This is a genomic window from Rothia sp. HMSC072E10, assembly GCF_001813965.1.
Taxonomy (GTDB): Bacteria; Actinomycetota; Actinomycetes; order Actinomycetales; family Micrococcaceae; genus Rothia; species Rothia mucilaginosa_A.
In genome coordinates this window covers 100,775-158,445 of the sequence record NZ_KV814491.1, presented here as the reverse complement: position 1 = coordinate 158,445, position 57,671 = coordinate 100,775, and the positions used below count along the sequence as shown (strand labels likewise).

Sequence of the window (57,671 nt, the reverse complement as noted above, 5' to 3'; positions counted from 1 at the left end):
CTGCGGGCCTCGGCGCGGGCGATGTCAGGGTCGTTCCATACGGGCAGGTGGGTCAGCAGCAGGTTGCGTACGCCCGCCTCCTGGGCGGCCTGTCCGGCGCGCTTGCCGGTCAGGTGGATACCGCGCAGGGCGTCGTCGCGACCCTCCTGGTAGGCGGCCTCGCACAGGAACAGGTCGGCGCCGCGCGCGGCCTTAACCAGGCCCTCGCACAGGTCGGTATCACCCGAGTAGGCGAAAATCGTGTGGCCCTCGCGGTCGTTGCAGGTGATGCGCAGGGCGTAGGGATCCTTCGAGGGGTGCACCACGCGGAAGGGTTCCACGCGGAACGGGCCAATATGCACGGGCTCGCCCTCGGTCCAAGTGTGGTACTCGAACTCGGTGCTCATGCCCGGGTCGGGGTCCAGGCCGTGGGCCGCCGAAAGGTACTCGTTAATGGCGGCGGGGCCGTAGAGCGGAATACGTCCCTTGGGCCAGCCGCGCGGATCCCACTTGACGGCCACGTGCAGACCGGACAGGTCGATGCAATGGTCCGGGTGCAGGTGCGAGATGAGAATCGCGTCGATATCGCTCAGGTCGATATGGCGCTGCAGCATGCCGAGGGAGCCGTTGCCCATGTCCACGATGACGCGCCAGGTGCGGCCGGCGAAGTCGGTCGCGGTGAGCATGTAGCAGCTGGCCGGCGAGACGGGGCCGGGGAAGGAACCGGTACAACCGATAATCGTTAGGCGCATGCGGGACCTTCCTGCGTCGCCGCGGCCTCTTCGGCCTCGGCGACGTCTTCGTCCAGGGTGATGTTGCGGTGTGCGGCCAGCATCTCGGGGGTGATGGTGGCAAAGGAGCCGGTCGGGAAACGCTCGGCCACGGATCTGGTGTGACGTACGTTCGTGACCTCGGGGCCGAGGAAGCGGCGCGCCAGCTGCGAGAACGTCTCAGATTCGCCGGTGGCGAGGAACTCGTGGTGCGGGTGCTCCTCGGGAACCGGGCTCTCGATGGCGTGGTTGAGCAGTTCGCGGTATACATCCTTGGCGGTCTCATCCGCGGAGGAAACAAGGGTGACGTCCTCGCCCATGATGTAGGAAATCACGCCGGCCAGCAACGGGTAGTGGGTGCATCCGAGCACGAGCGTGTCGACCCCGGCATCCTTGAGGGGCTGCAGGTACTCGCGAGCGGTCTCCAGCAGTTCGGGGCCGGAGGTAATGCCCTTCTCCACAAACTCCACGAAGCGCGGGCAGGCCACCGAGTACACCTGAAGGTTGGGGGTAATCGCGAAGGTGTCCTCGTAGGCGCGGGAGGTGACGGTCGCCTCCGTCGCAATCACGCCGATCTTGCGGTTGCGGGTCGCGGCAAGCGCGCGGCGGGCGGCGGGCTGAATCACCTCGATGACGGGGATGCCGTACTGGCGGGTGTAACGTTCGCGGGCGTCGCGCAGCACGGCAGCGGATGCGGTGTTGCAGGCGATGACGAGCATCTTCACGCCGGAGTCGACGAGCTCGTCCATGATGCGCAGTGCGTTGGCGCGCACCTCTGCAATTTTGAGAGGGCCGTAGGGGCCGTGCGCGGTGTCGCCGACGTAGATGATGCGTTCGTGGGGCAGCTGATCCATGATGGCGCGGGCCACGGTAAGGCCGCCTACGCCGGAGTCAAAGACGCCGATGGGTGCCGCGGCGGTGGGGGCTACGGGTTCGGGGCTTCCCCAGGGGGTGCGGGCACGGTAGGGATTGGTTGCGTCGATGCTGTCACTCATGGGTCACCTACACTTCGGTATCGGTCGTTTCCTCGTTCTATGCTAACCCGCGTTCGGGGTGGTTTCTTCCCGGGAGGGGGTTAGATGAGTCCAGAACCACCATTATGAGACGGTCTGTGACGGCGGTGCGAGGGGGCAAACGAAAAATCCGTTCAGTGGGCGGTGTTCTATCGCACGTCGACGGGCAATATTACTGCGCGCGCGTGCACCTTATGAACCGAGAAGAGGCCTCTACTCCTCTTCGTCCAGGCCCTCAATCATCGCAAGCATGAGCGAATCCTGCACCCACGAGATGAAGTTGTACACCATCGCCATATACTCCTCATTGTTAGTGACCTGCGAGGCGTCGGTGATGGTGCCGATCTCGTCGGCGCGTTCTTCATCGGTAATCTGCAGGCGGTCGGCGAGCACCAGGCGAATATCGCCGAGGGCAGCGGCCCAGGCGCGGGCGTGCTCCTCGTTCAGGCGCAGGTCGCTCGACTCAATGTCGAAGGCGAGCATTGCCAGGTTGGCGCGCTTGGTTTCGCGCAAATCGCGTTCGGTGTAGCGACGGTACTCGGCCGCACTTTCCTCGTCGCTGCTGGCGACGGGGAGCAGGCGAGCCACGGCGCTGTCCTCGGGAATCGTGGGGTTCTCGGTGATGCCGACCAGCGCCTCGAGCGGGTCGACGGTACTGCCGTCGGCGGCGGTGTCGGAGGGGCGTAGCAGGGCGCGCACGTCCTCGGCGAGTTCTCGGATGAGCTCGCGCTCGGGCTGTTCAAATCGTGCGGTGTAGCCGCCGGGGGTGCGTCGGAAGGGGCGTGCCATTAGTTCTCCACTTTCTCGAAGGTGGCCAGCAGACCCCAGGCGTGCATGGCCTGGGTGTGCTTTTCGGCGTCCTCGCGGGGCCCGGTGAAGACGATGGCCTTGCCGTTGTGGTGCACCTGCAGCATGAGCTCCTCGGCGCGGGCGCGGGAGTAGCCGAAGTGGCTGCGGAAGACGTATGCCACGTAGGTCATGAGGTTGACGGGGTCGTTCCAGACGATGACGTTCCAGGGGGTATCAGCGGCGAGGATGTTCTCAAGCTCGGTGGTCAGGTCGGTGTCGCCTTCGGTGAGGGTTCCGCTGGAGAGGGTCACGACTGCGTTATTCATGGGGGTCCTTCGGGGTCCGGTCTGATGGATTCCGGAGTTCGTGGGGCCGGATTGTTGGGAACCGAGCCTCGCCACTTTGTGCAGCGTGGCGGCGGCTCGCGGCCGGTGTGTGTGCGGGGGCCGAATCTCTTTCGATTATACGGCCGGACGCGCCGGGCGGCGGGCAGAGTGCCTGTACTTTTTCATACTACACTACTTATAGTCAATAGTACTTTATGTAGTGATTGACACGCCGTCACAACAAGAAAAACGCCCGCTCCCCCCTCTACAATTAGACACATGACTACTACTTCGCTTCTCACCGATCACTACGAGCTGACCATGCTTCAGGCAGCTCTCGCCTCCGGAGCCGCCCAGCGCAAGTGCCCCTTCGAGGTCTTCACCCGCCGCCTTCCCGCGGGCCGCCGCTACGGCGTGCTCGCCGGCACCGGCCGCTTCCTCGAGGGACTCTCCGAGTTCCGCTTCACCGACGAAGAGCTCTCGTTCCTCTCCTCCCGCAACGTCGTCAACAAGGAGACCCTCTCCTTCCTGGAGTCCTTCCGCTTCAGCGGCAACATCCGCGGCTACGCCGAGGGTGAGGCGTTCTTCCCCCACTCCCCCGTCATGCAGGTCGAGTCCACCTTCGCCGAGGCGTGCATCCTCGAAACCTACCTGCTGTCCATCCTGAACTTTGACTCCGCCGTGGCCAGCGCCGCCTCGCGCATGACCGCCGCCGCCGGCAACCGCCCCTGCCTCGAAATGGGTTCGCGCCGCGCCCACGAGCGCGCCGCCGTCTCCGCAGCCCGCGCCGCCGTCATCGCTGGCTTCGCCGGCACCTCCAACCTGGAGGCGGGCCGCTCCTACGGCCTGCACACCATCGGCACCAGCGCCCACGCCTTCACCCTGCTGCACGACAACGAGCGCGAAGCCTTCGAGGCGCAGCTGCGTTCCCTCGGCGCCCGCACGACCCTGCTGGTCGACACCTACGACGTGGACAACGCCGTGCGCCTGGGCGTGGAACTGGCCGGCGAGGAGCTCGGCGGCGTTCGCCTGGACTCGGGTGACCTGGTCACCACCGCCGCCCACGTGCGCGAACTGCTCGATTCGCTGGGTAACACCAATACGAAGATCACCGTGACCAGCGACCTGGACGAATACGCCATCGCCTCGCTGGCCGCCGCCCCCGTGGACTCCTACGGCGTGGGTACCCGCCTGGTGACCGGTTCGGGCGCACCGACCTCCTCCATGGTGTACAAGGTCGTGGCCCGCGAGAACTCCGCGGGTGAAATGCAGCCGGTCGCGAAGGCCTCGGCCGGCAAGGCCTCGGTGGGTGGCGCCAAGCTCGCGGCCCGCCGCCTGAACAGCATGGGCATCGCAACGGCCGAGGTTCTGGGAACCCACGAAGACCCGGCCCTGCACGAGGACACCCGCCCCCTGCTCGTGGACTTCGTTCGCGAGGGCGAGCTGCTGCCCGGCTTCACCGGTGAGGAGGGCGTGCGCCGCGCAACCGCCCGCCACGCCGCATCCCTGGCCGAGCTGCCCGAGGCCGCTCGTCGCCTCTCCGAGGGCGAGCCGGTTATCCCGACCGAATTCATCTAAAACTCCCCCACGGTGCCCGCCCCGCGAGCCGCCGCGATACCCCTCAAGGACGGGGTGCATCCGGCGCAATCACGCGGGGCGGTGTGCCATACTTCTACCCGTGACCGTATAGGAACGGCTTGATAAGGACGGCTATGTCTAAGGCATTGATTATTGTGGACGTGCAGAACGACTTCTGCGAGGGCGGTTCCCTGGCGACCGCTCGCGGCGCCGAGGTGGCTTCGCTCATCAGCGAGTTCGTGGAGAACAACCACCACCGCTACGACGCAATCGTGGCCACCCAGGATTGGCACATCGATCCGGGTTCGCACTTCTCCGACACCCCTGACTTCGTGGACTCCTGGCCCGTGCACTGCGTGGCCAAGAGCAAGGGTGCGCAGATTCACGAGAACCTGGACACCGACTACATTGAGGCGTACTTCCGTAAGGGCCGCTACGAGGCCGCATACTCGGGCTTCGAGGGTCTGCTGGCCCCCGAGGACGAGGTGGCCACCGGCGAGCACGAGCCCGGTGCGGATGCGTCCGAGGACGGCCCGCAGACTCCCCTGTCGGAGTGGCTGGATGAGCGCGGTATCGAGTTCGTCGATGTTGTCGGTATCGCTACCGATTACTGCGTGTCGGCCACCGCGCGCGATGCGGTCGACGCCGGCTACGAGACCCGCGTTCTGGTTGACCTGACCGCGCCGGTGCACGAGGATAAGCTCGACGAAACCGCCGAGGCGCTGGAAGCCGACGGCGTGGAGGTCGTGGAGGTCCTCTAGCCTCAACGCAACTCGCACAACGATAGGGCGGGCACCCCGAGAGCACTCGGGATGCCCGCCCTATCGCGTCTACGCGAACAAATATTACGGGCACACAGAAGCCCCGCGAGCGCATGCACCCGCGGGGCTTTCACTGAGCCGGAGGTTTAATTTACCTCTGGCAAAGACGGGTTATTACCAGGGCACTTCACAGAGATACACTGTCGCGGTACCACCGGTTCCGTACTCACTATAATGGTCTGCGTTATTTGATAGAGAAATCTCACCTTCAATCACACTCGGTGCCAGGTAAGAGCCACCCGCACCTCCAGCACCCGCAACCTGCGCAGAGCTGATACTCTGGCGAACACCCTGCGGATTATTGTTCCATTTTTGAGCAATCGTAATCGCTGATTGTGAGAGAGCTGCGCCCGAACCGCCGCCGCCGTAGCCGCCGCCCCCGCCTCCAGACACAATAATCTGGGCACCGTTGAAGTATGGAGCAACTTGGTAGTAAGACAAGTATTTGTGGGTCCCGTCCGGGAGTTTAAGGGTTTCATATTCCCCGCCGTACAGACTGTGGTTGTCCAGCTGGTAGCTCACAGACATTACACCGTCACCGCCGTTCCCTTGCAAACCATTAGTGCCTGGGTTACCTGCAGTCGAAGAGCTGTAAAGAATCTGATTATTCTGGCTATCGAAGCTAAAGACATCGTTAGGGGTACCGGTCAGCACGGTTGGCTTAGCGCCGCCGGCGCCACCGATACCGTTACCGCCGCCCTTACCCCCTTCAACAGTTAGTTGAATGTTCGGGTCTTGAGCATAATACTCACGTCCGATTGTGGCGTCACCACCGCGTGCTCGTTCTCCCGACCCGCCCACACTTCGCACGGGCGGGTGAGCCTGATTTTCTGGACCGGTCATACGAACGTCCACGATTCCGGGGAAATGGTCCGGGTCAGGTTCCGTTGTGAACATTGTTGCACGGGTGGTTCCGCCGCCACCGCCTCCAGCAACGGCAATAACCTCACCGTTGATGAGCAGTGCCGTTGAACCACCGCCTGAGCATCCATAGACTTCTTCCATGGGAAACTTAGGATGCGGTCCGTGGTCCCAATCTGCAGCCCATGCCCAGCGTTCGCTCAGCTTTTTCATGACGTCATCGGGAATTCTAGTGTTAGGAACCCCACCACCATTACCGAAGCCTTGCCCGCCCTGGAAGCCTTCAGACCGGTACTCGTCCAGGGTGGGCCCGTACCCTCGGACATCGACCCTTCCTCCGCCACCTGCAATGAGCTCGATAGACGCAGGACCGGGTACCTCGACGACTCCGGTAACCTTCGCGCCGGAACCGCCTGGAGAGCTCCTATCGAAGCTTCCACCGCCTGCGCCACCGACCAGTTCAAAACGTACCTTAATGTAGGTGTGGTGCGCGTAGAGATATTCTGTTTCTTCCCGTCGGTTGTACATGTCAGCGCTGATATCCATGTAAGGTTTTTCAGACACGGTGCAATCTGGTTTTGACGCTGCGTAGGCCGGCACTACTGAAGAAGCCGCAATCACGGGGGTTGCCCAGGCGACACCCTTCACGACCTTACGGCGAGAAATATGAGACATCACTGTCCTTCGATGGTTGATGCAACCTTTCCCCAATGCACATTATCGGGGTGCGCGCTATTGCGCGGTTGGTTACATGGTGTTTCTTAAAGTTTTGATGCCCAACATAGACCTATATGTTGCGCATCAACGGAAAGTTCCCTGAGCCCGGCGACCATGCCGTGTTTTCTAAAGAACTTACCCCCACTAGGCTACACGTTCTATCTCCGCGCTGCCATGATTATCGCGCCTCAGACCCAATATTTCTGCATTTTATGCACACAAAAGCCCCGCGAGCGCATACACGCCCGCGGGGCTTTTCTCTACGTTCTATCCATGCTCTAGCGTCGGCCCACAAACCAGTCCGACAGCTTATCGAGACGTGCCTGAATCTGCTCAGCAGAAGCCTGCGCCACCGCCGGGCCGCCACAAATCTTACGCAGCTCGTTGTGAATCACGCCGTGCGGCTTGCCCGAGCGAATCGACCACGCCGCCACGTTCTTCGCCAGCTTGTTGCGCAGCGCCTTCAGCTGGCGATGATCCACCACCGAGGGTGCCGCGGTTGCCGGGCGACGAGCCGCGTGCTCACGCTGATGCGCGCGCAACAGCGTGCCCACCTGCTCGGCGTCCAGCAGGCCCGGAATACCCAGGAAGTCCTGCTCCTCCTCGCTGCCCACGGCGAGGTTGCCGGAGGCGAACTCGGCGCCGTCGAAGAGCACGCCGTGGAAGGACGCCTCGGAGCCGAGCGCCTCAAACTTGCCGCGGGCCAGCTGCTCGGAGGCGCGTTCCTCGCGGTTCGCTTCTTCGAGCAGGTGGTCGTCCAGACCCTCGACCATGGGGTCGATTTCCTGGGGTGCGCCGCGGTCGAGGGCGTGGTCGCGCTCGACCTCCATATCGTTGGCCAGCATCATCAGCTGCGGCACCGAGGGCAGGAACACGGAGGCGGTTTCGCCGCGCTTGCGGGCACGCACGAAACGACCGATAGCCTGCGCAAAGAACAGCGGGGTGCTGGTGCTGGTGGCGTACACGCCCACGGCGAGGCGGGGCACATCCACGCCTTCGGACACCATGCGCACGGCGACCATCCAGCGCTGCGTGCCCTCGCGGAACTCGTCGATCTTGGCGGAGGCCTCGCGGTCGTCAGAGAGGATCACGGTGGGATATTCGCCGGTAATCTTCTGCAGCTGTTCGGCGTAGGCTTTGGCGTCCGCGTGGTCGGTGGCGATGACGAGCGCGCCGGCGTCGGGCACGGTGCGGCGCACCTCGGTTAGGCGCTTGTCGGCGGCGGCGAGCACGGTCGGAATCCATTCGCCGTTGGGGTCCAGGGCGGTGCGCCATGCCTGGGAGGTGATGTCCTTGGTGAAGCCCTCGCCCAGGTTTGCCGCCATTTCTTCGCCCGCGGAGGTGCGCCAACGCATCTGACCCGAGTACGCCATGAAGATGACCGGGCGCACCACGTGATCCTTGAGCGCCGGGCCGTAGCCGTAGGAGTAGTCCGCCTTGGAGCGGCGGATACCGTCGTTGTCGACCTCGTAAGTGACGAACGGAATCGGGGAGGTATCGGAACGGAACGGGGTGCCGGTCAGCGCCACGCGGCGGGTCGCGTCGTCGAAGGCCTCGCGCAGGCCGTCACCCCAGGAGAGGGAGTCGCCGGCGTGGTGAATCTCGTCAAAAATAACGAGGGTCTTCGATGCCTCGGTGTTGCGGGCGTGCAGCTGCGGCTTATTCGCCACCTGCGCATAGGTCAACGCCACGCCCTTGTAGTGGCGGCTGATGGTCACGTCCGCGTTCTTAAAGTTCGGGTCAATCGGAATACCGACCTTCGCGGCGGCGTCCGCCCACTGCTTCTTCAGGTGGTCGGTCGGCGCCACAACGATGAGCTGGCGCACCGTGCCGCGGTTGAAGAGTTCCTTGGCGAGGGTGAGCGCGAAGGTGGTTTTACCCGCGCCGGGGGTTGCCACGGCCATGAAGTCGCGGGGGTTCTTTTCGAAGTACTTCTGCATGGCCTCGGCCTGCCAGGCTCGCAGGTGCACCGAGGTGCCCCAGGGGGCGCGGTCGGGGTATGCCGGGGAGAGCTTCGGCTTCACCATGCTGTCAAATAGCGTGGGTTCCTCTGGTGCTGCGCTCATTCTCTCCTTCTTCCTCGTCTGCCTCTGCCGGCCCGTTCTGAGCCTGTTATAAAACCGGTTTCCGGGCACAGCGAGGTTAAATTCTAGCACCACCGCCGCGGGTTGGGCCGGGCTGTGGTGCAAGAATTTGGTGCTCGTCAGCAAAGTCTCATGGGGTGTTTTGCCGCTGAGCTTTACTGCTGAGGCGTGTTATTCAGATGTATTCACTCGGGTTTACCCAGGCGTATTGTCTGAGTCGTATTATCTGGTTGTATTATTCGCCGGAGCCGTTATCGCCGTCGTTGCCGGGTGCCAGGCCCTCGTAAATCTCCTTGCACTGCGGGCAGACGGGGAATTTCTGCGGGTCGCGACCCGGAACCCACATCTTGCCGCAGAGCGCACGCACCGGCTCACCGGTCAGCGCCGACTCTAGAATCTTCTCCTTGCGCACGTAGTGGGAGAAACGCTCGTGGTCGCCCGGCTCGGATAGCTGGGTTTCCTCGCGCTCCAGCAGTGCCGTGCCGCCGGCCGTTCCGGGGCCGAACGGATCTTCAATACCTTCAATAGAGCTCATTCTTCTCTCCTTGGTGTTTTAAGTTCTTGCGAGCGCGGTCACCCCGCGGCTCCTAGCTCGTGCATGCCTCTCTCCATTCTAGTGGCTCATAGCAAACCCGCGGCCCGCAACCGTGACGATTGCGGGCCGCGGGCTCTGCGCCGGGTGCCGTGAGGGACGCGCGGCGAACCAGCACGGCGTTCAGCTGCCGGGCGCTAGTTCACGCTGAATCGCGCCACGCGCTCCAGCATGCGGGGGCTCATCCGGTCGAAACGGCGACCGCCCCAGACGACGCCTCCGACCAGCAGGCCCGCGCCGGTCATCAGCTGCAGTACGCCTCCGATGACCAGCGTCAGCAGGTTCTGCGTGAGGAAAACGTACACGATCACGGAGATGCCACCGGGCAGGGCGCTGAGCATCACCACGGCCATTGAAAGCATGAGGAGCAGCTGCTTGCCCATGCCCTCGTTATTCTTCGGGTTCTTGAACGGGTTAGCACCGGGAGGCGCCACGGGCGGACTAATGAAGGTATCCAGCATGCAGCCCATGCCTGCCGCCGCCGCGAACACGCCCAGCTGGTGCATCAGCACGATGGGGAAAAGTTCCAGGTGCCCGTTCACCGCAGAGGCCACCAGCACCATCAGCACCACAATCGGAACAACGAGAATACTGTAGCCCCACAGACGACCGATTCGGTCATCGATACCTCGCAGCGGGGAGAGCACGTGCAGGCTAAAGGCCGTGTTGTCGTATGAAACGAGGAAGCACATGTAGTAGCCGGTGAAGACGGTGCAGAAGTAGATCCAGAATCCGAAGAGCTGCATCACGCCGCTATTGACGACTTGTGTAGCCTGCTCGGGGTTGGGGCCGAAGCCAATCTCCCCATGGATGCTCCCGCCCGTGGCCGACATGAAGAGGGGAAAGCCAACCGCCAGGAGCAGGTACATCATGACCGTGGTAACCGTCAGCATCTGCAGGCGGTTGTCCTTGAGCAGCGAGTGTAGGGTGCGGGCCGCCACCGCGCCGCGCGGGGTTGCGGGGAACCGAGCGAACAGACCCAGGTCGCCCGCGGCAACTTCGGCTGCGCTCGCGTGATGGGCGCTACCGCCAACGTTCGCCATGGAGCGCGCGAGGTTCTTACCCCACAGCCACCAGCCGCCGGCCAAGTAGCCGAGGGTCAGCACCAGGCATCCGAGGGCCGCGGGAACGTTACCCGCCGCGAGCCAGTAGGGTACGGCGTAGGCCGAACCGAAGGGAGTCACGCCCAGCCAGGGCAGGAACGGGAGCAGCGCATCCCAGTGCCTGCTCAGGTAGGTTGCGGTACCACCGAAGATAAAGCCCAAGCTCATCATGAGCACCGCAGCCACAATCATCAGCACGTTGGCGACGCGTGGGTTTGCGCTCAGCATGATGCCCAGGCGGTTGGCCAGGCGTGCCCACACCATGAGGTTGGCCAGGCCCAGTACCGCGCAAACCAGGTACACGATCAGCAGGAGCGGCTGGGAACCGTACGCGATGAGGCCCAGGAGCACGGCTAGCACGGAGGCAACGCCGGGGATGCCCACGAACCCGCCGAGGAACTGTCCCTTCTGCAGGGTGGCGGGCTCGATGGGGAAGAGCACGAATCGGCTCTCGTCCAGGGTACCGTCCAGACCGCTGAAGAAGATGGGGACGATGGCCCAGCCGATGGCGAGCACCGAGCCGGCCAGTAGCGCGATGAGCGGACCGGTTTCGGGCGCCTCAAAGGCCGCCGCCAGGTACCCGACGGCGAGGCCAAGGAGCGCGAGGACCGCGTAGACGGCGGCGATGACCAGACCGATAACCGCCCAGACGCTACGGCGGAAGGAGGCCTGCACGTACTTCCACTTTAGTGAGACGAGGTGCCCAACCATGACAATCCTTCCGAGGAGGTGCGGCCACCAACCAGCTGCACGAATCGTTCTTCAAGGCTCGTGCCGGCACGTACTTCGTCGACGGTTCCGGCGGCAAGGATTCGGCCCGAGTCCATAATCGCCACATGATCGCACAGGCGCTGCACGAGGTCCATGACGTGTGAGGAGATGACGACGGTGCCGCCGGATGCGACAAAGCCGCGCAGGATGTCCTGAATATTGGCCGCGGAAACCGGGTCGACCGCCTCGAAGGGCTCATCCAGGATCAGCACGGAGGGCGCGTGGATGAGCGCCGCGGCGAGCGCAATCTTCTTGGTCATACCGGCGGAATAGTCGGCGACGGCGCGACCGGCCGCGTCGGTCAGGTCCATGGCGGCCAGCAGGTCCTTGACGCGGGAGGCAACGGTTTCCTTATCGATTCCGTGCAGGTAGCCGGAGTAGGTGATGAGCTGCTCGCCGGTAAGTTTGTCGAAGAGGTGCACGCCGTCGGGCAGCACACCCAGGTGCGCCTTAGCCTTGAGCGGTTCGGACCACATGTCAATACCGCGAATCAGCGCGGTACCCTCGGTAGGCTGAAGCATGCCGGTAACCATGGAAATGGTCGTGGTTTTACCCGCGCCGTTGCGGCCGACCAGCCCGTAGAACGAGCCGGAGGGAATCGTCAGGTTAATGCGATCCACCGCGACCTTGTCGTCGAAGAGCTTGGCGAGTCCCCGAATCTCGACGGCGGCTCCGGTCTGCGACGGTGCTTGGGGAGGCGCCACGGGAAATTGCGCGGGGGCCGGCTGGAACTGCGGGGGTTGCTGATCCGGCTGAGCATAGGCCGGCTGAGCGTAGGCGGCTTGTTCGGGTTGCTGGGCTACCGGCTGTTCGGGTTGAGCTGAGCTAGGTTGAACCGGGGTAGGCTGAGCTGGGCTCTGCGCTGCACCGTTCTGCGGCGTTCCGTGCTGCGGGTCGTGGGGCGGGGTGTTCACCGGATCCTGGGGCATCGTTGGTTCCTTACGCGTGAGAGTAACGGGTCACACTCTCACCCTATCACCCCCCCCATTAGCCAAAATACCTTTTTCTGAAAGATGCTCAAAAAATGTCTTTTGTCCGCATCTCGAGCGTTTGGGGCCATTCGCAGAGAGGCCGTTCGCAGGGCGCCCCCACAGTGAAAATGCCGTACCCTACCCTGCCGGTGCGTTACGCACGCAAACGGGCCGCCACCCCGCCGACACTACAGGTCAACGAGGCGGCGGCCCGCCTATTGCACACCATTCCATACGATTCTCCGGTGGGTCCCCCGGAGGTTGCCCCGGCCGCGCCGGGGAGCCTCTTTAGAACAGCGCCATGGTCAGCGCGGCACGCGCCTTCACCGTGCGCGGGTCCGAGGCGCCGACCACGTCGAAGAGCTGCACGAGGCGCTCGCGCACGCGCTTCTTATCGTCGGGGCCAACCGCACTGAACAGGCGCAGCAGGCGGTTGTAGGCATCCTCCACGTGGCCGCCCACCAGATCCAGGTCGGCCACGTTAAAGGCCGCCTCAATATTCAGCGGGTCGGATGCGGCGGCGGCGCGTTCGGTGGCCAGATCCAGGTCCTTCACGCGGGCCAGCAGCTCCACCTGTTCGAGGCCGAGTTTCGCCTCCTTATCGCCGGGATTCTCAGCGATGGCCTTGCGGTAGGCCTCACGGGCGGCGGGCAGGTCGCCGCGGTCCAGGGCGGCCACGGCCTCAGCGTGCAGGGGCGGCAGGGGCTTTTCATCCTCGGGCACGGCGGGATCAAAACCGCCAGGCAGCTGGTACTGGGCGGCAAGCTGCAGAACCTGTGAGAGCACGTCGGCCAGGTCCTCGGCACTGACCGGGCCGGTGTAGATCGGGGCGGGTCGTCCACCCAGCACGGCCACGCCGGCGGGTACGCCGCTCACGCCGAAGGCCTGCGCGGCCTCGGGCAGTTTGGTGATGTCCACGGCGGCGCAAATCATGGATCCGGCGGCGGAGTCCACAAGCTTCTGCACGCCCTCGAGCATCTGCAGTGAGGACGGTGAATGGGGCGCGTAGAGCGCGAAGATTACGGCGCCCTGGCTGGAAAGCTGCACGAACTTCTGGAACTCCTCGGGGGTGTTCACGTCGTAGCGCCAGGTGGGGGCGGCGGGGGCATCGGGCTGATTACCCGAGGATGCCGCGGACCCCTGCGTGCCGGAGGTGGGGTTCAGCTCCACGGCGTTGCGCACCGAGGCGGGGATATTCGCCTCGGCCGGCGCAGCCTGCGCCCCACCCCGTGCGGCGTTGTTCTGCCCGCCTGCGTTCTGCCCGCGGTCTGCCGGGTCAAAGATAATGCTCATCCTGCGTTCCTTCCGTTCACGCTGTTCGGCGTTTCCCGCCATTCAACTTCTCGTGCCGCGCGCACGTCGTTCACGACGGCTTTGAGCCCGGACGTTCTCGCGCGATAGCCCAACCTGTTGCGGCTCTTCTCTCCATTATCTCCGGTTCGGCTCGCCCGGGGGCGATAACTCCAGCCCCTTAGCTCTCAGCACATCCGAACCGGCGGGGGGGGGCCGCGGCTGGTGCAACCGAACTCTCACGGGTCGGCCCCGTTGCGGTGGGCACAACCCTCACGGCCGTGAGCCGGTAGAATGGCACAGTAGAGAAACGCCGCAGACATACGCGACGTTGCAACGCACGAACCTCCGATTCCCTTGAAAAGGACCCGTATGAGCAATCAGAAGCACCCCTCCGGCGATGGCGGGGACCAGCACTCCGAGGAACACCACAAGAAGGAATCGCTCGCCGATCAGCTGACGGGTACCCTCACCGATCTGACCGAGAGCATCAGCCAGGTGCGCTCCAACCGTCGACGCGCGTCTATGCCCCCGACCGATACTCTACCCGTGGTGTCGGCGGCCGGTAGCGATACTCCCCCACCGCCGAAGGTCCTCGGTAACGGCAAGACCTCCATGATGCACAACCCCGTCGCGTTCGGCTTCCTCATGACCGTCGGTGTGGGTCTGGCCCTGCTGGCCTACTACATCTTCAATAACGTGGGTGCCCTGGTGGGCTGGGTGACCGGCGCTATTTTCATTGCGCTGGGTCTGGACCCGATTGTGCGTCGCCTGGAGGCTTGGGGCATTAAGCGCAACATCGGTGTGATCGTGGTTCTCGCCGGTTTTGCCGGTGCCGTTGCCGCCCTGGTGATGAGCATCGGCCCGATTATTAGCGAGCAGGCCTCCAAGTTTGTGCAGTATGCCCCGAATATTTACCAAAACACTATCGATTCTGATTGGTACCACGAGCTCGATCAGCGCTTTAGCATCAGCAGCTGGGTGAATGAGAACGTCCCCAAGTTCCTGGAGTCAACGTTCTCTTCCTCGCAGGTCAATAGCTTTATGTCGAGCCTGTTGTCTGCCGGTTCTACCCTGGCGCAGAGCGTGACCGGCGTAATTATTGTTCTGTTCCTGTCCCTGTACTTCCTCACCTCGATGAACACCATCAAGGCCTGGGGTGTGCGTCTGGCGCCGGGTTCCAAGCGCGCCCGCGTCAAGTACATCACCGATAAGATCACCGACTCGGTGGGTAACTACGTGATGGGCCAGGCTATGGTGGCCATCTGCAACGCCCTTTTCGCATTCTTCACCATGCTCTTCCTGGGGTTCAGCTTCCCCCAGTTGATGGCCATCGTCATCCTAATTCTGGCATTCATCCCGCTGGTTGGCGGCGTGGTGGCGCTGATTCTGACCTCGCTGATTCTGCTGACCCAGGGCTGGAGCATGGCGCTGTGGTTTGCGGTGGCGTACTTCCTGTACTTGCAGGTGGAGGCGTACCTGATTTCTCCGCGTATTATGGCTCGCGCTGTGTCGGTCCCTGCCGGTGTTGCGATTATTTCGGTGGCTGCCGGTGGCGCGCTCTGGGGCGTGCTGGGCGCGCTGATTGCTATTCCGGCGGCGGCTTCCATGCTGATTCTGGTGCGTGAGGTGTTCATTCCTCGCCAAGACCAGTTATAGTCACCTCCCAGCTGTAGTCATCGCCCAACTGCAGTTACCTAGCTGTAAACAGCTGTAGGTTCTCTACGCGCTCGTTCTTCTTCCTGCGGGCAACTATCTCGTATAGATACGAAGGCGGCGGCTTTGGATGTTCTATCCAAAGCCGCCGCCTTTATGTTTTATGCCGTGTTTTTATATCGAACCTTTAGAGCTCGGTAATTTCTTCCGCCACGGGGCCGCTGTATTCGGTGGGCAGCTCGGTTTCGGTGCCGGTCACGATGCTCACCACGGTGTTGAGCACCTGCTGCACCGACTTCTCGCCCACCCACAGGTGCTTGCAGCCCTCGAAGGGAATCACGTGAGTGCGAGGCACGGCGGCGAAGCGCTCGCGGGCCGCGGGAGGTTGCAGGTAGTCGTCGTGCTCGGGGACCAGCGCGTACAGCGGGTTCGAGATCTTGTTCCACTCGTCCAGCTCGGCCGGGTGCACACGGTGCAGCGGCGGGGAGAGCAGAATCGCGCCGGTGAACTCGTTCGCGTATTCGGGGCCGTACTTGAGCACCAGCTCGGTGCCGAAGGACCAGCCGACCAGCCAGGGGTTCGGTAGAGCGCGCTCGCGCACAAACTTCAGGATTGCGTCGAAGTCCTTCTTCTCGGCGAAGCCGCCGTCAAAGACGCCCTCGCTGGTGCCGCGAATCGAGGAGGTGCCGCGCGTATTGAAGCGTAGCACCGCGATGTTCGCCAGGGCCGGCAGACGGAATGATGCCTTCTTGTACACGTGCGAGTCCATGTAGCCGCCGTGAGTGGGCAGCGGGTGGAAGGTCACCAGGGTCGCCTTGATTTCGCCCTCGGGCAGGGCCAGCTCGCCGACCAGGCGCTTGCCGTCGGCGGTGGTCACGACGAAGTTCTCGCGGCGTGCCGGTAGCACGGTGCGTGCCTTAATGGGGGTGGGTTCTGCGGGGGTGCTGAAGACGTAGCGGGCGGGATTGAATTCCTGCTCGCGGGTAACCTCTGCGGTGCTCATGGGGTTCCTTCACTCTTGAGATGTACGCGCGTGCGCGTCTGTCATTCTTCTGACGTTGGGGTTTCTAGCGTCTGGGTGCCGGATTACCCGACGCGATGCTCTGCCGCGGCTATTTGCGGCGGGTCCTCCAGCAGTGCTGATGCCAGTGCCGGCGTTCGTCGATGGCCCTTGAACGTCCCAGCGTGTGGCTCTCCTGCCACACCACCAGATGCGCGGTTCCCGGCGGAATCGGGCGGTAACATTCGGGGCATGTGTAGGTTTTACGGGCGTTCACCGCCGGAATGTACTGCACGAGCCAATCGCCGAAGCGGTCGCTCTCCAGGCGGGGCGCGGGGTCAAGAATCCTGCTGATGTCCCGTCCCGCGGGTGCGCTACGGTGCCACTTATCGCTGGTGGTACCGGACGCTCGCTTACCGGGGTGATTCTTACGTACCATGAGCCCTATTCTACCGCGCCCGCTCCTGCCCTCTCCCCCGAGGCTGCGGATACCTGCTAGAGTGGACGGATGCGTATTGTCATTGCTGAATGTTCCGTTGATTACGAGGGCCGTTTGCGCGCCCACCTTCCTCGCGCCACCCGCCTGCTCATGGTGAAGAACGACGGCTCGGTTCTCATTCACTCCGACGGCGGCTCCTACAAGCCCCTGAACTGGATGAGCCCTCCCTGTTCCCTACTGGTGGCTGAGCGTGAGGACGTTCCGCAGAGCATCCGTGAGGACCTGGAGCCCGACGTTCAGCAGCTCTGGACGGTGCAGGCCGCCAAGAGCGACGACCGTCTGCTCATTCGCATCTACAGCATCGAGCACGAGCACTCCACCGACCTGGGCGTGGACCCGGGCCTCATCAAGGACGGCGTGGAAGCCGACCTACAGCGCCTACTCGCCGAGCAGATCCACACCCTGGGCGAGGGCTACTCCCTCGTGCGCCGCGAATTCCCCACCGCGATTGGCCCGGTCGACATCATGGCCAAGGACGCGCACGGCGTCTCCGTGGCGGTCGAGCTCAAGCGTGTGGGCGATATCGACGGCGTGGAGCAGCTCACCCGCTACCTGGAGCTGCTCAACCGTGACCCGCTGCTAGCGCCGGTGCAGGGCGTATTCGCCGCTCAGACCATCAAGCCGCAGGCCCGCACCCTGGCCGAGGACCGCGGCATCCGCTGCGTGAGCCTGGACTACGACGCAATGCGCGGCGTGGACGACAGCGCGGACCGTCTGTTCTAAGCGGCTCTAGACAACTCATAGGGGTGCTTCCTGTGCTTTGGGAAGCGCCCCTCTTCTGCGCACACGATGTAGCCCGGATACAGTAATCGCCGGTGCCCCTCCCCCTACGGGGTGAGGCACCGGCGATTGCTATATCACCGAGTCCAGGCGGGACCTAGACCCGTGCGTGCTTGGCGGCGATGGTCACGTGATCGTTCGAGACGGTCAAGAAACCAGCGTTGAGGGTGGTCTTAATGGTTTCGCCCTCAACAGGTTCGATGAGCAGCTCGCCGTCCTGTGCCAGCAGTGCGCAGGTGGGAATCATGCCCGGCAGAATACCGAGCTCACCGTCGACGGAGCGTGCGCGAACGTAGTTCGCCTCACCGGTCCACACCGTGCGCTCACGGGAAACAACTTCAACCTTCAGAGCCATGATTACTTAGCTCCAGTCTGTGCCTTGATTTCCTCGTAGCGGCGCATGACGTCGTCCATACCACCAATGTTGTAGAAGGCCTGCTCGGGGATGTGGTCGACATCGCCGTTGCAGATCATCTGGAAGGACTCGATGGTGTCCTTCAGCGGAACGGTCGAACCCTCGACACCGGTGAACTGCTTTGCAGTGTAGGTGTTCTGGGAGAGGAACTGCTCGATACGACGTGCACGTGCCACGACGATCTTCTGCTCCTCGGAGAGCTCGTCCACACCCAGAATCGCGATGATGTCCTGCAGTTCCTTGTTTTCCTGCAGAATAGCCTTCACGCGAATTGCGGTGTCGTAGTGCTCCTGACCGATGTACTGTGCGTCCAGAATTCGGGAGGTGGAGGACAGCGGGTCAATTGCCGGGTACAGACCGCGCGATGCGATTTCACGAGAGAGCTCGGTGGTTGCATCCAGGTGCGCGAAGGTGGTTGCCGGCGCCGGGTCGGTGTAGTCATCCGCAGGCACGTAAATTGCCTGCATGGAGGTGATGGAGTGACCGCGGGTGGAGGTAATACGCTCCTGCAGCAGACCCATTTCGTCGGCGAGGTTCGGCTGGTAACCCACTGCGGAGGGCATGCGGCCCAGCAGGGTGGAAACCTCAGAACCTGCCTGAGTGAAACGGAAGATGTTGTCGATGAAGAGCAGCACGTCCTGGTTCTTCACATCGCGGAAGTACTCCGCCATGGTCAGACCGGTCAGCGCCACGCGCAGACGGGTTCCCGGGGGCTCATCCATCTGGCCGAACACGAGGGCGGTGTCCTTCAGAACGCCTGCCTCTTCCATTTCGACCCACAGGTCGTTACCCTCACGGGTACGCTCGCCCACACCGGTGAACACGGAGGTACCACCGAAGTTACGAGCCACACGGGTAATCATTTCCTGGATCAGCACGGTCTTACCCACGCCTGCACCACCGAACAGACCGATCTTACCGCCCTTGATGTAGGGGGTCAGAAGGTCGATGGACTTGATGCCGGTCTCCAGCATTTCGGTGGAGCCTTCCAGCTCTGCGAAGCCGGGAGCGGCACGGTGGATCGGCCAGTAGGTGTCAGCCTTGATCTCGGAGTTCGGCACGTCGAGGGCGTCACCGAGCACGTTGAAGAGGTGGCCCTTCACGCCGTCACCGACGGGAACGGAAATCGGTGCGCCGGTGTCGACCACAGCCTGACCGCGGACCAGGCCGTCGGTCTGCTGCAGGGAGATGGCGCGAACAATCGAGTCGCCCAGGTGCTGAGCGGTCTCGAAGGTGATGGTGCGGGTGCGGCCGTCGAGGGTCAGCTCGGTAGTCAGAGCGTTGTAAATCTCGGGGACCTGACCGGCGGGGAACTCGACGTCGACCACGGGGCCGATGACGCGGGCAATACGACCCGTTGCGCCCTGAGTCGGTGCGGAGACCGAATCGTTGTAGGTGGCAGTCATATTTCTCACTTACTTAGAAAGTTTGGACAGTTGATGGCTTCGTTGGCGTACCGATACTAGGAGCCGAGGGCGTCTGCGCCGCCCACGATTTCGGAGAGCTCCTGAGTAATTTCCGCCTGACGTGCGTTGTTCATCAAACGGGTGTACTTGGTAATCAGCGTCTCGGCGTTGTCGCCCGCGGTCTTCATTGCGCGCTGGCGGGATGCCAGCTCACTTGCTGCTGCCTGCAGGAGGCAGGAGAAGATACGCGATGCAATGTAGCGCGGCAACAGCGCGTTGAGCACTTCCTCAGCGGAGGGCTCGAACTCGAAGGATGCCGCCTGCTCGTACTCAGCCTTGGTCAGTTCCTGATCGGGAACGATTTCCTCGCCCAGTGCCTTTGCCTCGCCCACGTGGATGGGCAGCAGGCGCAGGATCTTGGGTTCCTGAACAACCATCGACTTGAATTCGGTGTACACGATGTGCAGTTCGTCCACGCCGCCCTCTTCGAAGGGCAGATCGTAGGCTTCGAGCAGCGCGTCACGGATCTCGACGGCGGTTTCGACGCGGGGTGCATCGGTGTGGCCCTCCCACGCACGGGCGTAGGGGCGCTCACGGAACTCGAAGTAAGCCTTTGCCTTACGGCCAACCAGGTACAGCTGTACCTCCTGGCCGTTAGAGCGCAGCCTCTCAATCAGAGATTCGGTACGACGCAGGATGGCGGAGGAGTACGAGCCGGCCAGACCGCGGTCACTGGTGACGACCAGGATTGCGGAGCGGCGGTGTTCGTAGGTGCCAAACTCGTGCGGCTTGTAAATCAGCGGGTGCTGAATACCCTTCTGGGTCGCAACCGCAGTCACCACGCGGGTCAGAGCGTTCGCGTAAGGGCCGGCAGCCTGAGCAGCGTTACGAGCCTTGTTAATGCGGGAGGTCGCGATCATCTCCATCGCCTTGAAGATCTTCTTCATGGACGACGTCGAAGCAATCTTCTGTCGGTAAACCCTAATCTGGGCTCCCATAGAGCTTCCTTTCTCCTGCTCGTCTGCCCCGCCCCGACCCTAGAGCCGGGGCGGGCAGGGAGCGAGGACTAATCGCTAACCGATGGTTTCCTGGGTGATGTCGCTATCGCGAGCTGCCTTGTGCTCCTCGTGACCTGCGTCGACGAGGTGGCTGCTGCCCTCAGACTGGAAACCCTGCTTGAACTCGGTCACCGCGGTCTTCAGAGCGGCAACGGTGTCGTCCTCAAGCTTGCCGGAGGAGGCAATGTCGGTCAGGACCGAGGTCTTGTGACGCAGGTACTCGATGAAGCCTGCCTCGAAGCGCAGCACGTCGGAGACCTCAATGTCGTCGAGGTAGCCGTTGGTGCCGGCCCAGATGGAGACAACCTGCTCCTCGACGGCGTACGGGGTGTACTGCGGCTGACGCAGCAGCTCGGTCAGGCGGGAACCGCGGGTCAGCTGAGCCTTGGTGGCGTCGTCCAGGTCGGATGCGAACATCGCGAACGCTTCCATTGCACGGTACTGTGCCAGCTCCAGCTTCAGGGTACCGGAGACCTTCTTCATAGCCTTGGTCTGTGCGGCACCACCAACGCGGGACACGGAGATACCGACGTCCACTGCCGGGCGCTGGTTAGCGTTGAACAGATCGGACTGCAGGAAGATCTGGCCGTCAGTAATGGAGATGACGTTGGTCGGGATGAAGGCGGAAACGTCGTTTGCCTTGGTCTCAATGATCGGGAAGCCGGTCATCGAGCCTGCGCCCAGGTCGTCGGAGAGCTTAGCGCAACGCTCCAGCAGGCGGGAGTGCAGGTAGAAGACGTCACCGGGGTATGCTTCACGTCCCGGCGGGCGACGCAGCAGCAGGGACACGGCGCGGTATGCTTCTGCCTGCTTCGACAGGTCGTCGAAGATGATGAGGACGTGCTTGCCGCCGTACATCCAGTGCTGGCCGATAGCCGAACCGGTGTAGGGTGCCAGGTACTTGAAGCCGGCTGCGTCGGATGCGGGAGATGCCACGATGGTGGTGTACTCCAGCGCGCCGCGGGTCTCCAGGGTGTGGCGGACAGCCGCGATGGTGGATGCCTTCTGGCCGACGGCCACGTAGATGCATCGAACCTGCTTGTCCGGGTCACCGGAAGCCCAGTTGTCCTTCTGGTTCAGGATGGTGTCGATCGCGATAGCGGTCTTACCGGTCTGGCGGTCACCAATAATCAGCTGACGCTGACCGCGGCCGATCGGAATCATCGAGTCGATTGCCTTCAGACCGGTCTGCAGCGGCTCGTGAACCGACTTACGCTGGGTCACGCCGGGAGCCTGCAGCTCCAGTGCGCGGCGGCCTTCAGCCTCGATGGGGCCCAGGTCGTCAATCGGGTTACCGAGGGGGTCAACAACGCGACCGAGGTACGCGTCGCCAACGGGCACCGAGAGAACCTCACCGGTGCGGTGTACAACCTGACCCTCTTCAATACCGGTGAAGTCACCCAGGACAATCACACCAATATTGCGGGTATCCAGGTTCTGTGCGAGGCCGAGGGTGCCGTCTTCGAAACGAAGCAGCTCATTCGCCATCACCGAGGGAAGGCCCTCGACGCGAGCGATACCGTCGGAGGCCGATACAACTCGACCCACCTCAACACGTTCTGCATTGCCGGGTTCGTAAGACGCTGCAAACTCGTTCAGCGCATTACGGACATCGTCGGCATTGATGGTCAGTTCGGCCATCTTGTGTCCCTGCTCTCTCATTGTGGTTACGTTCCATCAACGGAACTAACCGAAACTTGCAATCCGGGTTCAACGGGCGGGCCATGCCGCCTCCGCGTTGGAGGAGGCATACGCCGCGCACCCGCCTACCCGAGGTATCTTCTAAATCACCGTTGCGACGAACGGTTCAGCGTCGCTAGCTTGAGCCGCTAGCCGATGGAACGAGACAGGTCGGACATACGGGTCTCGACGGTACCGTCGATCACCTCGTCGCCCACCTGAACACGCAAACCGCCCAGAACGGCGGGATCCACCGAAACGTCGAGCTTCAGCTCGCGGCCGTACACGGCGTTGAGTGCGCGACCGAGACGTTCAAGCTGTGCCTGCGACAGGTTGATTGCGCTGGTAACGCGCGCAATGTAACGGTTCTGTCGCTTGACGATGATTTCTGCGAACTCGTCGGCAGCCCGCGCGGCGTGAAGGCCACGAGGATTAGAGCCAACTCGTTCGAGCAGAAGCACACCCTCGGCGGTGGTGGCGGGGCCACCGAGCGCCACGGCGAGCTTCTTCTTTGCTTCTTTGCTTGCCTGATGGTCGGACAGCGCTTCCTGCGCCTGAGCGTTGGAATCAACGGTACGCACAAAGGTGAGTAGTTCGTTGAGTACCTCGTCCAGGGCATCCACGCCACCGCGAGACTGAGCCGATGCGATCACGGCGAGCACCGCTGCACGTTCCAGGGCATCCGACAGATCGGAATCCTCGGACCAGCGCTGAGCCACCGCATTGGTGAGCACAGCCATGGCCTGGGAAGAAATCTTACCGTCGAAAACGGAATTGACGATTCCCTGGCGGGCCGCTGCGTCACGCGAAGAATCGGTGACGGCGCGGCGAAGGGTGCCGTTATGGTCGAGCACGTCGACCAGTGCGAAAAGCTCGCCCGCAAGCTTCAGAGGCTGCAGGGAAGCGTGGGCTTCCAGAACCTCTTCCACCTTGCTCAGTGATTCAGTAGATACTCCTGCCATTACCGAGCCGCACCTGCGTTCTGCTTCTCGGTTTCAAGGTCAGCAAGAAAACGATCTACCACACGGGCCGATCGCTCATCATCGTTGAGGGCTTCGCCCACAATCTTGCCGGCAAGGGTGGTAGCCAGAGTGCCAACCTCGGAACGGAGGGACACTGCTGCTGCCGCACGCTCTGCCTCGATAGCCTTCAGCGCGTTATCGCTAATGCGCTGTGCTTCAGCGGTTGCACGCTCGCGAGCGTCGGCAATGATTGCCTCGCCCTCTGCGCGTGCCTCTTCACGAATCTTCTGAGCCTCCAGTCGAGCGCTTTCGAGCTGCTGGGTGTACTCATCGCGAGCCGCTGCAGCCTCTGCCTGTGCCTTCTCGGCCTTGGCAAGGCCACCTTCGATTGCTTCCTTACGGTCCTGGTAGATCTTCTCGAACGCCGGGACGACGTACTTAGCAACGATGTAGTAGAGGATCAGGAATCCGATGAGGGTAATGACAATTTCCCCGACGTCGGGAATGAGGGGGTTCGAAGCTGCCTCCGCTCCCCCTTCGCTTGCCAGATAAATCATGGAGGGAATCCTGTTCTATGGGATGGGTCGTTTAGGATGTGGCGGAGCCGGTTACTTGATGAAGACGAGAACCAGGCCCAGAATTGCCAGTGCCTCGACCAGTGCGAAGCCCAGGAACAGCATGGGCTGCAGAGTCTTCTGAGACTCGGGCTGACGAGCAACGCTGGTCATGTAAGCCGCGAAGACCAGACCCACGCCGATGCCGCCGCCGATAGCTGCCAGACCGTAGCCAACCGCAGTGATGGAACCAACCATTATTTTTCCTTTCAACAGTGCTCAACCGGGAACATACCCGAACAGAGCAGAGTTTGATTTGAGTTATAGCCCGCACAATGAACGTGTGGGTTGCTTTATTCTTATCCGGAGCCGGTACCCCAGCCCCGAACGCGAAAACCTAATAAAAAATCTAAAGTGTCAGCGAGCTGACTAGTGGCCCTCAGACACCGAGCCCTGCAGGTACACAGCCAGCAGCAGAGCGAACACGTACGCCTGGATACACTGAATCATGAATTCCAGGAAGTACAGGAACAGGCCCAGGGCGCCGGGAGCGATGGCGGCCAGGTAGCCGATACCGCCAAGAGCCTCAACCATGTAGGTCACCATGCTGGAGGCAACCATCAGCGCCAGGTGACCACCGAACATGGTGGCGAACAGACGCAGTGCGTGGGTTGCGGGGCGAATCAGCATGTTCGAGAAGAACTCGATCGGAATCAGAATGGGGTAGATCCAGAACGGCAGGCCCGCAGGCATGGTGATGTCCTTGAAGAAGCCGCCCAGGCCCTTGCGCTTGATGCCCACGCCAACCCAGGTCAGGTATGCCACGCCAGCCAGCGCGTAGGCGCTACCGGGGTGGGAGAAGGAGGGCAGCTGGATGAACGGAATCGCGCCGTAAAGGTTGTTCACCAGAACGAAGAAGAAGGAGGCGAACAGAATCGGAACGAAAGGCTTGTAGTGCTGAACGCCCAGAGTTTCCTTGCCCAGAGAGTTGCGTGCAAACAGGTAGCCGGATTCAGCAATGAACTGAGTCTTTCCGGGAACCATGGCACGCTTGCGTGCTGCGGTGAGGAAGAAGACCGCAATAATCACCACGGAGAGTAGCACCAGCACGTTCTGCTTACCAAAGGCGAAATCACCAATGGTGAAGAAGGGGGGAAGATGCATGTCTTCCGGGTTCGGCGGAACATAGGCTCCGGCTTCCGCGAGGATCAACCCGTTCTCGATCAAAGCAAGTCCTTTCTTGCTGCTTGTGGCTATCAAGAGCCCATGTCAGCTCTTGCGTGACTGACATGCTAACTACATGGATGAATGTGTGACCTAGCGGTCCGCGTTCAATGACCTAGCGGTCCGTATTCTGCCTGGTCATATGGGTGAAGACGAGGGTTAAACCCCCGATGGCGCCGATTAAGACGCCAACCCATACCATCCAGGTGGTGGAGAAGACCAGGTCACCGAGGTAACCAATACCTCCCCACACCGCAACGCCGATGATCAGGTAGAGAATTGACATCACGGCGCCGGAGAGACCTCCGCCGGATACCAATTCTCCGGTGGTGCGGAGCTTTCGATCTCCGTCCCACCACTTCTTCTCCTCGGCCAAACGTATATTCCTTTCAAACACCTATCGTGTTACCGACCATGGTCTTCCGAGTCGGTGTCGAAATACAAAATTCTCAATCGTGCAATGCTGACTGTCTCAATAACAATCCACAGAATCACGCCGGTGCATGCGCCTGCGAGAGTCCAACCGTGCCTCAGGTTCTCTGGGAACGGAACAAACATCAACACCAGACCGAGCAGGGCAATCTTCACAAGGTAGCTCACCACCAGCGATTTGGGTACGCCCCAGTCGAAAATGGGAGCAAGCAGCATAACTAATACGCCCAGAGTGAAGCATATATAGATTATCAGAAAGCCCAATGTTATTCCTAGCGCGCCCACGGGGCCCGCGAACAGGTACGCACTCATCATACCGCCGAACCAAGCCAGCAAAGAGCATGCCGATACCCTGTAGAACAAAAATTTCCAGGAAAGCTCTTGACTCTCGTAAGAAGATGCCCTCAGTCCTACCCGGGCACGCTCTCGGCGACGTTCCCGTTGCCTCCTACGCTCCGCGGGTGGATACCACAGAACATCGGCCACGCGCCTCCAGACGGGCTCTGCTACAGCTTCCTTTTGAGGTTGTGGCGACCTAGACACCATTAGTGTTTCTCCCCACGGTTCTGTTTCGACTGAGGCGCAGAAGAGCGCTCATTAGAAGGCTGCTCCGCGCGATCTTTCACCGAGTCCGGAATGATGGGCGCGGGATGCAGGGAGGTCGGCTCCACCCGCTCCGGGGTTGCGGGAACACCGGTCGCAGAAGAAGAGGAGGTACCCCGACCCGCCTTCTTCGGGGCTGCCGGCTGCTCCGCGGGAGAAGCCGACGAGGGGGTACCGACCTCGGCAGAGGAGCCACCCTTCGCTGCCTTCGTCAGGTCAATCGTCGAGCTGGGGGCTTCGCCGCCAAAAAGCTGCGGCATACGCAGGTACACGGCCAGCACGGCGAGCGCCACAAGCACCACGCCGAGCGCGGCGAAAGCGGCACCCGAGGTGTACAGATCCGAGGCAAAGGCCAACAGGACCCACACCAAAATCGTCACGCCCGTGACCACTGCTGTCGATCCCAGGTGGCTGAAGCCGACATCCGTCAGGCGCTGATACACGTGGGTGCGGTGCGGCTTGTACCACTGCTCCCCCGCCATGAAGCGGCGAAAGAGAGTCGAACCGGCATCGGCCAGGTAGGTGACGAGAGGAGCGAAGGCCAGCAGCACCGGAACGTCAGCAAACCAGGCGCCCACCGCCAGAGTGCCCAGGGCCGTACCCAGCACGTAGGAACCGGCATCCCCCAGAAAGACGTTCTTGCCCGGGCGCACGTTCCACGGCAGAAATGCCAGGTACGCGCCGGCCACCGCCACGCCCCCCATAGCCAGCCAGGGCAGGTTGACCATCCAACCGGTCAGCGCGTACGCCAAACCGGCCACCAGGCCGTGAGCACCCGAGATGCCGTTGATGCCGTCCATAAAGTTGGCCACGTTAATGTAGCCCGCGATGAACACGGCACCGACCACCACCAGCAGCGGGTTGGTACCCTGAACCGTCGCGAAACTGACGCTCACCAGCACACCGATGACCAGCTGCAGGGCAGCGCGACGAACGATACTCACGCCGCGAATATCTTCGAGCCAGCCCAGGGCCAGGGAGAAAAGCATGGCGGCGGCAATCGTGATGGCCAGCTGCAGGGACTCAGCGGAGCGGTAGGTCCAGCCCAGCAGGGTCGCCACGAGGAAAGCCAGCAGGGTCGCCGCGGCCGTCGCCAGGCCCATGCCGCGGTAGGTCGGCGTGGTGTGCGAGGACCGTTCGTTGGGGATGTCCACCATGTTGTAGCGATGCAGAATCGGACGCACCGCAAAGGGCAGGAGGGCACCGGCAATCACCGCAAGAACGAAAATGCTCGTTAGCTCGGGAAAGGAGGTCATGATGGCTCCTGGTCGTACTGTCTCGTGAATGTGTTTATCGTATGGCTCCGCCGACCCCGGGGCGCCGGGAAGACGCTCCGATAGGGGCGGCGTCGAAGAGCCGGTCGGTTAGAAGGTCTGCGCGTTCTCCAGGGTGCGCGGATCGGGCGCGCGCTCCAGGCCGTGGCGTTCGTAGCCGCTGTGCTCGCGGTAGTTCTGAATCCACAGCTCGTAATCCAGCTCGTCCGGGTTCAGGGCCGGCGCGCTCGAGCGTGAAATGTAGCGGTTCTCCTTGCTGGGCACGAGCTTCTCCGTATCGCCGAAGAGCGTCTCGTCTAGCTTCTCGCCCTTGCGCAGGCCAATCTCCTTGATTTCAACGTCGTAGCGTTCGTAGGCCTGGCGCATCGCCTTGGCCACGTCCAGGATCTTGACCGGCTGGCCCATATCCAGCACCATGACCTCGCCCGGACGGCCAATCGCACCGGCCAGCATCACGAGCAGGCAGGCATCCGCGATGAGCATGAAGTAGCGGGTCGCGCGCTTATCGGTCAGGGTAATCGGGCCGCCCGAGAGAATCTGCTTGGTGAAGAGCGGCTTAATCGAGCCGCGCGAACCAAACACGTTGCCGAACCGCACCGACACGTAGGTGTTGCCGGTCTTCTCGCCAAAGTACGCGGTCAGGCGCTCCGCCACGCGCTTGGACTGGCCCAGGGCCGTCTTCGGGTCCGCCGCCTTATCGGTCGAAACGTTTACGAAGGTCTTTACGCCCACGGCCTCGGCGGCACGCAGCACGTTCAGGGAGCCCAGGGAGTTCGTCTTCCAGGCCTCCTGCGGGTAGGCCTCCAGCGCCGACACGTGCTTCAGCGCGGCGGCGTGGAACACCACCTCGGGGCGGCGCTCCCGGAAAATCTCCAGCAGGGTATCGCCCTCGCGAATATCCGCGAGGATGATGCGGTCGTCGTCCAGGCTTGACTCGTGCGTAATCGACACCTTGGTGTCCATCAGCAGAGTCTCGTCGTGGTCGAGCATCATCAGGGTCTCGGGCTCAAATTCGCTAATCTGGCGGCAGAGCTCAGAACCAATCGAACCGCCAGCACCCGTCACCAGAACGCGCTTGCCGTGCAGGTACGAACGGAGGATATCGCGATCGATATCGTAGTTAATCTCACCGCGGATTACGCGCATCAGGTCGTTATCGCTCGCGTTCACCAGGCGCTCACCCATCAGGCGGGCGTTCGCGCTGCTGATACGCTGCACCTCAACCTTCAGGCGACGCATGCGCTCGCAGAAGGCCTCAAAATAGTCCTCCGGCATATCGGAAATCGTGACGATCACCTTGTGAGTGCCCGATTCGCGAATCGCTCGCTCAAGCTCGCGGTAGGTCGTAATCACCTGGATACCGTGGAACTTAGTGCCGGCCTTCAGCGGGTCATCGTCGAAGACCGCCACGGGGCGCAGCTTCGCCTCCTCATCGTGCAGCATGGAATCCATCACCATGCCGCCGATGAAACCGGCGCCGTACACGATCACCGGTTCGCCCGTCAGCTCACGCACCGCGCCGCGCTCGGTATAGACGCGCTTGGCCATGCGGGCACCGGCCATCATAATCAGGCTGAACGCCGCGGCAATCGCGGGCACACTGTGCGGAATGTGCGGCAGGCCAACAAGCTCATCCACAAAGGAGAAACCGGTCAGCACCACGCCCGTGCTCAGCGCCGCCGCCGCGGCGCGCCACGACTCGTCAAAGGATCCGTAGGAGTACACGCCGTTATAAATCTTGGCTGCCGCCAAACCGAAAATCAGCTGTAGCAGCACCGCCCCGGCGGCCGTAATCGTCAGCGAAATGGGGTGGATGATGTCAAACACCGAGCCATTGCTAAGTAGCACGCTATAGCGCAGCATGTACGCGAACAGCACCGCAAGAACCCAGGCGCTCGAGTCAATCAGCGCCTGCGCAATCAGCCACCACGGCTTGCGCTCGTACAGACGATTCACCAGAACGGCTCCGGAATCGCCCTCCGTCATCAGCGTGCCGCGCTGAGCAGCACGTCGTACCGCCTCGTGGGCGTCAGATTTCAGCTGGGCCATTAAAAGCCTCCTTCAGATGTGGCACCGGTGAAACGGTCCGAAGATGAGCGAGTAGAGGATGCGCGTGCGGCCACGGTGGACAGCGCGCGGAAAGCATTTCGGCGCAGGGCCTCGGGCACGAAGCGGTACACGCTACGCACCGCCATGTTCTGCGCCCAGCGGGCCTTCGAAATGGCGTGGCCCGTGTACAGTCGGCGTTGAATCGCCCAGTCCTGCTTCCAGGCGTCCACTCCCCCGCGCTTCGTGTAGGCGCCGGCGCCCACGCGGTAACGCACGAGAGGTGTGGGCAGGTTGCCCAGGCGGTAGCCGGCGTCGCGCAGGCGCATCCACAGCCACCAATCCTCGGCACCGGGCACGTACTCGTAACCGCCGAGGGTCTGGACGGCACTCTTACGGAATGCCACCGAGGGGTGGTATATCGGGTTGCGCGAATCCATGGCGCGGAGCAGCCGTTCGGGCTCGACGATGGCCTCGCGAACCGACTCGACCGCCGAGTTGTTCTCGTTGACCTCGAGCATGGCCGAACCGAGCAGCGCGTAGCCACCCGCGGCCAGGGCCGGAATCAGCTCTGCGAAGCGGGTGGGCTCGGAAATATCGTCAGAATCGGCGCGCGCCACCAGCTCGTAGCTGCAGGCCCGCAGACCCGCGTTCAGTGCCTCGGCCAAACCCACGTTCTGCGGTAGCTCCACGAGCTGAATCGGCGGGCAATCCAGGTTCTCGGCGCGGGCAACCCAGCGGTCCACCACGGTGCGCAGCTCGGGGGTGAGCGGACCGTCCAGAACCAGCACGAGCTCGGAGGGGCGCAGGGTCTGGTTCAGCAGATTCGATTCCAGCGCCTGTTCCAGGTACGCGGGGTTCTCCTTCGCGTACACGCTCATGAGCACCGAGAAGTCGGGGGCGGAGCTCACGCATCCGGCGGCCCCGGCGTTTCCAGTCGCGACCGGCGCGGGGTTCGAGGCCGGAACGCCGTAGCGCCCCGGGAAGGTCAGCGGGTAGATGCCCTCCAGCACCCGGCGGTTCGGGGCGGGCGGGCGCAGGCCGTCACGCAGACCGTTCAGGAAGTACCCCAGGTAGGTCCGGCGGTCGTCGGTACGAAGCAGGGTGGAGACCCACAGGCGGGCCGAAGAACCACCGTAGAGCAGCTTTTCCAGCGGGTTCAGGGTACGCGAGCGCGTAAACACCCACAGCTTATTGCGCACGTCGTTATAGAAGCGCGGGCCGGGGTTAGCGTTCGTCGTGCCGAAGGTCTTGGTGTGGTGCTTCGCCACCGAGGAAGGCACCGCAATGCCGTCGCGGTGGTGAATCAGGCGGGTCGAGAATTCGAAATCGTCGTTCCAGATGAAGAATTCGGCGATGGGCAAACCGCCGTTACGGCGGATGGCCTGCGCGTCCATGAGAATCGAGACGAAGGAGGCGCTACGAATCGGGCGGGCCCCCACCGCGAGGGCGCGGGCGTGACGCCGCTCCCCCGCCGCAAACATCGTGCGAGGGGTGTTCATGGGGTGGTCCTCACCGTTCGTCCATACCACGCGAGAGGCCACCACCGCGGGGCGTTCGGCGGGAACCTCAGAGTAGCCGAGCCACGCTTCAACGGCCTCGGCAAGGGTGTTTTCGGTCGGCTCGGTGTCATCATCCATGACCCACACAAGGTCGGGGTTGTGGCGTTCCAGGGCGCGGTCGATACCCACCGCGAAACCGCCGGCGCCGCCCATGTTCTGCCGCAGGGTAATGCGGTCCACCGGCAGCTCGTACTCCAGGGAGTCCAGGTATGCGGCGGTGTCATCGGTGGAAGCGTTATCGACGATGACCACGGCGACCGGGCGCATCCGGCCCGAGGCGATGCCTGCCAGGGTCTTGGGAAGCAAATCGTGGCGGTTGTAGGTTACGACCACCGCGACGGTGCGGGGTTCGTGCTGACCGTCATGTTCGGCGGGGTGCTGGACAGGCGCGGGTCGGTCGCTGTGCTGTTCTGCCATAGTGTTCTCCCTCCGCGGCGCCGAGGCACCTTATCCGTTCAACGTTGAGGCATATCCTTCTCCGTGCGGGGACCGGGTGTTTCGGCGGTGCCCGCGACGCTCATGAATGAGGATATACCTCTCCAAAGTGACCATTTTACCGGGGTCTTCATCTCGAGGTGAATCTTCCCCCACTAACGCACCCATTATGACGCATATTCAACCTCAACCGGTTGTTTTTTCGCATGTCGGACGGGGCCGAACCCGCAATAGTTCACCCTTCGCCAGAGGGTGAATAACCTCTAAGGATTAGGTGGAGACGCAGGTTACGAGTTGGTATTACGGCCCGCGGCGAAGCAAAGTGCCGTTCAGCCAATGTTTTCAAGGCTGTTTTCGATGGCTCCCCTGTGCCCGAGCTGTGCCCGTCGTGCGAAAAAGCGACCAAAAACCGGTCACCGCCCCAACAATTCACCATAACCGGTGCAAATATGCGAAAGTTGAAATGACCCTGTTTTTCCCCGCACCGACCGCGGGCTTTTGAGAGGTAAAGACATGTCCGAATCCAGGTGGAAAGTCATTGGCGCCAGCGGCTTTGTTGGTTCCGCCATCGTTGCGCGTCTGAACGCAGAGGGTATCAGCGTCGATCCCATTGAAGCGCCCCGCCTCGCCACCCGATCCCTTGACGTAGACAGCATTATCGACGAGGCAGAACAGCTGGAAGGCATCATCGATTCCCTCGCCGAAGCCTTCGCCAGCGCGCAGGTCGTGGTGAACGCCGCCGGCCTCGCCGCCCCGAACATGCAGGACCTGCCCCCGCTCATGGGTGCGAACGCCCTGCTGCCGGCCGTCATCGCGATTGCCGCCCAGCGCACCGGCGTGCGCCGCGTCATTCATCTCTCCTCCGCCGCCGTGCAGGGCCCCCGCCCCGTACTCGACGCATCCGAGGAGACCGCCCCCTTCAGCGCCTACTCGTTCTCCAAGACCCTTGGCGAAGAGGCGCTGCTCGACCTGCAGGACTACTTCCTGGATGAGCACCCCGAGAGCGCACCCGAGCTGTGCATCCTGCGCGCAACCAGCGTTCAGGGTCGCGGCCGCCGCACGACCGAGCTCTTTGCCAAGATGGCTTCCTCCCCCTTCGCATCGGTGGCCGGTGCGGGCCAGGGCAAGTCCCCCGTCTCCAGCGTGTACGCGCTGGCCGAGTTCGTGGTGATGCTCGGAACCTTCCCCGGCGAGCTGCCCACCATCGTGCTGCAGCCCTGGGAAGGTGCAACCGTCGCCTCCGCGTCGCTGGATGCGGGCCGCCGCAAGCCCCACCACCTGCCCGAATGGTTCTGCCGTGCGGCCATCAAGGCCGGCTACAAGGTATCGGAGCTCATGAACGATAGGTTCTCCGGTTCCGTGCGTAAGGTCGAGGTCATGTGGTTCGGTCAGGGTATTGACGATTCCTGGGCCCGCAAGAACAACCTGCTACCCACCCCGCGGGTGCGCGAGGTGTTGCGCACCGCCCACACGGCACTGGGCAAGAAGAAGGATCGCCGCTTCGCCAATAGCTAGGTGGCGCCGCCTCCGGCGAGAAAACCGCCTAATGCGCGAGAGATAGCATAAGGGAACGCCCGATATATCTGCTGATATATCGGGCGTTCCCTTAAGTTTTACTCCTGAGTTTTAACCGTGGCCGGGCCTACAGGTGATCTTCGGTGGCTTCCGGGGCCTCGGCCTTAGCTTCAGGTTCGGTCTTCTTCTGTTCCGCCTTCGCTTCAGTCTTCGGGGCGGCGGGTGCCTCGCCAAAGACCAGGGCGCGGGCAGTATCGGCGGGGACAGGCTGGACCCGCGGCTCATCCGCGTGAATCGGCTTGGGAGTGTTGTCGCGGTAGCCGCGCGAGCGCTCCTGGTCCACCGAGCTGATGCCGAATCCAGAACCCAGCGCGCTCGTAGCGCCCAGCAGGGAGGCGGCAATCGAACCGGCCGCGGGTGCCTCGGCGCGGCGGGCGGGTTCGCCGCTCACCGTGTGGGTGCTGTCCCACTGCTCGTATGCTTCGTCCAGGCCCTCCTGCTCGTCCAGCGCCTGCTGGGAGGCATCCGAGGTGTTCGACGCGCTCTGCGAGGAGGCCTGCGCCTCCTCAACCTTGCGAGCCGCCTGTTCGTCGGCCTCGGCGCGGGTCAGGATCGAGGGGACCACCTCACGGAGCTCCTCAACGGGAATCGCGCCCTCGCGCACCACCACGTAGGGGAACGAGGTGCAGTCCAGGATGGTCGAGGGAGCCGGCTCGCGTTCGGTCACCACAACCACGCCGTCCTCGTTAGGCTCGGACTCGTGCGGCTTCGGGCGGGGGCCACCGTCAATAACCACCGCGACGTCCTCGCCCAGGGAGTCCATGGCGGCCTGGGCGGTCGCGGCCGCCTCCTGGCCAGTCTTGTTAGCGCTCGAGACGGCCAGCGGGCCGTGCTCGGTCAGCAGCTTCAGGGCAAACTCGTCGTCGGGAACACGCACCGCGACGGTGCCTCGGGTCTCGCCCAGGTCCCAGCTCAGCGAGGGGTAGGCGTGAAGAATGACGGTCAGCGCGCCGGGCCAGAAACGGTAGCCCAGGTCGTAGATGTCGTCCGGAACGTCGTCCACCACGCCGGCGAGCGCCGCAATATTAAAGATGAGTACGGGCGGCGGCATGGTGCGGTCGCGGCCCTTATCTGCCAGCAGTTTGGCAACGCCCTGATGCGAGAAGGCATCGGCGGCAATACCGTAGACGGTATCGGTGGGCATCACAATCGTGTCGTGCGCCTTGAGGGCCTCGCGGGCGGCGTCCAGCGCCTCGCGGGTCTCGGTTTCAGTCGTTACGGGGTACAGCTTTGCAGTCACGGGTTATATTGTCTCACGTTTTATGGATTGCGGCGATACGCCGGGGAGGGTGCGCGTCACGGGGTTGACGCGTCGCGCCTCGTCGGCGGCTGATGCGACGGTTAGGATGCGCGGCGGCTCCGTTCGGTGGCCCCGCCCGGCTCGGAGGCTCTAGGAGTCGGCCCCGATGCTAGGAGTCGACCCGGAGGCTAGGAGCCCGCGGCGGCGGGTTTGTAGCCCGCGCTGTGCCGGGGCCTGCCGTTCAGGTCCCGCACCGGGTAGCACCGCTCGAAGCCAACGCGCGCCAGGAGCTCGGCGACGGCTTCTTCCTGGGTGTCGTCGTGCTCCATCATGAAGAACCCTCCGGGGGCCAGCAGCTCGTAGGCGCGGGCGGCGATGGCGGAGGGCATCTGCATGCCGTCTTCTCCCCCGCCGTACAGCGCCATGTCCGGGTCATGCAGGGCGGCCTCCGGGTCGGCGGGCACGTTCGCCGGCGGAATGTACGGCGGGTTGGAGAGCACCGCATCGAAGCGGCCGGCCAGCTCGGTGAGGGCGGTGAGGGCGTCCCCCTGCACCAGGTGCACGCCCAGCGGCTCCAGGTTCTTGCGGGCGTAGGGGATGGCCTCTTCGGAGAGCTCCACCGCGAACACCTGCGCGTTCGGAAGTTCGCTCTTGATTGCCGCCGCAATGGCGCCGGACCCCGTGCACAAATCGACGACACGCAACGGACCGGTCGCCGGCTCAACGCGTGCGCTCAGCACCTTGAGGGCTTCTTCGACGAGTAGCTCCGTCTCGGGCCGGGGTACGAATACGCCGGGCCCGACGGACAGCTCTAGGCGGTAGAAGGGAGCGGAGCCGGTGATGTGCTGCAGCGGTTCGCGGCGGGCGCGGCGGGCGATCAGCGCCTCGTACTCTGCGACCTGCGCGGGGGTGAGCCGCTCCCCCATGAGTGCGGCGTGCTGTAGGCGCGAGCGCGAACCGTCGTAGAGCAGGTGCGCGGCGAGGAGCTCGGCGTCCACGCGGGGGCTGGGCACCTGCGCCAGGGCCGCGGTGGCGCGCGCAAGTACCTGCGCGAGTTCTTCCCCGCGCGGGTCGTGCACATTCACCTTCATGAGCTCTCCTTCTTCTGTACGTTCCCCCGCCAAAGACGGGAACGGAGTTCGGGCTACCGAGCCTCGTAAATGCGGATGGGGCCATCGTGTGACACGATGACCCCATCCTACGTTCAGACGACCCACCCGCTCCTACGGGCTGGGCGTGCGGAACTACTTCTGTTCCTGGCCCACCTGAGCGAGGCGGTGCGCCTCGTCCATCTCAATAGCGGACTGAACCACCGGCTCCAGGTCACCGTTCAGCACGGCGTCCAGGTTGTACGCCTTGTAGCCGGTACGGTGATCCGCAATGCGGTTCTCCGGGAAGTTGTAGGTACGGATGCGCTCCGAACGGTCCATAGTGCGCACCTGCGAAGCACGGTGTGCCGCGTTCTCAGCGTCAATCTGCTCCTGCTGGTGAGCCAGCAGTCGCGCACGCAGCACGCGCATCGCGGCTTCACGGTTCTGCAGCTGAGACTTCTCGTTCTGCATCGCCACGACAATACCGGTCGGCAGGTGGGTAATACGCACCGCCGAGTCGGTGGTGTTCACCGACTGGCCGCCGGGGCCCGAAGAACGGTACACGTCAATCTTCAGGTCGTTCTGGTTAATCTCGATTTCCTCGGGCTCGTCCACCTCGGGGAACACCAGCACACCGGCAGCGGAGGTGTGAATACGGCCCTGAGACTCGGTCGCCGGAACACGCTGCACGCGGTGCACGCCACCCTCGTACTTCAGGTGCGCCCACACGCCCTCAGCCGGCTCGTTCGAGGAGCCCTTAATAGCAATCTGGGCGTCCTTGTAACCACCCACGTCGGTGCTGGTCGACGAGATGATCTCGGTCTTCCAACCCTTGTGCTCGGCGTAACGCATGTACATGCGCAGCAGGTCGCCCGCGAACAGGGCGGCCTCGTCACCACCGGCACCGGCCTTCACCTCAAGAATGACATTACGGCCATCATCCGGGTCACGCGGAATCAGCAGGCGACGCAGCTTCTCCTGGGCGGCCTCCAGTTCCTCCTCCAGGCCGGGCACCTCAGCGGCGAACTCCGGATCCTCCTCGGCCATCTCGCGGGCGGCCTCAAGGTCGTCCTTGAGCGAGGTGTACTTGTTGTAGGCGGTCACGATACCGGTCAGCTCCGCGTAGCGGCGACCCACTCGGCGTGCCTTACCCTGGTTCGACTGCACGGCGGGATCGGCCAGCTGATTCTGCAGGTCAGCGTGCTCGTCCAGCAGAACCTGAATAGATTCAAACATTCTGTTCTCTCTTCCATCTCCCGCACTTTACGCCGCACGGGCGGGCACTAGAATTCGTCACTCCCCTGACGGGGCGCCTCGCTGGGAGGCACGGGTGAACGCCTCACGCGCCCCACCGTCGTACCGGGGTGGGGCGCGTGAAACACGGGTCTTAGTCGACCAGGCGCAGACCGTTCTTCTGCACCGTGAGCAGGAACTCCACGTTGCTTTCGGTCTTGCGCAGCTGGTTGGTCAGAACGCCCAGGGCCTGCTCGGGCTCCATGCCGGCCAGGGCACGGCGCAGACCCCACATGATCTTGATTTCGTCCGGGGAGAGCAGGTTCTCTTCGCGGCGAGTACCGGAGGCGTTGATGTCCACGGCCGGGAAGATACGCTTGTCGGCCAGCTGGCGGGACAGACGCAGCTCCATGTTACCGGTACCCTTGAACTCCTCGAAGATCACTTCGTCCATCTTCGAGCCGGTCTCGACCAGGGCGGTAGCCAGAATGGTCAGCGAGCCGCCCTCTTCAATGTTGCGGGCCGCACCGAAGAACTTCTTCGGCGGGTACAGTGCGGCGGAATCCACACCACCGGACAGAATACGACCGGATGCCGGAGCAGCCAGGTTGTAGGCGCGGCCCAGGCGGGTCATGGAGTCCAGCAGCACGACCACATCGTAGCCCAGCTCCACCATGCGCTTAGCGCGCTCAATGGCCAGCTCGGCAACCGTGGTGTGATCCTCGGCGGGGCGGTCGAAGGTCGAGGCGATAACCTCACCCTTGACGGTGCGCTGCATGTCGGTCACTTCTTCAGGACGCTCATCCACCAGGACCATCATCAGGTACACGTCGGGGTTGTTCACGGTAATCGCGTTTGCGATGGACTGCAGCATGAGGGTCTTACCGGCCTTCGGCGGCGAGACAATCAGACCGCGCTGGCCCTTACCGATTGGGGACACCAGGTCCACAACGCGGGTACCCAGCTTCTTCGGGGTGGTCTCCAGGCGCAGACGCTCCTTGGGGTACAGCGGGGTCAGCTTGGAGAAGACGCGGCGGTTAGCGGCCTCTTCAACGCTCTGACCGTTGATAGCCTCAACCTGAACCAGGGCATTGAAGCGCTGGCGGCTGTTCGACTCGCCCTCGCGCGGCACGCGAATCGCGCCGAGCACGTGGTCGCCCTTACGCAGGTTGTACTTCTTCACCTGGGCCAGGGAGACGTACACGTCGTTGGTGCCCGGCAGGTAGCCGGTGGTGCGCACGAACGCGTAGTTATCGAGGATGTCCAGCACACCCGAAATCGGTGCCAGCACATCGTCTTCGTTCAGGCGGGGCTCGTTCTCCTCGCGGCGGCGAGCCTGCTTCTCTGCGCGCTCCGCCTGGCGGTCGCGCTTGGAACGGCGCTCGGTGCGTTCAGAATTCTTACGCTCGGCACGCTCTGCGCGCTCGGCCTGACGGTCGCGCTTGGAACGGCGCTCGGTACGCTCTGCGCGTTCGGTGCGCTCGCCATCCTGGTCGCGGCGACGCTCACGGGTGCGGGTGCGCTTGGAGCTCTTCTCGCCGTCAACGGCGCCGAAGGTCATGTCCAGGGCAGCGTTCAGGCTGTCCAGGCTTGCGGTGCCATCGGCGGTGGAGGCCTTCAGCTCGGAGGAGTTCGGAGCCGAATCGCCCGGCTCGGAACGCTCAGAGATACGCTCTGCGGCCAGCTCGGCGCGCACATCCAGCGGGGGAAGCTCGGCGGGCTTCTCGTCCTTGCGGCTACGGCGGGTGCGCTTCTCGGGCTTCTCACCCTTCTCGGAGGCCTCGGGGGCGTCCTGGCCCTCGGCGGCGCGGCGAGCGCGGGCACGCTTCTGGGCGGGGGTCTCGTAACGCGAAGAGCGGGTGCGCTTCTCGGACTTCTCAGACTTTTCGGAGCCCTCGGACTCGCTCTTCTCTGCCTTCTCGGCCTGTGCCTCGGCGTCCTTCTGAGCGCGGGTACGGCGGGTGCGGCGAGTCTTCTGGACGGGCTCGGAGTCCTTCTCACCCTCGGCGGGAGCCTCAGCGGAGGCCTCGGCGGCCTTCTCCTCGGCCTTCGCGGTGGGCTTTTCGGAAGTCTTCTCGGCGGGGGTCTCGGCCTTCGGAGCGGCCGGGGCAGCTACGGCGCCACCACGCTGGTGCTCCTCCAGAGCCTGAACCAGCTCCGCCTTCTTCAGCTTCAGGTAGCCACGAATACCCAGCTGCTGAGCCAGGACGCGCAGCTGCGCGACCTTCAAATTTGCCAGTTCCGGCGCGGTCGATGCCGTGCCGAACTCATCGGTGACAACAATATTTTTTGCCAACTACAATTCCTTTGGTTGTAAGCCCTGAAAATCTTCAGAATAAAGATCGGGCGGGCGCTATAGCGCGGTCAAAGGTTCCTGCGCCGCCGCAGAACGCGGCGACCTGCACCTTCGACTCCCTCGAACCGCGCTGGAGGCGGTTCGCGTCTCTTACCGTACCCGCCGATTCAGACACGGCGGGCACACACGGAAGATAAGGCGCTCTATCATTATGCGTGCACCCCTCATTCATCGGACTCGCACCTGGGGCCTGGGGCCGGCGGGTCAAGAATGAACGGTCGGAGGGTTCAATCGCCGTGACCGAGACCGTCCCTTCACGTCGACACCCTGCGGGTGAGGCATTGTAGAAGGTAAGCTCCCCTCCGAGGCCCAACCGGGTACAAGGTCCGGAAAGGGGCGAAACGGGGTGAGGTACAGAACGTACCCGCGAGGAAGCGTCAATTACGGTCGTCGTCGAACGGCGGGTAGAACCCGCGATAGGACGTTACACGTCCTACTGAGTAACTATAACACCTTCAGTATCAATTTCAAGAGGGAGCACGCGCCACTTCAGACGACGGTCCTCCACCTCGCTCGCGGGGCTCTGCGCCTCGAACTCGGCAATAGCCTCGGCGGCCTGCTGCACCTGCTCATCACCGCGGGCGAAGGTCAGGACGGTCGGGCCAGCGCCCGAAATCACGGCGGCCAGGCCGCGCTCGCGCAGGAAGGCAACCAGGGCGGCCGACGGCTCCATGGCGGGAACGCGGTAGCCCTGATGCAGGTAGTCCACCGTCGCATCCATGAGGTACTCGGGAGCATCCGAGAGCGAACGCACCAGCAGCGCGGAACGCGCCGAATTGGCCGCGGCCCGAGCGTGAGGAATCTCCGCGGGAATCAGGGAACGGGCCAGCTTCGTGGACACCTCGTAGTCGGGCACGGCCACGACCGGACGCACCTGCGGGTGCACCGGAATAATCAGGGAGTGCCACTCCCCCAGCTGTCCCCAGGACACCGAGAGGTTACCGTAAATCGCAGGAGCCACGTTATCGGGGTGACCCTCCATATCGGAGGCGACCTGCAGCATACGCTCGCGGTCCAGGCGGTGCTCCTCGGGCAGCAGCGCGCTGGCGGCCGCCACGCCGGCAACAATCGCGGAGGCCGAAGAGCCCATGCCGCGCGAGTGCGGAATCTTGTTATCCGCAATCAGCTTCAGCGGGGGTAGATCCTCCAGGCCGGCCGCCTCAAAAGCCGCCTTCATGGCGCGAACCACCAGGTGGTTTTCGTTGCGCGGAACCTCGGCGCTACCCTCACCCGTCAGCTCAAATTCCAGGCCGGACTCGATGCGCTCAACCCTCAGCTCATCGTAGAATCCCAGGCCCAGGCCCAGGCTGTCGTAGCCGGGACCCAAATTGGCGCTCGTGGCGGGCACGCGCACGGTGACGGATGCGCCCACGGGAATATCAGAAAGGTTCAGGGAAGACATGTGAAGAGGTACCTCGCGATCGGTGACGGAGTGAGCGAGCGGGATGCTGATAATCCGCACATCCGCCATAACAATGGGTGGTGGCGGGGTACGGGCCCCGCCATCATGCAGGTGCACCCCGCCCCGAAAACCGGGACGGAGTGCACCTCGTAGTACGAATAGGCTAGTGCAAATCGAGAATATTTGCCACAGCAACCACGTCGAAGGGAGCCTTGGTCGGCTCGACCTTCACGCCGTTCACTGCCTCCAGGGCCCACTGCGGGTCCTTCAGGCCGTGGCCGGTCACGGTGATGACGATGGTCTTACCCTCGGGGGCCTCACCCGCGCGGTGCTTCTTCAGCAGACCCGCCACACCGGCGGCCGAAGCAGGCTCCACGAACACGCCCTCGCGCGAGGACAGCCAGCGGTGCGCCTCGAGAATCTCCTCGTCGGTCACGGCCTCAATCACGCCGCCGGACTCGTCGCGGGCGGCCTCGGCCTTCTCCCACGAAGCGGGGTTACCGATGCGGATCGCGGTTGCAATGGTCTCGGGGTTCTCGATGGGGTGACCCGCCACAATCGGGGCGGCACCGGCGGCCTGGAAGCCCCACATGATCGGGCGCTTGGTGGCCACGGGCTCCAGAACCTCGCCGTCACGGTTGGTGTAGGGCTCGGAGTACTCCTTGTAGCCCTTCCAGTACGCGGTGATGTTACCGGCGTTGCCGACCGGCAGCATGTGGTAGTCGGGGGCGTCGCCCAGGGTGTCGACGACCTCGAAGGAACCGGTCTTCTGACCCTCGATACGGTAGGGGTTCACCGAGTTCACCAGGAACACGGGGTAGTTCTCGCTGAGCTTGCGAGCAATCTCAAGGCAGTTGTCGAAGTTGCCGTCAATCTGAATGATGTCGGCACCGTGAGCAATCGCCTGGGAGAGCTTACCCATGGAAATCTTGCCGTCCGGAACCAGCACTGCACAGCGCAGGCCGGCCTGCAGCGCGTAGGCTGCGGCGGAAGCGGAGGTGTTACCGGTCGAAGCGCACACCACTGCCTTCGCGCCGTCACGCTTAGCGGCGGTCATGGCGCTGGTCATGCCGCGGTCCTTGAAGGAACCGGTCGGGTTCATACCCTCGAACTTCAGGTAAACGGTGTTGCCGGTCTCGGCGGACAGCGCCGGGGCGTGAATCAGCGGGGTGCCACCCTCACCCAGAGTCACGACCTGAACGTCCTCACCGAAGGGCAGACGGTCACGGTATTCCTTGATAACGCCCTGCCACACGTGTGCCATTGGCTTCTCCTTTAATCTTGAGGCGCACCGCCCGCCGGGGTCCTGTGACCCCGATAGCGGGTACGCGGGTTCGTCAGTGAGCGAGGGGCCTCGCGGGTTGCCCTCGCAGGTTTAGTGCGGCGCATCAGGCCGCGGGATTGGATAGTCTTTCGACGTGCACCTAGTGCTTCTCGGACTCCACGCGAATCACGGAGTTCACCTCGCGCACCGTATCGAGCGCGTCAATCACGGCGATGGCGCGGCGCAGGTCGGAGTCCTTCGCGGAGTGGGTCACCATGCGAATCTGGGCTGCGCCCTCGTGCGAAGCAGACTGACGCAGCGAATCCACCGAAATGCCGTGCTCGGCCAGGATGCGGGTAATGTTCGCCAGAACACCCAGACGGTCCTCCACCAGAACGCCCACCGAGTAGCGAGAAATCACGTTGTCCAGGCTGGTTGCGTGCAGCTGAGCGTGGGAGGTCTCGGGAACACCGGGGCCGCCCAGCACGAGGCGACGAGCCAGGGACACGAAGTCACCCAGAACAGCCGAGGCGGTCGGGGCGCCACCCGCACCGGGACCGTAGAACATCAGCTCACCGGCGTTCTCAGCCTCGACGAACACGGCGTTGAACGCACCGTGCACGCCGGCCAGCGGGTGCTGGCGCGGAATCAGGGTCGGGTTCACGCGAATGTTCACACCGTCTTCACCCTCGCGCTCGCAGATAGCCAGCAGCTTGATGACGTAGCCGTCTGCATCCGCTGCCGCGACGTCATCGGCGGTGATGGCGGTAATGCCCTCGGTGTGCACATCGTCAATCGTGAAGTCCGAGTGGAACGCCAGCGAAGCAACAATAGCGGCCTTCGAAGCGGCGTCGAGGCCCTCAACATCGGCGGTGGGGTCGGCCTCGGCGTAGCCCAGCTTCTGGGCGTCGGCCAGCGCATCCGAGAAGGAGGCGCCGGTGGTGTCCATCTGATCAAGAATGTAGTTGGTGGTGCCGTTCATGATGCCCAGAACGCGGGTCACGCGGTCACCGGCCAGGGAGTCGCGCAGCGGGCGCAGAATCGGAATCGCACCGGCCACGGCGGCCTCGTAGGACAGCTGCGCGCCGGATGCATCGGCGGCGGCCTGCAGCTCCACGCCGTGCTTGGCCAGCAGGGCTTTGTTGCCCGAAACGACGGACTTGCCGGCGTTCAGCGCGCGCAGGATGCGGGTGCGGGCCGGCTCGATGCCGCCGGTCAGCTCGATTACCACGTCGGCGGCGTCAATCAAAGCTTCGGCGTCGGTGGTGTACAGCGAGGGGTCGGCATTCCAGTGGCGAGTTGCCCGAGTATCACGCACGGCAATGCCGATCAGCTCGACGGGCGCACCAATGCGCTTCTCAAGGACGGCGTTATCCTCTATCAGGATGCGTGCCGCCTGGGAACCGACGTTACCGGCACCCAGCAGGGCAACTTTGATTTTGTCAGCCACGATAGTCTCTTTCTACGGTCGTTCCGGGGCGTTCCCCGGGGTCTCTTCGGGCTACGGTGCGGCGCGCTACGCGGAGCACGCACTCAACACCACTTTATCAAGAGGCGGGATGAAGCCATCGGCCTCAAGCTGCGACTTTTATTCTCTGAGATGAGGCATCCCTCACAATCATGAGGTGATCCTTATCGTCGGCGGAGTCTTGAACGCGCAATACCGTGAAGCCCCGCCTGCAACCGCCGCCTCACGGCGTGCAATTCAGAGACGGGGACTTCACGGTTTCTTAGATTCTGGGATGGGGTTCTTAGATATCCGAACCCATATCCAGGGCGAGCATGTCGTCCTCGCTCTGGCGGCGAATCATCACGCGGGAGGGACGACCCTCGGCGGTCGCAATCACCGGCGGGCGGGTCAGGAAGTTGTAGTTCGACCCCAGCACGTAGCAGTACGCACCCGTCGCCGGAACCGCCAGAATATCGCCCGCCTGCAGGTCGGCTGGCAGGTAGCAGTAACGCACCACGATATCGCCGGATTCGCAGTGCTTACCCACCACGCGGCAGAGCACCTGCTCCCCCGCCGGGGCGCGGTTCGCCAGGGTTGCCGAGTAGTCCGATTCGTACAGCACCGGGCGGGCGTTATCGCTCATGCCGCCGTCCACCGAGACGTAACGGCGCACGCGAATCTCGCCGTTTTCGTCCTCAATGCTCACGTTCTTGATGGTGCCCACCGTGTACAGGGTCGCGCCCGAGGGGCCCGAAATCGAGCGGCCCGGTTCGAAGGACATGTGCGGAATCGCCATGCCCAGGCGCTCGCAGGTGGCCGCAACCGAAGCGGCAATGGATTCGGTCACCTCGGCGATGGAGCGGGGACGATCGGCCTCGGTGTAGGCGATGCCGTAGCCGCCGCCCAGGTCCAGCTCCGGCAGGGTCACGTCCAGGTCACGGTTGAGGCGGTTCATGAATTCCAGAGCGGTGGTTGCCGCCTGCTCGAAGCCCTCCGCCTCAAAAATCTGCGAACCGATGTGGCAGTGAATACCGCGGAAATCCAGGGAGTCGGTCACATTCAGGATTGCCGCCGCCAGCGCAGCGTAGGAATCGGAGGCCTCCACGCCCCAGTGCTCCAGCTCTGCCTCGTCCAGGCCGGCAAGCGCAGCGGTACCGGGCTGCAGGGACATGCCGAACTTCTGGTCCTCGTGAGCGGTCGCGATCGACTCGTGGGTGGAGGCGTGCACGCCCGGGGTGATGCGAATCAGCACCGGAACGGGCGGGTAGGGCTCCTCGCCCTCAGCCACGCGCTCGGCGGCCAGCTCGGCGTACACCCGCTCAATCAGCTTGATTTCGTCCACCGAATCGGCCACCACGCGGCCCAGGCCGCTACGAATCGCGCGGGCGATTTCGGCTTCCGACTTGTTGTTGCCGTGCAGGGCGATGCGCTCGCCGGGCATGCCGCCGCGCAGAGCCAGCGCCAGCTCGCCACCGGAGGCGGTGTCCAGGCACAGGCCCTCCTCACGAACCCAGCGAACAACCGCGGTGGAGAGGAAGGACTTGCCGGCGTAGTAGACGCTCACCTGCGCGCCATGCTTGGCGAAAGCCTGCTCAAAAGCGGTGCGGTAGGCGCGGGCACGGGCGCGGAAGGTGGTCTCGGAGAAAACGTACTGCGGGGTGCCGTGCTCGGCGGCCAGCTCGCTGACGGTCACACCGTCGATGCAAAGCTCACCCTCCGCATTGCGGGTGAAGGAATCGGTCCAGATGCTTCGGGACAGGTCGGCGGGGTTCTCAGGCTGGGTCAGCCATTCGGGGCGGTAGAGGGAACGGGCTTCGCTCATCGTGTCTCTTTCTCATGCGCTCGGGTGCGCTACTGCGCCGGGGTTCAGCGTAAGGGGATGCAGTGTAGCGGCGGGTCAAAGTCTGTGCAGTTTCAATATCTGTGCACTGTGCCGGGTTGGGCAATGAAGCCACCGGCGGCGGCATACGTTCAACCCCCGCCCCGGTAGCACCGGGTCGGGGGTTGAAACGAGAGTATTACATGCGCTCGGGTGCGCTCACACCCAGCAGGTTCAGGCCGTTAGCCAGCACCTGCTGTGCCGCGTTGTTCAGCAGCAGGCGGGTACGGTGCAGGTCGGTGACCTCCTCGTCGGCCTTGGGGGTCACGCGGGAGACGCCGTACCAGCTGTGGTAGGCCGAAGCGAGCTGCTCCAGGTAGCGGTTCACGCGGTGCGGCTCGTAGAACTTCGCGGCGTCGCGCACGGCGGCGGGGAACTGGCCGAGCACAGCCAGCAGCTCACCGTCAGCGGCGGAGTCGAGCAAGGAGGTGTCCACGCCGTCCTCAATCTTCACGCCGGCCTCCGCGGCGTTGCGTGCCACGGCGGCGGTGCGTGCGTGAGCGTACTGTACGTAGTAGACCGGGTTCTCGTTGCTCTTGGAGGTCAGCAGGCCCAGGTCAATGTCGATGGGGGTGTCCACCGAGTAGCGGGTCAGCTCGTAGCGGGCGGCGTCAACACCCACAGCCTCAACCAGGTCCTCGAGGGTGACCACGGTGCCGGCGCGCTTGGACATGCGGACGGGCTTGCCGTCCTTGACCAGGTTCACCAGCTGACCAATCATGACCTCAATCTGGTCTGCGCGGTAGCCAAGAATCTGGGCGATGGCCTTCAGACGGCCCACGTAGCCGTTGTGGTCAGCGCCGAGCATGTAAATCGCCACGTCGGCGGGGTTTACTGCACGGGTCATCTTGTCCTGATAGTAGGCGATATCGCCGGCCACGTAGGCGTGGTTGCCGTCGGACTTAATGACCACGCGGTCCTTGTCGTCGCCGTAGTCGGTGGTGCGCATCCACCAGGCGCCGTCGGCCTCGAAGAGCTGGCCGTTCTCGCGCATGGTCTCGAGCAGGGCGTCCACCTTGCCGCCTTCGAACACGGAGTTCTCATGGAAGAACACGTCGAAGTGGGTGCCGAAGGCCGCCAGGGACTCCTTAATCTGATCGAACATCAGGTGAGTACCGATTTCACGGAAAATCTCTTCGGGGTTCTCAGCCTCAAGCGCGTCGGGGCGCTGAGCCAGAATCTGGTCCTTAATGTCCACAATGTACGCGCCAGCGTAGCCGTCCTCGGGGGTCTCCTCACCGCGGGCGGCGGCAATCAGGGAGCGCACGAAGCGGTCAATCTGGGTGCCGTGGTCGTTGAAGTAGTACTCGCGCACCACGTTAGCGCCCTCAGCCTCCAGCACGCGGGCGAGCGCATCGCCCACGGCGGCCCAGCGGGTGCCACCCAGGTGGATGGGGCCGGTGGGGTTCGCGGAGACGAACTCAAGGTTAATGGTCTTGCCGGCGAACTTGTCGCTGCGGCCGTATGCTTCGCCAGCCTCAACGATGGTGGCGGCGAGCTCACCAGCAGCTGCGGCGTCCAGGGTGATGTTCAGGAAGCCGGGGCCCGCGATGTCAACGGATGCCACGCCGGGGATGGCGCCGATCTTCTCGGCCAGAAGAGCTGCTGCCTCGCGCGGGTTCTTGCCCACCTTCTTGGCGAGCTGCAGAGCGACGTTGGTGGCCCAGTCGCCGTGCTCACGGGACTTGGGGCGCTCCACTCGGACGGCGGGCAGTTCAGCGCCCTCCACGAGGGTCAGCTGGCCGGAGGAAATGGTTTCTTCTAGGGCAAGCGCAATGGCTTCGGAGAGTTCTTCAGGAGTCATAAGAACCTATTCTAGCAAGCATTGGGCCGGGGCTGACCGTTTATCCGACGCATATCTGATACCATGGTGGGGTTGCCTCTGTAGCTCAGCGGATTAGAGCACCAGTTTCCGGTACTGGGGGTCGAAGGTTCGAATCCTTTCAGGGGCACGATGTTCTTATTCGAGAGGGAACACGGGAGCCGATACTCGCCCAGCGGGTGTCGGCTCCTTTTTATTTCTGCTTTATATCTTGGGTTACATCTCTGGCAGAAGCATCAGAGGCTGGACGCCTCCGCTCCCCTGTTGTCCCGGAGGCCTCGTAGTTGAGAGAATAGGGAAACGCGCACACCGTTCAAACAAGCACGACAACACCACACCAGCGGAGGTAAACCGTGACCACCATGCGCCAGATTCAGCTCACCGAATGGGGCGACGAAAGCGTTCTGCACGAGGCGAACGTGCCCATCCCCTCCCCGGTGCGCGGTCACGTGCTCATCAAGACGGTTGCCGCGGGCGTGAACCCCATCGATCTGACCACCCGCAAGGGCCTGGGCCCCGCCGCGCAGCTGGCCGACCCCGCCTATAGGCCCTTCGTACCCGGCTGGGATGTGGCCGGCACCGTGGTCGCCACCGCCGGCGACTACACGGGCTTCAACGTCGGCGACGGCGTTTTCGGTATGGTGACCTTCCCGTACCCCGGCGGCGCGTACGCCGAGTACGTCCTCGCACCCGCCTACCAGCTGGCCAAGGTTCCCTCCGACGTTCCGTGCGCCCAGCTCGGCGGCGCACCGCTTGCCGGGCTCACCGCGTACCAGTCGCTCTTCGAGGTGGCGCGTCTGAAGGAGGGCGAGCGCGTGCTCATTCACGCCGGTGCCGGAGGCGTCGGCCACCTCGCCGTGCAACTGGCCGCTCAGGCGGGCGCGCAGGTTTTTGCGACCGCCTCTGCCGCGAACCACGAGTTTGTGCGCTCGCTGGGGGCCCAACCCATCGACTACCGCTCCGAGGACTTCCGCGCGGTGCTGGGTCAGACCATGGACGTGGTGCTCAACTCGACCGGCAGGCAGACCTTCCTCGATTCGCTGGAGGTGCTGGTCCCCGGTGGCCGCATTGTCACGCTGACGAACCCCGACCCGCTGGATGTGGCCCGCGAGCGCGGGTTTGAGGCGCAGTGGCTGACGGCCCATCCGGACCGTACGCAGATGCAGGAGATCGCCCGGCTCATGTCTCTGGGCCTGCTGAAGGTGCATGTGGAGAAGATTTTCCCCCTCGCCGAGGCCGCCGCGGCTCAGGAGCTTATGGCCTCCGGCCACACGCGCGGCAAGATCGTGCTGGTTCCCTAAGAAATTTAGAGACCAAAGAGCTAAGAAACCTAAAGAACGGGCTGATTCATGCTGAATTCCGAGGCCGCGCAGAGCGTCGACGAGTACCGCTCCGGTTTTTACCGCCCCGAGGGGTTTTTCGACGGCTTGTCCCTGCCGGGCTACGGGGCCGAAACGCCCGTCACGCGGGAGGCCTTCGCCTACGATTTCTACCCCGCGCGCGCTGCCGAGGGGTCCGGTTCTGTTGAGGAGTCGGGTAGCGCTGGGGTCGGTAGTACCGAGCCCGCTCCCCTGCTCATCTGGGTGCACGGCGGCGCCTGGCGCTTCGGCACGAACCGGGGCCTACGCGATGTAGAGATCATGACCCCCGAGGGGCCGCGCACGAACCGGCAGACCCTCATACGCCGCGCCCTGCAGAAACAGGGCTGGGCGGTCGCAACCATCAACTACCGCTACTCGCACCAGGCGATTTTCCCGGGCGATCTGCACGATACGAAAGAGGCGGTGCGCTTCTTCCGCGCTCGTGCCGCCGAGTTTGGTATCGACCCCGGACGCATCGCGATTGCCGGAGGAAGCGCCGGCGGGCATCTGAGCATGATGGTGGCGCTCGCCGGTCCCGATGCAGCCGGCTACGCGAGCGGGGATCCCGAACTGCACGAGTACTACGAGGGGCGCGCCTCCAGCAACTACCCGGGGGTGAGCTCGGCGGTTGCCACGGCCGTTCCCTTCTACGGGGTCAGCGACCTGCGCACCATCTTCTCCGACCGTCCCCTGGCGGGGTACTCGCTGGTGCATCCGGACGACGACGGTGCCGAGTGGCGCCTGCTGGGATGCGATTACCCCGTGCGCGAGGAGCGTGAATGGGTGGAGCGCGTGCCCGGCATCGACCGGGAGCGTGCCCTGCAGAATTGGGAACGGGCGAATCCTCTGGACCTTGCTCGCGGGAATTTTGCGCGCGGAGTGTACGCCGGCGGCTCTGCCGGCGAGCCCTCTCGCAAAAACTCCAGTGAAAATCAGACTGAGGAACAGGCTACGAGCCGGAAGTGTGCACCCATCATGCTGGTGCACGGCATTGCCGATTCGTGCGTGCCGTACCAGCAATCGGTGCGGGTGTATCAGGCCCTGCGCACGCGGCAGGTGCCCACCGATATGGTGCTGGTTCCGGGCGCCGAACACGGAGATTCGCGCTGTTTTAGCCCCGAGATTATTCAGCGGATGCTGTCTTTCCTGAACGCCACGATGAACGCCACTGTGTAGGCGGCCCGTTACCTATCGTTAGGGCCGCGAATCGTGAGCGCCGCTCGGCTCAGTTCGACTCGGCCTATCGAGCGTTCAGCCTATCGGTTTCGTCGGCTGACGTGCTCGTGGTCGAGGCGGTAGCGTTCCAGGTCGTCGAACGCCACGCGACGGTGCGTGTTGATGCGTTCGAAGGGAATCTCGCCGCGCTCGAGGAGTCGCACGATGGTCGGTCGCGATACCCCCAGGTAGTCGGCGGCCTCCTGGGTGGTCATGAGGCGGTCCTGGCGGACCACGCACACGTCCTTGCGGTCGGCGAAGGCCCGTGCCACCGAGGTGATGGGGCCGTACATTTCGGGGGAAATCTGTACCCTTTCCCCGTCGCCGGTCACCAGGTACAGGGTTTCGGCGGAGCTCAGGCGTTCAAAGTGCGTGCGAAGACTCGCGTGGACGAGGGCCTGGAACAGTTCTTCGCTGCGGTGGTGGATTTCTTCGTGGCGTGCGTCCTCGCAGCAGTCCAACACTGGAGTGCGTGAGGAGGTGTACGTCTTGGGCGTTGGCATAGTCACTCCTTCGTTACTGTGTTATACACCACTGTAACACCTGAACGAAAGTATCGAAAGAAAGCCGAAAAAGATACTTATTTCGCATCCGTCATACTTGAAATATTAATAACCAATTTATTGGCTTTTTTAATAATTTTGATGCTTTTTGAAACGTCTTGAGCTCGATCTTGCTCGCGCAAAGATGACGAGCCCTCCCTTTCGAGGGGTGCAACCCGCCCAAATATGACGCAATATTCGCCCGGTGCATACTCCCGTTCCCCGCCGCGAAGGGGGCGAGTACACTGGATAGGATATGTCTGAGCAGAAAACCCATCACGCAGATAAGACCTCCCGCGCGCCTAAAACCGGGGCGCCCCGAACCGCCCCCACCATGGCGAGCATGGCCGCCGCCATCCACGCGGCCAAGGTGCGCGCCTCCGAAAAGAACGCTGAAAAGAACGCTGAAAAAAGCACCGAAAAACCCGCCGGCAAAAGCACCGAGAAGAACGCGGTAAAGAACGGCGCGCAGAAGAACAACGCAGACCGCAAGAACGCCTCCCGCTCCAATCGACGCGGAGGCGGCACCGGCCGCGCCCGCAAGCAGGGTAACAGCAAGGGCAACCAGCAGGGCGGTAACAAGGGTAACCAGCAACAGAACCGCCCCGCCCCTCGCCGCTACGAGCCCTTCATTCCCGAGGTCATCACCTACCCCGAAGAGCTGCCCGTCAGCGAACGCCACGACGACATCATGAACGCGATCCGCGACAACCAGGTCGTCATCATCGCGGGTGAAACCGGCTCCGGTAAGACCACCCAGATTCCCAAGATGTGCCTCGAGCTCGGCCTGGGCGAGAAGGGCCTCATCGGCCACACCCAGCCGCGCCGCCTCGCCGCGCGTTCCGTGGCCGAACGCATCGCCGAAGAGCTCGGCCAGAAGATCGGCGAAACCGTCGGCTACCAGGTGCGATTCACCTCCGAGGTCGGCGAACACAGCGCCATCAAGCTCATGACCGACGGTATTCTGCTCGCCGAAATCCAGAACGACAAGCTGCTGCGCCGCTACTCGACCCTCATCATCGACGAGGCGCACGAACGTAGCCTGAACATTGACTTCATCCTCGGCTACCTCAAGCGCATCCTGCCGCAGCGCCCGGACCTGAAGGTCATCATCACCTCAGCGACCATCGACCCCGAGCGCTTCGCCCGCCACTTCTCCCCCAGCTACGTGCCGGGTAAGGGAATCGTCGACGAGAACCTCAGCGACGAAGAACGCGAAATTGCCGAAGCAATCCTGCCCGACGACGCGCCGCCCATCATCGAGGTCTCCGGCCGCACCTACCCCGTCGAAATCCGCTACCGCCCCCTCGAAGGCGACGAGCTCTACCTGGATGACGAGGAAGTGGCCGAAGACCGCGACCCCACCGACGCGATTCTCGACGCCATCAAGGAACTCTCCAAGGAGGCACCCGGAGATATCCTCATCTTCTTCTCCGGCGAGCGCGAAATCCGTGACGCCAAGGACGCAATCGAGGCCATGGTTCTCAAGTCCCCGCGCCTGAACTACGAGGTGCTACCCCTGTACGCGCGCCTCTCCCTCGCCGAGCAGCACCGCGTGTTCTCCCCCGGTTCCCGCCCGCGCATCGTGCTCGCCACGAACGTCGCCGAAACCTCGCTGACCGTGCCCGGCATCAAGTACGTCATCGACACCGGCACCGCCCGCATCTCGCGCTACTCCGCGCGCACCAAGGTTCAGCGCCTGCCCATCGAGCGTATCTCGCAGGCCAGCGCCAACCAGCGTTCGGGCCGATGCGGCCGCGTCAGCGACGGTATCGCCATCCGCCTCTACTCCGAGGAAGACTTCAACTCGCGCCCCGAGTTCACCGACCCCGAAATTCTGCGCACCAACCTCGCCGCCGTCATCCTGCAGATGATCGCAATCGGCGTGGTGCGCGAACCCGGCGACATCTCCCGCTTCCCGTTCGTGCAGCCGCCCGCATCCCGCGCTATCAACGACGGCGTGAACCTGCTGCGCGAACTCGGCGCGCTCACCGAACGCACCCGCCGCAAGGGACGAGGCGGTAACAACAGCGCAACCCTCACCGCCATCGGCCGAGCCATGGCGGCCTTCCCTGTGGACCCGCGCCTGGCCCGCATGATTATCGAGGGTGGCCGCCGCGGCTGCGCCAAGGAAATGATGGTGCTCGCCGCCGCCCTGACCATCCAGGACCCGCGCGAACGCCCCGCCGACGTGCGCGCAGAAGCCGACGCGATGCACGCCCGCTTCGTCGACGACACCTCCGATTTCTCCTCCTTCCTGCTGCTCTGGGACTACATCAACGAGCAGCAGGCGGCGCTGTCCTCCTCTCAGCTGCGCAAGATGTGCCACCGCGAGTTCATCAACTACCTGCGCATCCGCGAATGGCAGGACCTCTTCGCCCAGCTGCGCGAAATGGGACGCACCGCCAACATTCACGCCAGCGGCGGCAGGGACATCAACGCCTCCGCGCACGAGGTAGACATCCACAAGAGCCTGCTCACCGGCCTGCTCTCGCACGTGGGCGTCAAGGAAGAACGCGAGAAGGACTCCAAGGGGCGCACCCGCGGCCCCCGCGAATACCTCGGCGCACGCGGCACCAAGTTCGCAATCTTCCCCGGCTCCGGCCTGTTCAAGAAGGGGCCCGACTGGGTGCTCTCCGCCGAACTCGTCGAAACCTCCCGCCTGTGGGCGCGCACCAACGCCGCCATCGAACCGCAGTGGATCGAAGAGGTCGGCAAGCACCTCATCAGCGTGCAGTACTCCGAACCGCACTGGTCCCTCAGCTCCGGTGCGGCAGTAGCCTACGCCAAGGGCACGCTCTTCGGCCTGACCGTCTACGCCGACCGCCCCGTGCAGTACGCCCGCGTGGACGCCGCCGCGGCCCGCGAAATCTTCATCCAGTCCGCCCTCGTCGAAGGCCAGTGGCACACCCAGCACAAGTTCTACCTGCGCAACCAGCGCGCCCTTGCCGAGGTCGAAGAGCTTGAGGCACGCCTGCGCCGCCGCGACCTGCGCGTGGACGACTCCGTGCTCTTCGCCTTCTACGATGCCCGCATCCCCGCCCACGTGACGGATGTGCGAGCCTTCGACAAGTGGTGGAAGCAGGCACGCCTCGAAGACGACAACTTCCTGGATTTCAACCCCGAGAAGCTCATCAACGAGGAGGCCGCCGACTACGACGACTCCCAGTTCCCGCGCCAGTGGGTGCAGCGCACCGACAGCGGCGAACTCACCCTGGACCTGCGTTACGAATACGCCCCCACCGCCGGTGTGGGAGGCGCCCGCACCGAAGCCGCCAAGCGCGACGGTGTGGCCGTGCAGGTGCCGATTCTCTTCCTCAACCAGCTGAGCCCCGAACCGTTCCGCTGGCAGATTCCCGGCCTGCGCCACGAGCTCGTCACCGCGCTCATTAAGTCGCTGCCCAAGGCGATTCGCCGCAACTTCGTGCCCGCACCCGACGTGGCGCGCGCCGCCTGCGCCGCCCTCGAGGAGGACTACTCCCCCGCAACCGACGAGCTCATCCCCTCCCTGGCACTCGTACTACGCCGCCTGCGCGGCGTCGTTGTCGAGCCCGAAGCCTTCAACTGGGACGCCGTGCCCGAACACCTGAAAATGGGATTCCAGGTGCGCAACGCACGCAACAAAATCCTGGGCGAAGGCAAGGACCTGCGCGCCCTGCAGCAGCAGCTCCACAAGGAGATTCGCGGCGCCCTTGCCGACTCCCTCGGCGCATCCGACGACACCATGGCAAAAATGGTGGCACTCGCGCAGGGTGGCTCAAGTAGCTCAGGCGGCGCGGGCAGCTCGGGTAGCTCCGCGGCTTCTGCCAAGAAGGGCGCGAAGAACGCTCAGAGCGGCACCGCTCAGGTAGCCGATGCGCACGGTTCGCAGGTACGCGAAATCAGTGGCCTCACCGAATTCCCCGCCGACCTCTTCCCCAACGGAGAAATCCCCCGCAAGGTACAGCGCATCATCGCCACCCAGGCAGTCAACGGCTACCCCGCCCTCGTCGACGAAGAAACCAGCGTAGGTCTGCGCATCTTCCCCACCGAAGCCGAGCAGCTCCACGCGCAGCGTCGCGGCATCATCCGCCTGCTCCAACTGCAGGTGCCCTCGCCCGTGCGCTACGTGAGCGAACACCTCTCCCACAAGGAGAAAATCGTCTTCACGCAGAACCCGCACGGCTCCATCGACGAGCTCATCCGCGACTGCACCGTCGCGGCGCTCGACCACCTCGTGCCGCACACGCCCATCTTCACGCACGCCGAATACAGCGAGCTCTACGAGCACGTGCGCGCCGAACTCATCGAGACGGTCTTCGACGTGACCAAGCTCGTCGCCGAAATCCTCTCCGAAGCCACCGCGCTGAAGAAGGCAATCAAGAAGGCAACCTCGCTGACGACCATGCACGCCGTCTCCGACGTGAAGGCTCAGATGGAGAACCTGGTCTACCCCGGGTTCGTGGCGCAGACCGGCTACGACCAGCTGGTTCACCTGCCGCGTTACCTGAAGGCCGCCCAGGTGCGCCTGACGAAGCTCGGCCCGAACCTACACCGCGACAACCAGCTCATGCTCACGGTGCAGGACCTGGAAGACTCCTACGATAACGCGGTCAAGTCGCTACCGGCAGGCACCATCGTTCCGGATGCGCTCCGCCGCGTGAACTGGATGATTGAGGAGCTGCGCGTCAGCTTCTTCGCCCAGGAGCTCGGTACCGCCTACACGGTGTCTGAGAAACGCATTGCGAAGGCTCAGCGTGAGGCGCTGGATGCTATCAAGCGCTAGCTTGCGAGCTTGCGGACGGCGGTGCTCGTCCTCGCTCTTACTCAGGTGTAGGTGCGCCGCATGTTTCCTCCGCGCCTACGCAGGGGCACCCGTCACCCGGACGCTCCGTCCTCTCCTTGCTTCGCTGCGGAGAGCGTCCGGGTTGACACCCTGAGGGCGCTTCCGGAAAACACGGCTGCACCTGCAGCACAAGCAAAGAGCCCCCACACGAGGTAATCGTGTGGGGGCTCTTTGCCGTTCGCAGCGCAAGCTAAGCCGGGAACCTTGCGCGGAAAGGCGGTGTCGTCCGTAGCGACATCAGGGTGCCCGAGCTCTGCGAGGGCGGGTGCCCCTGTAGGAGCGAGGACGAACACCGCCTCTCAGCGTGAGAAACGGTTAGGCAGCCGCCTCGCAGAAGGTCACCGTCACGGAGCCGTTGCCGCGGTCGTGCATCCACTGCGGCGCGTTCTCGGCCGAGGCGATGGCGCCGTCGCTCACCGACGGGGCGAGGTACGAGCCGCCCGCGCCACCGGCGCCGCCCTGCATCGTGTAGCCGAGGCCCTGTCGCACGCCGGTCGGGCTGTTCAGCCACTTCTGGGTCAGCACAATCGAGGAGACGGACTGGGCCGCGCCGGAACCGCCGCCGCCGTAGCCTGCACCGCCACCGCCGGACACCACGGACTGGTAGCCATTGAAGTTCTGCGCGTACGCGCCCTCGTCGTTGTAGACGTCCAGGTCCCAGCTGCGGTCCTCGTAGGTGCCCTTCTCATGCACGCTGGCGGGGTTCTCGTCGAGCTGGTAGGAGTACGCGCCCGCGCCGTCGCCACCGTTGCCCGCGAAGCCGCTCGTGCCCGCGTTACCTGCGACGAACTGGCTGAACAGCACCTGGTTGTTGGTGGTCTCGAAACCGATGACGGGGCCGCTGACCGGCAGGGTACCCGCCGCACCGCCGGCACCGCCCGCACCCGCCGCGCCGCCGGAACCGGAGTTGTAGGTCAGCACCTTGGAGCGTTCAGCCCTATAGATTTCGTAGCCGGGGGTACCGTTGGAGCCTGCCGCTGCGGAGGCGCTACCCGCCGCGCCGAACTGCGGGGATGCATCCGAGCCGAGGGCCGCCACGCCGGCGTCGATCTGGCCGTCGAGGTTGGAGTACCAGGGGTCCGCGTAAGACACGCCGGAGCTGGTCATGCCCGCGCCGCCACCGCCGCCGGCAACAGCAACAACGGTGCCGTCGATGAGCAGCGCGGAGGAGCCGCCACCGGATGCGGCGTAGACCTGGCTCTTGGAGTTCGCCGGATCAGCGTACTTTGCGTCGACCTGCGCGGTGACGTTGGCGGGGATCGTGTAGGCGGGCACGGAGCCGCCGTTGCCGTAGCCTTCGCCGCCGGCGGTGGGGGTGAGCGAACCGTCGCCGATGCCGCCTGCGGCGGCCACGATCTGCACGGTAGAACCGGGGGTAACCGCGACAACGCCGGTGACCTTCGCGCCGGATCCCGCCGGGGTCATGCGGTTGTTGGTGCCGCCCGCGCCGCCTACCAGCTCGAAGCGGAGCTTGTAGACGTTGTTGGGGACGGTGAAGGTCTTGACGGTCTTGGCGCCCTCGTCGGTACCGGAGATGCTGTACGCCGGGCTGGCCGCCAGGATGCAGTCGTTGGTGGCGGCGACGGATGCCGCGTAGGACGGAATGGTTGCCGAGGCGGCGACGACCGGTGCCGCCCAGGCTACGCCCGCGACAAGCTTGCGGCGGGTCAGGGATGAAGACATGGTATGCCCTTTAGGATGAGGAAAATATTAGGTGGTGTGCGGCGCGACGGTATCTGAATCCAAGCAAGCATCGAATTGCTTGCTTTGGAAAGAAACTCGGCGCCGTTCAAAAGAATACCCTTAACCTCAGCCTTAACATAAATCCCTAGCTCGAGCACAGTATGGGAGCTCTTGGCTGCCTCGCGCCGCTCTCTTCCTGCGCTCCTGCAGGGGAACCCGCCACGCCCGGACGCTCCACTCTTCCTAGCTTCACTGCGGAGAGCGCCCGTGCGGGCACCCTGATGTCGCTTTCGGAAGATGCGAGTTTATGCGAGCCGCAGGTTCCGTCCGCGTACGCAACGCCAGCAGAGGGTCTGCAAGTTTTCGGGCTCATTATTGCCGCCGTTAGACAGCGGAACCTTGTGGACAACCTCCAGGACGAGGATTCGTTCACGCATGATGGAGTTGCCGCATCCGGGGTTTTGGCAGGTGTAGTTATCGCGTTCTTTGATGCGTTGGCGTAGCTGCGCGGTCATGAGGGTGCGTTCGCCGCCTTCGGGCCATGCCCAGCGTATTTTGCGTTCTAGGGTTTCGGAGAGCGCGTCTAGGGTCGGGGTGTCGAGGGTGACGGTGACGGCGCGGTTTTCTTTACCATCTGCTGAGGTGTATTCGAATCGGTAGACGGGGTACGGCACGCTCAGCCCCACGTGGTAGACGTTGAGTTTTTTCCAGAATTCGTCGGCGTACTGCTTGATGATGAACGGGGGCGGGTTGATGTGTGCGATCATGTCGTCTTCGCGGCGTCGCACGTTGTCAACAGCCGTTTCGAGGCGCGCGATATCGTCGGAGAGGCGCTGCACGTCTTTGAGGGTTTGCAGATCGGCTTCGATGTGGAAGTACTTGGTGAGGCTGCCGATGGGGTCCCGTTCGGCTTCGAGAACGACCTGTTCAGAGGATTTATAGATGTGCGGGGGACGTTCGTCAGTTTTCTTCCGCAGCAACGTCTGCCAGGTTTTGGGTTGCTGAGCCTCGACGGTGGCGAGGTGACCGTACATGCCGTTGGTGGAGGTGCCGAGTTCGTAGATTCCGCGAGTGTAGATGTCGTGCACGTAGCTGGCGATTTCGTTGTATTCACTGGCGAGCGTGGCGGTGCGTTGCCGGTGCATCTGGAATTCGGGGGATGCGAAGTACCGGTTTTTGCGGATGGTCAGGACAATGCCCACGATGACTACGATGATGAAGGCGCCGAGGATGACGTACCAGAGGGAGAAGGCGAGGCATACGGCGAAGAAGATGCCGAACCCTTTGAGGAAGGATTTCACGGGTGTTCCTTTGCGACACGGCGGTGTATCTGTGAGTGTAGATTTCCTCCATTAGGGTATCGGAGGTGCTCGCGGCATGCAAAGCGTTTGGTTACGTCGGGGAGTCTTAGAGGGCTTGGCCGCAGACTACACCTTCCGGAAGCGCCCTCAGGGTGCCCGAAGCGAAGCGAGGGCGGGTTCC

The 57,671-nt window shown here is 63.5% G+C and carries 45 protein-coding genes and 1 tRNA gene (1 of these 46 cut by a window edge); 9 read left to right on the top strand and 37 right to left on the bottom strand.

The features are described 5' to 3' along the window. The 4 genes from HMPREF2944_RS06095 to clpS form a co-directional block, all read right to left on the bottom strand. Nucleotides 1-731, bottom strand: partial view of an MBL fold metallo-hydrolase gene (locus HMPREF2944_RS06095; protein ID WP_070681521.1) — the 5' portion only. The gene continues 154 nt to the left of window position 1, outside the view; the window shows 731 of its 885 coding nt (coding positions 1-731); it begins with the start codon at nucleotides 729-731; its stop codon lies beyond the left edge, outside the window. After that, entirely contained in the window at nucleotides 722-1,744 is a 1,023-nt protein-coding gene (gene murI, locus HMPREF2944_RS06090; protein WP_070649043.1) for a glutamate racemase, read from the bottom strand. Before murI ends, HMPREF2944_RS06095 begins: the two co-directional genes overlap by 10 nt. A 231-nt stretch (nucleotides 1,745-1,975) precedes the next feature. Next, on the bottom strand, nucleotides 1,976-2,551 hold the full coding sequence (locus HMPREF2944_RS06085; RefSeq protein WP_049333633.1) for a DUF2017 domain-containing protein: 576 nt from the start codon (nucleotides 2,549-2,551) through the stop codon (nucleotides 1,976-1,978). Then, on the bottom strand, nucleotides 2,551-2,877 hold the full coding sequence (clpS, locus tag HMPREF2944_RS06080) for an ATP-dependent Clp protease adapter ClpS (protein WP_049343122.1): 327 nt from the start codon (nucleotides 2,875-2,877) through the stop codon (nucleotides 2,551-2,553). The genes HMPREF2944_RS06085 and clpS overlap by 1 nt, the downstream gene beginning before the upstream one ends. A gap of 279 nt (nucleotides 2,878-3,156) precedes the next feature. Here clpS and HMPREF2944_RS06075 point away from each other — a divergent pair, with 279 nt between their 5' ends. After that, nucleotides 3,157-4,455: a nicotinate phosphoribosyltransferase gene (locus HMPREF2944_RS06075; protein WP_070681518.1), complete on the top strand. Its 1,299-nt coding sequence runs from the start codon at nucleotides 3,157-3,159 to the stop codon at nucleotides 4,453-4,455. Between the two features lie 134 nt (nucleotides 4,456-4,589). Further along, a complete protein-coding gene (locus HMPREF2944_RS06070) occupies nucleotides 4,590-5,216 on the top strand; it encodes an isochorismatase family protein (protein WP_049343124.1) in 627 nt (208 codons plus the stop codon). A 174-nt stretch (nucleotides 5,217-5,390) separates the two neighbouring features. Here the strand turns inward: HMPREF2944_RS06070 and HMPREF2944_RS09170 are convergent, their stop codons facing one another. From HMPREF2944_RS09170 to HMPREF2944_RS06035, 6 genes are all read right to left on the bottom strand, one after another. Next, nucleotides 5,391-6,812, bottom strand: a complete 1,422-nt coding sequence (locus HMPREF2944_RS09170) for a transcriptional initiation protein Tat (protein WP_141755743.1) — start codon at nucleotides 6,810-6,812, stop codon at nucleotides 5,391-5,393. Between the two features lie 320 nt (nucleotides 6,813-7,132). After that, nucleotides 7,133-8,920 (bottom strand): DEAD/DEAH box helicase, encoded by a 1,788-nt coding sequence (locus tag HMPREF2944_RS06055; protein ID WP_070681511.1) that lies wholly within the window; start codon nucleotides 8,918-8,920, stop codon nucleotides 7,133-7,135. A 253-nt stretch (nucleotides 8,921-9,173) separates the two neighbouring features. Beyond that, nucleotides 9,174-9,473 carry a DUF3039 domain-containing protein gene (locus HMPREF2944_RS06050; RefSeq protein WP_005506434.1) on the bottom strand — a complete coding sequence of 100 codons (300 nt, stop codon included), beginning with the start codon at nucleotides 9,471-9,473 and terminating at the stop codon, nucleotides 9,174-9,176. 194 nt (nucleotides 9,474-9,667) lie between these two features. Further along, nucleotides 9,668-11,344 (bottom strand): transporter, encoded by a 1,677-nt coding sequence (locus HMPREF2944_RS06045; RefSeq protein ID WP_070681508.1) that lies wholly within the window; start codon nucleotides 11,342-11,344, stop codon nucleotides 9,668-9,670. After that, nucleotides 11,320-12,333, bottom strand: a complete 1,014-nt coding sequence (locus HMPREF2944_RS06040) for an ABC transporter ATP-binding protein (protein ID WP_246826273.1) — start codon at nucleotides 12,331-12,333, stop codon at nucleotides 11,320-11,322. Before HMPREF2944_RS06040 ends, HMPREF2944_RS06045 begins: the two co-directional genes overlap by 25 nt. Nucleotides 12,334-12,663: 330 nt before the next feature. Further along, nucleotides 12,664-13,668: a co-chaperone YbbN gene (locus tag HMPREF2944_RS06035; protein WP_070681505.1), complete on the bottom strand. Its 1,005-nt coding sequence runs from the start codon at nucleotides 13,666-13,668 to the stop codon at nucleotides 12,664-12,666. A 369-nt stretch (nucleotides 13,669-14,037) separates the two neighbouring features. Between HMPREF2944_RS06035 and HMPREF2944_RS06030 the strand changes: the two genes are divergently transcribed. Further along, nucleotides 14,038-15,324 (top strand): AI-2E family transporter, encoded by a 1,287-nt coding sequence (locus HMPREF2944_RS06030; RefSeq protein ID WP_070681502.1) that lies wholly within the window; start codon nucleotides 14,038-14,040, stop codon nucleotides 15,322-15,324. A gap of 184 nt (nucleotides 15,325-15,508) precedes the next feature. Here the strand turns inward: HMPREF2944_RS06030 and HMPREF2944_RS06025 are convergent, their stop codons facing one another. Beyond that, on the bottom strand, nucleotides 15,509-16,324 hold the full coding sequence (locus tag HMPREF2944_RS06025) for an alpha/beta hydrolase (protein ID WP_070681495.1): 816 nt from the start codon (nucleotides 16,322-16,324) through the stop codon (nucleotides 15,509-15,511). Between the two features lie 109 nt (nucleotides 16,325-16,433). Then, entirely contained in the window at nucleotides 16,434-16,760 is a 327-nt protein-coding gene (locus HMPREF2944_RS09015) for an ATP/GTP-binding protein (RefSeq protein ID WP_083313083.1), read from the bottom strand. Nucleotides 16,761-16,829: 69 nt separating this feature from the next. On the opposite strand from HMPREF2944_RS09015, the gene nucS reads away from it, so the two are divergent. Further along, on the top strand, nucleotides 16,830-17,543 hold the full coding sequence (gene nucS / locus HMPREF2944_RS06020) for an endonuclease NucS (RefSeq protein ID WP_049343625.1): 714 nt from the start codon (nucleotides 16,830-16,832) through the stop codon (nucleotides 17,541-17,543). 154 nt (nucleotides 17,544-17,697) lie between these two features. Here nucS and HMPREF2944_RS06015 read toward each other — a convergent pair whose 3' ends face one another. From HMPREF2944_RS06015 to HMPREF2944_RS05955, 13 genes are all read right to left on the bottom strand, one after another. After that, entirely contained in the window at nucleotides 17,698-17,955 is a 258-nt protein-coding gene (locus HMPREF2944_RS06015; protein ID WP_049333657.1) for an ATP synthase F0F1 subunit epsilon, read from the bottom strand. A gap of 2 nt (nucleotides 17,956-17,957) precedes the next feature. Next, a complete protein-coding gene (atpD, locus tag HMPREF2944_RS06010) occupies nucleotides 17,958-19,421 on the bottom strand; it encodes a F0F1 ATP synthase subunit beta (protein WP_049343626.1) in 1,464 nt (487 codons plus the stop codon). A gap of 56 nt (nucleotides 19,422-19,477) precedes the next feature. Beyond that, nucleotides 19,478-20,419, bottom strand: a complete 942-nt coding sequence (locus HMPREF2944_RS06005; protein WP_049333662.1) for a F0F1 ATP synthase subunit gamma — start codon at nucleotides 20,417-20,419, stop codon at nucleotides 19,478-19,480. 75 nt (nucleotides 20,420-20,494) lie between these two features. After that, entirely contained in the window at nucleotides 20,495-22,120 is a 1,626-nt protein-coding gene (gene atpA, locus HMPREF2944_RS06000; RefSeq protein ID WP_049333664.1) for a F0F1 ATP synthase subunit alpha, read from the bottom strand. Nucleotides 22,121-22,308: 188 nt separating this feature from the next. Further along, nucleotides 22,309-23,121 (bottom strand): F0F1 ATP synthase subunit delta, encoded by an 813-nt coding sequence (locus tag HMPREF2944_RS05995; RefSeq protein ID WP_049343638.1) that lies wholly within the window; start codon nucleotides 23,119-23,121, stop codon nucleotides 22,309-22,311. After that, nucleotides 23,121-23,678: a F0F1 ATP synthase subunit B gene (locus HMPREF2944_RS05990; protein ID WP_049333667.1), complete on the bottom strand. Its 558-nt coding sequence runs from the start codon at nucleotides 23,676-23,678 to the stop codon at nucleotides 23,121-23,123. Before HMPREF2944_RS05990 ends, HMPREF2944_RS05995 begins: the two co-directional genes overlap by 1 nt. A 51-nt stretch (nucleotides 23,679-23,729) precedes the next feature. Continuing rightward, on the bottom strand, nucleotides 23,730-23,933 hold the full coding sequence (gene atpE / locus HMPREF2944_RS05985; protein ID WP_049333669.1) for an ATP synthase F0 subunit C: 204 nt from the start codon (nucleotides 23,931-23,933) through the stop codon (nucleotides 23,730-23,732). A 171-nt stretch (nucleotides 23,934-24,104) separates the two neighbouring features. Further along, nucleotides 24,105-24,902 (bottom strand): F0F1 ATP synthase subunit A, encoded by a 798-nt coding sequence (gene atpB / locus HMPREF2944_RS05980; protein ID WP_049343642.1) that lies wholly within the window; start codon nucleotides 24,900-24,902, stop codon nucleotides 24,105-24,107. A 112-nt stretch (nucleotides 24,903-25,014) separates the two neighbouring features. Then, entirely contained in the window at nucleotides 25,015-25,275 is a 261-nt protein-coding gene (locus HMPREF2944_RS05975) for a hypothetical protein (RefSeq protein ID WP_070681492.1), read from the bottom strand. 29 nt (nucleotides 25,276-25,304) lie between these two features. Beyond that, the gene (locus HMPREF2944_RS05970; protein ID WP_141755742.1) at nucleotides 25,305-25,817 is read right to left on the bottom strand and encodes a hypothetical protein; all 513 of its coding nucleotides are present in this window, start codon (nucleotides 25,815-25,817) and stop codon (nucleotides 25,305-25,307) included. Nucleotides 25,818-25,876: 59 nt separating this feature from the next. Continuing rightward, a complete protein-coding gene (locus HMPREF2944_RS05965; RefSeq protein WP_070681487.1) occupies nucleotides 25,877-27,190 on the bottom strand; it encodes an MraY family glycosyltransferase in 1,314 nt (437 codons plus the stop codon). Between the two features lie 108 nt (nucleotides 27,191-27,298). Further along, the gene (locus HMPREF2944_RS05960; RefSeq protein WP_070681482.1) at nucleotides 27,299-29,257 is read right to left on the bottom strand and encodes a polysaccharide biosynthesis protein; all 1,959 of its coding nucleotides are present in this window, start codon (nucleotides 29,255-29,257) and stop codon (nucleotides 27,299-27,301) included. Continuing rightward, nucleotides 29,257-31,233, bottom strand: coding sequence for a glycosyltransferase (locus HMPREF2944_RS05955; RefSeq protein ID WP_070681480.1), 1,977 nt, complete (start codon nucleotides 31,231-31,233; stop codon nucleotides 29,257-29,259). The genes HMPREF2944_RS05960 and HMPREF2944_RS05955 overlap by 1 nt, the downstream gene beginning before the upstream one ends. Nucleotides 31,234-31,764: 531 nt before the next feature. Between HMPREF2944_RS05955 and HMPREF2944_RS05950 the strand changes: the two genes are divergently transcribed. Continuing rightward, nucleotides 31,765-32,766, top strand: coding sequence for an NAD-dependent epimerase/dehydratase family protein (locus HMPREF2944_RS05950; RefSeq protein WP_070635161.1), 1,002 nt, complete (start codon nucleotides 31,765-31,767; stop codon nucleotides 32,764-32,766). A gap of 127 nt (nucleotides 32,767-32,893) precedes the next feature. On the opposite strand, the gene HMPREF2944_RS05945 is transcribed toward HMPREF2944_RS05950, so the two are convergent. The 9 genes from HMPREF2944_RS05945 to argS form a co-directional block, all read right to left on the bottom strand. Continuing rightward, entirely contained in the window at nucleotides 32,894-34,066 is a 1,173-nt protein-coding gene (locus HMPREF2944_RS05945; protein WP_070681477.1) for an L-threonylcarbamoyladenylate synthase, read from the bottom strand. 188 nt (nucleotides 34,067-34,254) lie between these two features. Then, a complete protein-coding gene (gene prmC, locus HMPREF2944_RS05940; protein ID WP_070681475.1) occupies nucleotides 34,255-35,157 on the bottom strand; it encodes a peptide chain release factor N(5)-glutamine methyltransferase in 903 nt (300 codons plus the stop codon). A gap of 153 nt (nucleotides 35,158-35,310) precedes the next feature. Continuing rightward, nucleotides 35,311-36,393: a peptide chain release factor 1 gene (gene prfA, locus HMPREF2944_RS05935; protein ID WP_070681471.1), complete on the bottom strand. Its 1,083-nt coding sequence runs from the start codon at nucleotides 36,391-36,393 to the stop codon at nucleotides 35,311-35,313. A 151-nt stretch (nucleotides 36,394-36,544) separates the two neighbouring features. Then, nucleotides 36,545-38,686, bottom strand: coding sequence for a transcription termination factor Rho (gene rho, locus HMPREF2944_RS05930; RefSeq protein ID WP_070681468.1), 2,142 nt, complete (start codon nucleotides 38,684-38,686; stop codon nucleotides 36,545-36,547). 493 nt (nucleotides 38,687-39,179) lie between these two features. Continuing rightward, nucleotides 39,180-40,148 carry a homoserine kinase gene (gene thrB / locus HMPREF2944_RS05925; RefSeq protein WP_070649112.1) on the bottom strand — a complete coding sequence of 323 codons (969 nt, stop codon included), beginning with the start codon at nucleotides 40,146-40,148 and terminating at the stop codon, nucleotides 39,180-39,182. A 163-nt stretch (nucleotides 40,149-40,311) separates the two neighbouring features. Then, on the bottom strand, nucleotides 40,312-41,412 hold the full coding sequence (gene thrC, locus HMPREF2944_RS05920; RefSeq protein WP_070634431.1) for a threonine synthase: 1,101 nt from the start codon (nucleotides 41,410-41,412) through the stop codon (nucleotides 40,312-40,314). A 160-nt stretch (nucleotides 41,413-41,572) separates the two neighbouring features. Continuing rightward, nucleotides 41,573-42,862 (bottom strand): homoserine dehydrogenase, encoded by a 1,290-nt coding sequence (locus HMPREF2944_RS05915; protein WP_070681465.1) that lies wholly within the window; start codon nucleotides 42,860-42,862, stop codon nucleotides 41,573-41,575. A gap of 301 nt (nucleotides 42,863-43,163) precedes the next feature. After that, nucleotides 43,164-44,684 carry a diaminopimelate decarboxylase family protein gene (locus HMPREF2944_RS05910; protein ID WP_070681462.1) on the bottom strand — a complete coding sequence of 507 codons (1,521 nt, stop codon included), beginning with the start codon at nucleotides 44,682-44,684 and terminating at the stop codon, nucleotides 43,164-43,166. Between the two features lie 196 nt (nucleotides 44,685-44,880). Beyond that, nucleotides 44,881-46,545 (bottom strand): arginine--tRNA ligase, encoded by a 1,665-nt coding sequence (argS, locus tag HMPREF2944_RS05905; RefSeq protein ID WP_070681460.1) that lies wholly within the window; start codon nucleotides 46,543-46,545, stop codon nucleotides 44,881-44,883. A 74-nt stretch (nucleotides 46,546-46,619) separates the two neighbouring features. Here argS and HMPREF2944_RS05900 point away from each other — a divergent pair. From HMPREF2944_RS05900 to HMPREF2944_RS05890, 3 genes are all read left to right on the top strand, one after another. Then, nucleotides 46,620-46,693 (top strand) — tRNA-Arg (locus HMPREF2944_RS05900). Nucleotides 46,694-46,925: 232 nt separating this feature from the next. Beyond that, nucleotides 46,926-47,864: an NADP-dependent oxidoreductase gene (locus HMPREF2944_RS09475; protein WP_305793983.1), complete on the top strand. Its 939-nt coding sequence runs from the start codon at nucleotides 46,926-46,928 to the stop codon at nucleotides 47,862-47,864. A 48-nt stretch (nucleotides 47,865-47,912) separates the two neighbouring features. Next, nucleotides 47,913-49,100: an alpha/beta hydrolase gene (locus HMPREF2944_RS05890; RefSeq protein WP_070681456.1), complete on the top strand. Its 1,188-nt coding sequence runs from the start codon at nucleotides 47,913-47,915 to the stop codon at nucleotides 49,098-49,100. 80 nt (nucleotides 49,101-49,180) lie between these two features. Here the strand turns inward: HMPREF2944_RS05890 and HMPREF2944_RS05885 are convergent, their stop codons facing one another. Next, nucleotides 49,181-49,642: a helix-turn-helix domain-containing protein gene (locus HMPREF2944_RS05885; RefSeq protein ID WP_049333707.1), complete on the bottom strand. Its 462-nt coding sequence runs from the start codon at nucleotides 49,640-49,642 to the stop codon at nucleotides 49,181-49,183. 295 nt (nucleotides 49,643-49,937) lie between these two features. Here HMPREF2944_RS05885 and hrpA point away from each other — a divergent pair, with 295 nt between their 5' ends. After that, nucleotides 49,938-54,446 carry an ATP-dependent RNA helicase HrpA gene (gene hrpA, locus HMPREF2944_RS05880; protein WP_070681453.1) on the top strand — a complete coding sequence of 1,503 codons (4,509 nt, stop codon included), beginning with the start codon at nucleotides 49,938-49,940 and terminating at the stop codon, nucleotides 54,444-54,446. A 375-nt stretch (nucleotides 54,447-54,821) separates the two neighbouring features. Here the strand turns inward: hrpA and HMPREF2944_RS05875 are convergent, their stop codons facing one another. Next, nucleotides 54,822-56,189, bottom strand: a complete 1,368-nt coding sequence (locus HMPREF2944_RS05875; protein WP_070681450.1) for a hypothetical protein — start codon at nucleotides 56,187-56,189, stop codon at nucleotides 54,822-54,824. Between the two features lie 305 nt (nucleotides 56,190-56,494). Next, the gene (locus HMPREF2944_RS05870; RefSeq protein WP_070681447.1) at nucleotides 56,495-57,490 is read right to left on the bottom strand and encodes an HNH endonuclease; all 996 of its coding nucleotides are present in this window, start codon (nucleotides 57,488-57,490) and stop codon (nucleotides 56,495-56,497) included. Nucleotides 57,491-57,671: the final 181 nt, after the last annotated feature.

Coding starts and splice junctions, on each gene's coding strand:
- HMPREF2944_RS09015 (WP_083313083.1), bottom strand. CDS start 16,760: ATGGTACGTAAGAATCACCCCGGTAAGCGAGCGTCCGGTACCACCAGC.
- HMPREF2944_RS05990 (WP_049333667.1), bottom strand. CDS start 23,678: ATGATTTATCTGGCAAGCGAAGGGGGAGCGGAGGCAGCTTCGAACCCC.
- HMPREF2944_RS06025 (WP_070681495.1), bottom strand. CDS start 16,324: ATGAGCACCGCAGAGGTTACCCGCGAGCAGGAATTCAATCCCGCCCGC.
- hrpA (WP_070681453.1), top strand. CDS start 49,938: ATGTCTGAGCAGAAAACCCATCACGCAGATAAGACCTCCCGCGCGCCT.
- prmC (WP_070681475.1), bottom strand. CDS start 35,157: ATGAAGGTGAATGTGCACGACCCGCGCGGGGAAGAACTCGCGCAGGTA.
- HMPREF2944_RS05960 (WP_070681482.1), bottom strand. CDS start 29,257: ATGGCCCAGCTGAAATCTGACGCCCACGAGGCGGTACGACGTGCTGCT.
- HMPREF2944_RS06015 (WP_049333657.1), bottom strand. CDS start 17,955: ATGGCTCTGAAGGTTGAAGTTGTTTCCCGTGAGCGCACGGTGTGGACC.
- HMPREF2944_RS06050 (WP_005506434.1), bottom strand. CDS start 9,473: ATGAGCTCTATTGAAGGTATTGAAGATCCGTTCGGCCCCGGAACGGCC.
- HMPREF2944_RS05965 (WP_070681487.1), bottom strand. CDS start 27,190: ATGACCTCCTTTCCCGAGCTAACGAGCATTTTCGTTCTTGCGGTGATT.
- atpE (WP_049333669.1), bottom strand. CDS start 23,933: ATGGTTGGTTCCATCACTGCGGTTGGCTACGGTCTGGCAGCTATCGGC.
- thrB (WP_070649112.1), bottom strand. CDS start 40,148: ATGTCTTCCCTGAACCTTTCTGATATTCCCGTGGGCGCATCCGTCACC.
- HMPREF2944_RS06035 (WP_070681505.1), bottom strand. CDS start 13,668: ATGAGCATTATCTTTGACCCGGCAGACCGCGGGCAGAACGCAGGCGGG.
- HMPREF2944_RS06075 (WP_070681518.1), top strand. CDS start 3,157: ATGACTACTACTTCGCTTCTCACCGATCACTACGAGCTGACCATGCTT.
- HMPREF2944_RS06045 (WP_070681508.1), bottom strand. CDS start 11,344: ATGGTTGGGCACCTCGTCTCACTAAAGTGGAAGTACGTGCAGGCCTCC.
- HMPREF2944_RS06070 (WP_049343124.1), top strand. CDS start 4,590: ATGTCTAAGGCATTGATTATTGTGGACGTGCAGAACGACTTCTGCGAG.
- HMPREF2944_RS06030 (WP_070681502.1), top strand. CDS start 14,038: ATGAGCAATCAGAAGCACCCCTCCGGCGATGGCGGGGACCAGCACTCC.
- argS (WP_070681460.1), bottom strand. CDS start 46,545: ATGACTCCTGAAGAACTCTCCGAAGCCATTGCGCTTGCCCTAGAAGAA.
- HMPREF2944_RS05875 (WP_070681450.1), bottom strand. CDS start 56,189: ATGTCTTCATCCCTGACCCGCCGCAAGCTTGTCGCGGGCGTAGCCTGG.
- atpD (WP_049343626.1), bottom strand. CDS start 19,421: ATGACTGCCACCTACAACGATTCGGTCTCCGCACCGACTCAGGGCGCA.
- clpS (WP_049343122.1), bottom strand. CDS start 2,877: ATGAATAACGCAGTCGTGACCCTCTCCAGCGGAACCCTCACCGAAGGC.
- prfA (WP_070681471.1), bottom strand. CDS start 36,393: ATGTTTGAATCTATTCAGGTTCTGCTGGACGAGCACGCTGACCTGCAG.
- thrC (WP_070634431.1), bottom strand. CDS start 41,412: ATGGCACACGTGTGGCAGGGCGTTATCAAGGAATACCGTGACCGTCTG.
- HMPREF2944_RS05950 (WP_070635161.1), top strand. CDS start 31,765: ATGTCCGAATCCAGGTGGAAAGTCATTGGCGCCAGCGGCTTTGTTGGT.
- nucS (WP_049343625.1), top strand. CDS start 16,830: ATGCGTATTGTCATTGCTGAATGTTCCGTTGATTACGAGGGCCGTTTG.
- HMPREF2944_RS05955 (WP_070681480.1), bottom strand. CDS start 31,233: ATGGCAGAACAGCACAGCGACCGACCCGCGCCTGTCCAGCACCCCGCC.
- HMPREF2944_RS06005 (WP_049333662.1), bottom strand. CDS start 20,419: ATGGGAGCCCAGATTAGGGTTTACCGACAGAAGATTGCTTCGACGTCG.
- HMPREF2944_RS05885 (WP_049333707.1), bottom strand. CDS start 49,642: ATGCCAACGCCCAAGACGTACACCTCCTCACGCACTCCAGTGTTGGAC.
- HMPREF2944_RS06085 (WP_049333633.1), bottom strand. CDS start 2,551: ATGGCACGCCCCTTCCGACGCACCCCCGGCGGCTACACCGCACGATTT.
- HMPREF2944_RS05890 (WP_070681456.1), top strand. CDS start 47,913: ATGCTGAATTCCGAGGCCGCGCAGAGCGTCGACGAGTACCGCTCCGGT.
- HMPREF2944_RS05910 (WP_070681462.1), bottom strand. CDS start 44,684: ATGAGCGAAGCCCGTTCCCTCTACCGCCCCGAATGGCTGACCCAGCCT.
- HMPREF2944_RS05995 (WP_049343638.1), bottom strand. CDS start 23,121: ATGGCAGGAGTATCTACTGAATCACTGAGCAAGGTGGAAGAGGTTCTG.
- atpA (WP_049333664.1), bottom strand. CDS start 22,120: ATGGCCGAACTGACCATCAATGCCGACGATGTCCGTAATGCGCTGAAC.
- HMPREF2944_RS09170 (WP_141755743.1), bottom strand. CDS start 6,812: ATGTCTCATATTTCTCGCCGTAAGGTCGTGAAGGGTGTCGCCTGGGCA.
- murI (WP_070649043.1), bottom strand. CDS start 1,744: ATGAGTGACAGCATCGACGCAACCAATCCCTACCGTGCCCGCACCCCC.
- HMPREF2944_RS06055 (WP_070681511.1), bottom strand. CDS start 8,920: ATGAGCGCAGCACCAGAGGAACCCACGCTATTTGACAGCATGGTGAAG.
- HMPREF2944_RS09475 (WP_305793983.1), top strand. CDS start 46,926: ATGCGCCAGATTCAGCTCACCGAATGGGGCGACGAAAGCGTTCTGCAC.
- HMPREF2944_RS06040 (WP_246826273.1), bottom strand. CDS start 12,333: ATGCCCCAGGATCCGGTGAACACCCCGCCCCACGACCCGCAGCACGGA.